Origin of the sequence: Rhizobium sp. NLR10b (assembly GCF_019685435.1) — a bacterium.
GTDB lineage: Bacteria > Pseudomonadota > Alphaproteobacteria > Rhizobiales > Rhizobiaceae > Rhizobium.
In genome coordinates, this window is record NZ_JABDWV010000013.1 from 1 (window position 1) to 57,475 (window position 57,475).

52 protein-coding genes (1 of these 52 cut by a window edge) are annotated in these 57,475 nt (G+C 60.7%); 24 read left to right on the top strand and 28 right to left on the bottom strand.

The window, feature by feature from the left end:
* Positions 1–355: 355 nt before the first annotated feature.
* The 6 genes from HJB91_RS20915 to HJB91_RS20940 all read right to left on the bottom strand — a co-directional run bounded on the left by HJB91_RS20915 (position 356) and on the right by HJB91_RS20940 (position 4,788).
* Complete coding sequence (locus tag HJB91_RS20915; RefSeq protein ID WP_207608344.1) at positions 356–898, bottom strand: MerR family transcriptional regulator; 543 nt, start codon at positions 896–898, stop codon at positions 356–358.
* A gap of 150 nt (positions 899–1,048) precedes the next feature.
* Positions 1,049–1,387 (bottom strand): integration host factor subunit alpha, encoded by a 339-nt coding sequence (locus HJB91_RS20920; RefSeq protein ID WP_047616420.1) that lies wholly within the window; start codon positions 1,385–1,387, stop codon positions 1,049–1,051.
* Positions 1,388–1,493: 106 nt separating this feature from the next.
* Positions 1,494–2,465 carry a beta-ketoacyl-ACP synthase III gene (locus HJB91_RS20925; protein ID WP_210631655.1) on the bottom strand — a complete coding sequence of 324 codons (972 nt, stop codon included), beginning with the start codon at positions 2,463–2,465 and terminating at the stop codon, positions 1,494–1,496.
* Between the two features lie 20 nt (positions 2,466–2,485).
* Positions 2,486–3,532 carry a phosphate acyltransferase PlsX gene (plsX, locus tag HJB91_RS20930; RefSeq protein WP_210628347.1) on the bottom strand — a complete coding sequence of 349 codons (1,047 nt, stop codon included), beginning with the start codon at positions 3,530–3,532 and terminating at the stop codon, positions 2,486–2,488.
* Positions 3,533–3,631: 99 nt separating this feature from the next.
* Positions 3,632–4,186, bottom strand: a complete 555-nt coding sequence (locus tag HJB91_RS20935) for a DUF177 domain-containing protein (RefSeq protein WP_210628348.1) — start codon at positions 4,184–4,186, stop codon at positions 3,632–3,634.
* A gap of 11 nt (positions 4,187–4,197) precedes the next feature.
* Positions 4,198–4,788, bottom strand: a complete 591-nt coding sequence (locus tag HJB91_RS20940) for a ubiquinol-cytochrome C chaperone family protein (protein WP_210628349.1) — start codon at positions 4,786–4,788, stop codon at positions 4,198–4,200.
* 187 nt (positions 4,789–4,975) lie between these two features.
* On the opposite strand from HJB91_RS20940, the gene HJB91_RS20945 reads away from it, so the two are divergent.
* Positions 4,976–5,509: an outer membrane protein assembly factor BamE gene (locus tag HJB91_RS20945; protein ID WP_210628350.1), complete on the top strand. Its 534-nt coding sequence runs from the start codon at positions 4,976–4,978 to the stop codon at positions 5,507–5,509.
* Positions 5,510–5,603: 94 nt separating this feature from the next.
* On the opposite strand, the gene HJB91_RS20950 is transcribed toward HJB91_RS20945, so the two are convergent.
* From HJB91_RS20950 to HJB91_RS20965, 4 genes are all read right to left on the bottom strand, one after another.
* Positions 5,604–7,742, bottom strand: a complete 2,139-nt coding sequence (locus tag HJB91_RS20950) for a sodium-translocating pyrophosphatase (RefSeq protein WP_210628351.1) — start codon at positions 7,740–7,742, stop codon at positions 5,604–5,606.
* Positions 7,743–7,939: 197 nt separating this feature from the next.
* Positions 7,940–8,422, bottom strand: coding sequence for a transcription antitermination factor NusB (gene nusB, locus HJB91_RS20955; RefSeq protein ID WP_064706868.1), 483 nt, complete (start codon positions 8,420–8,422; stop codon positions 7,940–7,942).
* A 3-nt stretch (positions 8,423–8,425) separates the two neighbouring features.
* Entirely contained in the window at positions 8,426–8,881 is a 456-nt protein-coding gene (locus HJB91_RS20960) for a 6,7-dimethyl-8-ribityllumazine synthase (protein WP_011424856.1), read from the bottom strand.
* A gap of 46 nt (positions 8,882–8,927) precedes the next feature.
* Entirely contained in the window at positions 8,928–9,095 is a 168-nt protein-coding gene (locus tag HJB91_RS20965) for a hypothetical protein (RefSeq protein WP_210628352.1), read from the bottom strand.
* Positions 9,096–9,226: 131 nt separating this feature from the next.
* Here HJB91_RS20965 and HJB91_RS20970 point away from each other — a divergent pair, with 131 nt between their 5' ends.
* The 7 genes from HJB91_RS20970 to HJB91_RS21000 all read left to right on the top strand — a co-directional run bounded on the left by HJB91_RS20970 (position 9,227) and on the right by HJB91_RS21000 (position 17,045).
* Positions 9,227–9,586 (top strand): hypothetical protein, encoded by a 360-nt coding sequence (locus HJB91_RS20970; RefSeq protein ID WP_210628353.1) that lies wholly within the window; start codon positions 9,227–9,229, stop codon positions 9,584–9,586.
* 140 nt (positions 9,587–9,726) lie between these two features.
* Positions 9,727–10,230, top strand: a complete 504-nt coding sequence (locus tag HJB91_RS20975) for a cupin domain-containing protein (RefSeq protein ID WP_210628354.1) — start codon at positions 9,727–9,729, stop codon at positions 10,228–10,230.
* A gap of 23 nt (positions 10,231–10,253) precedes the next feature.
* Positions 10,254–10,769 carry a GNAT family N-acetyltransferase gene (locus HJB91_RS20980; protein ID WP_210628355.1) on the top strand — a complete coding sequence of 172 codons (516 nt, stop codon included), beginning with the start codon at positions 10,254–10,256 and terminating at the stop codon, positions 10,767–10,769.
* 292 nt (positions 10,770–11,061) lie between these two features.
* Positions 11,062–11,958 carry a glycosyltransferase gene (locus HJB91_RS20985; protein WP_221155839.1) on the top strand — a complete coding sequence of 299 codons (897 nt, stop codon included), beginning with the start codon at positions 11,062–11,064 and terminating at the stop codon, positions 11,956–11,958.
* Positions 11,959–12,071: 113 nt separating this feature from the next.
* On the top strand, positions 12,072–14,444 hold the full coding sequence (locus HJB91_RS20990; protein ID WP_221155840.1) for a glycosyltransferase: 2,373 nt from the start codon (positions 12,072–12,074) through the stop codon (positions 14,442–14,444).
* 208 nt (positions 14,445–14,652) lie between these two features.
* Entirely contained in the window at positions 14,653–15,834 is a 1,182-nt protein-coding gene (locus HJB91_RS20995) for an acetyl-CoA carboxylase biotin carboxylase subunit family protein (RefSeq protein WP_221155841.1), read from the top strand.
* Positions 15,831–17,045, top strand: coding sequence for a Gfo/Idh/MocA family protein (locus tag HJB91_RS21000; protein WP_221155842.1), 1,215 nt, complete (start codon positions 15,831–15,833; stop codon positions 17,043–17,045). The genes HJB91_RS20995 and HJB91_RS21000 overlap by 4 nt, the downstream gene beginning before the upstream one ends.
* A 216-nt stretch (positions 17,046–17,261) precedes the next feature.
* Here the strand turns inward: HJB91_RS21000 and HJB91_RS21005 are convergent, their stop codons facing one another.
* Entirely contained in the window at positions 17,262–18,371 is a 1,110-nt protein-coding gene (locus HJB91_RS21005; RefSeq protein WP_210628360.1) for a DegT/DnrJ/EryC1/StrS aminotransferase family protein, read from the bottom strand.
* Between the two features lie 191 nt (positions 18,372–18,562).
* Here HJB91_RS21005 and HJB91_RS21010 point away from each other — a divergent pair, with 191 nt between their 5' ends.
* The 5 genes from HJB91_RS21010 to rfbA are packed head-to-tail and all read left to right on the top strand — an operon-like array spanning position 18,563 to position 23,958.
* Entirely contained in the window at positions 18,563–20,557 is a 1,995-nt protein-coding gene (locus HJB91_RS21010) for a glycosyltransferase family 1 protein (RefSeq protein ID WP_221155843.1), read from the top strand.
* Positions 20,547–21,125, top strand: coding sequence for a dTDP-4-dehydrorhamnose 3,5-epimerase (gene rfbC, locus HJB91_RS21015; RefSeq protein WP_210628362.1), 579 nt, complete (start codon positions 20,547–20,549; stop codon positions 21,123–21,125). Before HJB91_RS21010 ends, rfbC begins: the two co-directional genes overlap by 11 nt.
* Positions 21,126–21,131: 6 nt before the next feature.
* Positions 21,132–22,187: a dTDP-glucose 4,6-dehydratase gene (rfbB, locus tag HJB91_RS21020; protein ID WP_221155844.1), complete on the top strand. Its 1,056-nt coding sequence runs from the start codon at positions 21,132–21,134 to the stop codon at positions 22,185–22,187.
* Positions 22,188–22,190: 3 nt separating this feature from the next.
* Positions 22,191–23,078, top strand: coding sequence for a dTDP-4-dehydrorhamnose reductase (gene rfbD / locus HJB91_RS21025; RefSeq protein ID WP_210628364.1), 888 nt, complete (start codon positions 22,191–22,193; stop codon positions 23,076–23,078).
* Between the two features lie 10 nt (positions 23,079–23,088).
* On the top strand, positions 23,089–23,958 hold the full coding sequence (rfbA, locus tag HJB91_RS21030) for a glucose-1-phosphate thymidylyltransferase RfbA (RefSeq protein WP_210628365.1): 870 nt from the start codon (positions 23,089–23,091) through the stop codon (positions 23,956–23,958).
* Positions 23,959–24,050: 92 nt separating this feature from the next.
* Here rfbA and HJB91_RS21035 read toward each other — a convergent pair whose 3' ends face one another.
* The 7 genes from HJB91_RS21035 to HJB91_RS21065 form a co-directional block, all read right to left on the bottom strand.
* Positions 24,051–24,680 carry a riboflavin synthase gene (locus HJB91_RS21035; RefSeq protein WP_210628366.1) on the bottom strand — a complete coding sequence of 210 codons (630 nt, stop codon included), beginning with the start codon at positions 24,678–24,680 and terminating at the stop codon, positions 24,051–24,053.
* Positions 24,680–25,810: a bifunctional diaminohydroxyphosphoribosylaminopyrimidine deaminase/5-amino-6-(5-phosphoribosylamino)uracil reductase RibD gene (ribD, locus tag HJB91_RS21040; protein ID WP_210628367.1), complete on the bottom strand. Its 1,131-nt coding sequence runs from the start codon at positions 25,808–25,810 to the stop codon at positions 24,680–24,682. Before ribD ends, HJB91_RS21035 begins: the two co-directional genes overlap by 1 nt.
* Positions 25,811–25,813: 3 nt before the next feature.
* Entirely contained in the window at positions 25,814–26,290 is a 477-nt protein-coding gene (gene nrdR, locus HJB91_RS21045; RefSeq protein ID WP_003547190.1) for a transcriptional regulator NrdR, read from the bottom strand.
* 9 nt (positions 26,291–26,299) lie between these two features.
* Complete coding sequence (gene glyA, locus HJB91_RS21050; protein ID WP_210628368.1) at positions 26,300–27,598, bottom strand: serine hydroxymethyltransferase; 1,299 nt, start codon at positions 27,596–27,598, stop codon at positions 26,300–26,302.
* Positions 27,599–27,815: 217 nt separating this feature from the next.
* The gene (locus tag HJB91_RS21055; RefSeq protein WP_210628369.1) at positions 27,816–29,117 is read right to left on the bottom strand and encodes a murein L,D-transpeptidase; all 1,302 of its coding nucleotides are present in this window, start codon (positions 29,115–29,117) and stop codon (positions 27,816–27,818) included.
* A gap of 434 nt (positions 29,118–29,551) precedes the next feature.
* Positions 29,552–30,067 carry a transcriptional regulator LdtR gene (ldtR, locus tag HJB91_RS21060; RefSeq protein ID WP_210628370.1) on the bottom strand — a complete coding sequence of 172 codons (516 nt, stop codon included), beginning with the start codon at positions 30,065–30,067 and terminating at the stop codon, positions 29,552–29,554.
* A 129-nt stretch (positions 30,068–30,196) separates the two neighbouring features.
* A complete protein-coding gene (locus tag HJB91_RS21065) occupies positions 30,197–30,634 on the bottom strand; it encodes a DUF6163 family protein (protein ID WP_210628371.1) in 438 nt (145 codons plus the stop codon).
* A gap of 131 nt (positions 30,635–30,765) precedes the next feature.
* Between HJB91_RS21065 and hemB the strand changes: the two genes are divergently transcribed.
* The 4 genes from hemB (at position 30,766) to HJB91_RS21085 (ending at position 34,519) form a co-directional block, all read left to right on the top strand.
* The gene (gene hemB, locus HJB91_RS21070; RefSeq protein WP_221147286.1) at positions 30,766–31,779 is read left to right on the top strand and encodes a porphobilinogen synthase; all 1,014 of its coding nucleotides are present in this window, start codon (positions 30,766–30,768) and stop codon (positions 31,777–31,779) included.
* Between the two features lie 74 nt (positions 31,780–31,853).
* Positions 31,854–32,312 (top strand): RDD family protein, encoded by a 459-nt coding sequence (locus HJB91_RS21075; RefSeq protein WP_221147287.1) that lies wholly within the window; start codon positions 31,854–31,856, stop codon positions 32,310–32,312.
* 195 nt (positions 32,313–32,507) lie between these two features.
* Entirely contained in the window at positions 32,508–33,284 is a 777-nt protein-coding gene (locus tag HJB91_RS21080; protein ID WP_011424835.1) for an arginyltransferase, read from the top strand.
* A 353-nt stretch (positions 33,285–33,637) separates the two neighbouring features.
* Entirely contained in the window at positions 33,638–34,519 is an 882-nt protein-coding gene (locus HJB91_RS21085; protein WP_221147288.1) for a DMT family transporter, read from the top strand.
* 81 nt (positions 34,520–34,600) lie between these two features.
* On the opposite strand, the gene HJB91_RS21090 is transcribed toward HJB91_RS21085, so the two are convergent.
* Together HJB91_RS21090 and parC are read right to left on the bottom strand one after the other, a co-directional pair.
* Entirely contained in the window at positions 34,601–35,059 is a 459-nt protein-coding gene (locus HJB91_RS21090) for an SRPBCC domain-containing protein (RefSeq protein WP_221155845.1), read from the bottom strand.
* Between the two features lie 222 nt (positions 35,060–35,281).
* The gene (gene parC / locus HJB91_RS21095; protein ID WP_210628375.1) at positions 35,282–37,537 is read right to left on the bottom strand and encodes a DNA topoisomerase IV subunit A; all 2,256 of its coding nucleotides are present in this window, start codon (positions 37,535–37,537) and stop codon (positions 35,282–35,284) included.
* 236 nt (positions 37,538–37,773) lie between these two features.
* On the opposite strand from parC, the gene HJB91_RS21100 reads away from it, so the two are divergent.
* Positions 37,774–38,961 carry a hypothetical protein gene (locus HJB91_RS21100; protein ID WP_210628376.1) on the top strand — a complete coding sequence of 396 codons (1,188 nt, stop codon included), beginning with the start codon at positions 37,774–37,776 and terminating at the stop codon, positions 38,959–38,961.
* A 133-nt stretch (positions 38,962–39,094) separates the two neighbouring features.
* Here the strand turns inward: HJB91_RS21100 and aspS are convergent, their stop codons facing one another.
* Positions 39,095–40,885 carry an aspartate--tRNA ligase gene (gene aspS, locus HJB91_RS21105; protein WP_221155846.1) on the bottom strand — a complete coding sequence of 597 codons (1,791 nt, stop codon included), beginning with the start codon at positions 40,883–40,885 and terminating at the stop codon, positions 39,095–39,097.
* A gap of 255 nt (positions 40,886–41,140) precedes the next feature.
* Here aspS and HJB91_RS21110 point away from each other — a divergent pair, with 255 nt between their 5' ends.
* The 4 genes from HJB91_RS21110 (at position 41,141) to HJB91_RS21125 (ending at position 46,409) form a co-directional block, all read left to right on the top strand.
* Positions 41,141–42,529 carry a multicopper oxidase family protein gene (locus HJB91_RS21110; protein WP_221155847.1) on the top strand — a complete coding sequence of 463 codons (1,389 nt, stop codon included), beginning with the start codon at positions 41,141–41,143 and terminating at the stop codon, positions 42,527–42,529.
* Between the two features lie 131 nt (positions 42,530–42,660).
* The gene (gene rnd, locus HJB91_RS21115; protein WP_210628379.1) at positions 42,661–43,806 is read left to right on the top strand and encodes a ribonuclease D; all 1,146 of its coding nucleotides are present in this window, start codon (positions 42,661–42,663) and stop codon (positions 43,804–43,806) included.
* 77 nt (positions 43,807–43,883) lie between these two features.
* The gene (locus tag HJB91_RS21120; protein ID WP_210628380.1) at positions 43,884–44,945 is read left to right on the top strand and encodes an adenylate/guanylate cyclase domain-containing protein; all 1,062 of its coding nucleotides are present in this window, start codon (positions 43,884–43,886) and stop codon (positions 44,943–44,945) included.
* A gap of 105 nt (positions 44,946–45,050) precedes the next feature.
* On the top strand, positions 45,051–46,409 hold the full coding sequence (locus HJB91_RS21125; RefSeq protein WP_221155848.1) for an esterase-like activity of phytase family protein: 1,359 nt from the start codon (positions 45,051–45,053) through the stop codon (positions 46,407–46,409).
* 156 nt (positions 46,410–46,565) lie between these two features.
* On the opposite strand, the gene ppx is transcribed toward HJB91_RS21125, so the two are convergent.
* The 4 genes from ppx to HJB91_RS21145 all read right to left on the bottom strand — a co-directional run bounded on the left by ppx (position 46,566) and on the right by HJB91_RS21145 (position 52,198).
* Complete coding sequence (gene ppx / locus HJB91_RS21130; RefSeq protein ID WP_221123397.1) at positions 46,566–48,086, bottom strand: exopolyphosphatase; 1,521 nt, start codon at positions 48,084–48,086, stop codon at positions 46,566–46,568.
* Between the two features lie 11 nt (positions 48,087–48,097).
* Positions 48,098–50,302, bottom strand: a complete 2,205-nt coding sequence (locus HJB91_RS21135; protein WP_221123398.1) for an RNA degradosome polyphosphate kinase — start codon at positions 50,300–50,302, stop codon at positions 48,098–48,100.
* Positions 50,303–50,367: 65 nt separating this feature from the next.
* Positions 50,368–51,081, bottom strand: a complete 714-nt coding sequence (gene hdaA, locus HJB91_RS21140) for a DnaA regulatory inactivator HdaA (RefSeq protein ID WP_221123399.1) — start codon at positions 51,079–51,081, stop codon at positions 50,368–50,370.
* Positions 51,074–52,198 carry an AI-2E family transporter gene (locus tag HJB91_RS21145; protein ID WP_221123424.1) on the bottom strand — a complete coding sequence of 375 codons (1,125 nt, stop codon included), beginning with the start codon at positions 52,196–52,198 and terminating at the stop codon, positions 51,074–51,076. Before HJB91_RS21145 ends, hdaA begins: the two co-directional genes overlap by 8 nt.
* 244 nt (positions 52,199–52,442) lie before the next feature.
* On the opposite strand from HJB91_RS21145, the gene purM reads away from it, so the two are divergent.
* Together purM and purN are read left to right on the top strand one after the other, a co-directional pair.
* Positions 52,443–53,516 carry a phosphoribosylformylglycinamidine cyclo-ligase gene (gene purM / locus HJB91_RS21150; protein WP_221123400.1) on the top strand — a complete coding sequence of 358 codons (1,074 nt, stop codon included), beginning with the start codon at positions 52,443–52,445 and terminating at the stop codon, positions 53,514–53,516.
* Positions 53,513–54,184, top strand: coding sequence for a phosphoribosylglycinamide formyltransferase (purN, locus tag HJB91_RS21155; RefSeq protein WP_210628386.1), 672 nt, complete (start codon positions 53,513–53,515; stop codon positions 54,182–54,184). The genes purM and purN overlap by 4 nt, the downstream gene beginning before the upstream one ends.
* 619 nt (positions 54,185–54,803) lie before the next feature.
* Here purN and HJB91_RS21160 read toward each other — a convergent pair.
* The 3 genes from HJB91_RS21160 to HJB91_RS21170 form a co-directional block, all read right to left on the bottom strand.
* Positions 54,804–55,973 carry an alpha-D-ribose 1-methylphosphonate 5-triphosphate diphosphatase gene (locus HJB91_RS21160; protein WP_221155849.1) on the bottom strand — a complete coding sequence of 390 codons (1,170 nt, stop codon included), beginning with the start codon at positions 55,971–55,973 and terminating at the stop codon, positions 54,804–54,806.
* A 146-nt stretch (positions 55,974–56,119) separates the two neighbouring features.
* Entirely contained in the window at positions 56,120–56,710 is a 591-nt protein-coding gene (locus HJB91_RS21165; RefSeq protein WP_210628388.1) for an NUDIX domain-containing protein, read from the bottom strand.
* Positions 56,707–57,475 carry the final stretch of a molybdopterin-dependent oxidoreductase gene (locus HJB91_RS21170; protein WP_221147297.1) on the bottom strand. 1,436 nt of this gene lie beyond the right edge of the window, so the window shows 769 of its 2,205 coding nt (coding positions 1,437–2,205); its start codon lies beyond the right edge, outside the window; it ends in the stop codon at positions 56,707–56,709. Before HJB91_RS21170 ends, HJB91_RS21165 begins: the two co-directional genes overlap by 4 nt.

Consider the following 57,475-nt stretch of genomic DNA (forward strand, 5'->3'; position numbering starts at 1 on the left):
TTTCCGGGTTAGATTGAAGCATTCTGCCGGAGCAGGTTTTCGTCAGGGCGAAGGCGATTGGTGACGGGCATACCCCAGGTACGTCCGAGCCAATCGCCTTTGATCCTGGCGGAAACATGCCCGGCCCACCGGCCGCACCGCTTCGCCGTGGGCGAAGCGACAAGTGCGTCCGGCGATTCCAAGGTCTTGCAGATTTGCCAGGCAAATCTGCGGGAGGGTTGGCTGAAACGGGCCGGCTGATCGACCGGCCGGCTTGGCCGTAGTGCTGGGCTACGACACGCGCCGGCCGGTCGACCATCCGACTCCGTTTGAGCCAACAGAATGCTTCAATCTAACCCGGAAAGGCTCTCCATAATCAGCGGACCTGATCGAGCAGACGTTTGCATTCCAGGAGGTCGTAGAGCGCCTCCTGAAGCAGCGCCCTGTCTTCCTTGCCGACGCTCGATTTGCCGATCGAGACCTCCGGCTGCTCGTCGTCGCCGGCGACGAAATTGAAGAACCGGCGGGTGATCGGCGGCTTGGCGCGGCCGACAATCTGATCCTCCTCCGCCATGCCGACACGCGGTTCCCCGGCGCCCATCTCCTGCGCACCCGAGGCAAGCGCCTCGACGCTGGCGAGATCACCGTGGCCGACCGAGATGACGAACTTGTTGCCGTTGGTCTTCAGAAGCTTCTGCACGCCCTTGATCGTATAGCCGTGATCATAGAGCAAATGCCGGATGCCCTTGAGGAGGTCGACGTCCTCCGGCCGGTAGTAGCGACGGCCGCCACCTCGTTTCATCGGCTTTATCTGGGGAAACCGTGTCTCCCAAAAGCGCAGCACATGCTGCGGCAGATCAAGATCGTCTGCGACTTCGCTGATGGTGCGAAAGGCATCGGGGCTCTTGTCCAACGTCATATGCTACGCAACCTCGCAGGCTCGATCCAACAGCGACTCACCATATTTCAAAGGTTTGGCGTCGACAATTCAAGTCATGTCTCGACGTTGCGCACAGGGGATCGACCAGTGCGAGAAAAAAACACCGCTCCAAGAGGAGGAAGGCTGATCTCAGGGAGCCGGATTCTGCGGCTTCAGCTTGATCTTGCGGGCGACATGCGCCTTGAGGATGCGCGTCTTCAGCACGTTCGAAGCCTTGAAAGTCATCACCCGGCGCGGAGAGATCGGAACCTCCTCGCCGGTCTTCGGATTGCGGCCGATCCGCTCGTTCTTATCGCGAACCTGGAAGGTGGCGAAGGAGGAAAGCTTGACGGTTTCGCCACGCACAATGGCATTGCAGATTTCGTCGATGACGGTTTCCACAAGTTCAGCGGATTCGGTCCGGGAAAGACCAACCTTGCGGAAAACGGATTCCGCCAGGTCTGCTCGCGTCACTGTTTTTCCGGTCATGGTTTCCCCGCCCATTACAAAATATTTTTTGAAAGCGAACGAAGAGTATTTGTCTTGCGCCTCACGGTCAAGCTCTTGTTCGCCGCCAGTTTTTTAGGATTCGTGCTTACCAGCGCAGCAGAACAGCGCCCCAGGTGAAGCCGCCGCCCATCGCTTCGAGCATCACGAGGTCGCCCTTTTTGATCCGGCCGTCGCCGGCGGCGGTCGCAAGCGCGAGCGGGATCGAGGCGGCCGAGGTATTGCCGTGCAGGTCGACGGTGACGACGACCTTGTCCGCATCGATGTTCAGCTTCTTCGCCGAACCGTCGATGATGCGTCGATTGGCCTGGTGCGGCACCAGCCAGTCGAGGTCTTCGGCCGTTGTCCCGGTCGAATCGAAAGCGGCCTGAATGACATCGGTGATCATGCCGACGGCATATTTGAAGACTTCGCGGCCTTCCATACGCAGCTTGCCGACGCTGCCCGTCGTCGACGGTCCACCATCGACATAAAGCTTGTCCTTGTGCGAACCGTCGGAGCGCAGATGCGCGGTCAGCACGCCGCGATCGGCAGACGTGCCCTCACCTTCTGCCGCCTCGAGCACGATCGCGCCGGCGCCATCGCCGAAAAGCACGCAGGTGGTGCGATCGTTCCAGTCGAGAATGCGCGAAAAAGTCTCGGCACCGATGACGAGAACGCGCTTTGCAAGGCCGCCGCGGATATAGGCGTCGGCGGTCGTGACCGCATAGACGAAGCCGGTGCAGACGGCCTGGACGTCGAAGGCAAAGCCGTGGCTCATGCCGAGACGGTTCTGGATGTTGACCGAGGTGGCCGGAAAGGTGTTGTCCGGCGTCGAGGTGGCGCAGATGATAAGATCGATATCGGCAGGCGTCAGGCCGCCATTGGCAAGCGCCGCACGCGCGGCGGCTTCGCCAAGCGAGGCCGTCGTCTCGTCGTCGCCGGCCACGTAACGCTGGCGGATGCCGGTGCGCTGGACGATCCATTCGTCCGACGTATCGACGATAGCCTCCATATCACTGTTGGTCATCACGCGTTTCGGAAGTGCGGCTCCGAACCCGCGAACCACTGAACGGATCATATTCGATTGAACCCCATAGCTCATGCCGCTTCCGGGCCAATGGGAGGCAGCCGCTTGGCATGATATTTCTTAAGATCGTTTTCTATTTTCTGATTGAGGCCGTTCTTAGCCATGTCGTAGCCGACCTCGATGGCAGCGGCGATGCCTTCGGCATTCGCCCCGCCGTGGCTCTTGATGACGATGCCGTTCAGGCCGAGAAACACGCCGCCATTGACCTTGCTTGGGTCGAGCTTCTCACGAAGCATATCGAAGGCGCTCTTGGCGAAGAGATAGCCGATACGGGCGAGCAGTGTGCGCGACATGGCGGCACGCAGATATTCGGCGATCTGCTTTGCGGTGCCTTCGGCCGTCTTCAGCGCGATATTGCCAGAGAAGCCTTCGGTGACCACGACGTCGACCGTGCCCTTGCCGAGGTCGTTACCCTCGACGAAGCCGGAATATTCGAGCGAATCGATATTCGCCTCCCGCAACAGCCGGCCGGCCTCCTTGACCTCTTCCTGGCCTTTCACCTCTTCGACACCAACGTTCAGAAGACCGATCGTCGGGCGTTCGATCTCGAAAAGCGCGCGCGCCATGGCGCCGCCCATCAGGGCAAAATCCATCAGTTGCTGTGCATCGGCGCCGATCGTCGCACCGACATCGAGCACGATGCTCTCGCCCTTCAGCGTCGGCCAGATCGCCGCGATCGCCGGGCGCTCGATATTGGCCATCGTGCGAAGACAGAATTTCGCCATCGCCATCAGTGCGCCGGTATTGCCGGCCGAAACGGCGACATCGGCATCGCCCGTCTTCACCGCCTCGATCGAGCGCCACATGGTCGAGACATAGCGGCCGCGGCGCAGCGCCTGGCTCGGCTTCTCTTCCATGCTGACAGCAAGCTCACAGTCGTGAAAGACTGATTTTTCCTTGAGTTTCGGGAACTTGGCGAGAACGGAATCGCACTGTTCCTTAAGACCGTAGAAAACGAAGGAAATATCCGGATGCCGGTCCAGCGCCTTGGCGGCGCCGGGGATGACAACCTGGGGACCAAAGTCGCCACCCATGAGGTCGAGAGATATTCTGATCACGCGTCCCTGATCCTTCTTTTCGCCGAGGGGCGAAATTTCGGCCAAAATACCGGTTTTGGCGTCGCATACAACTGAATTATGTCAAATGCCAGAGGTGCTTCAGTCCTTTTTCCAGTCCTTGAGGACCGCGAAAGCGGAGGGCTTTTTATCGTTCTCGCCGCTATCCTCGATATGGCCCTTGAACTCGACACCCTCCTTGCGGGGATAGGGATCAATGGCGAGCGCGGCGAATTCGGCAACCACCTCGCCGGCATCGATCGTGTCGCCGACAAAGGCCTCGGGCAGGTCGGGACCGTCGGGATCGAGCAGCATCTCGCCGGCGTCGTTGCCGGGCTGGCGGGCAAGCTTGGAACCCTCGGGCACGAAGATCTGCTCGAAACTTTCGTCGATCACGGCTTCGACCGGTTCCAGCGTCACGACGCAGGACTGGACGATCTTCGCCTGTACGCGGCCCTTGACACGCACGCCGTCGCGTTTCCAGCGGGCGATCTGCAGATCGGCGCTGAGATCGTCGACGGAGACAACGCTCCAGGCCTCGGCAAGCGCCTTCAACTCGCTGGCATCGGCCTCGATATGAACCTCGACGGGATTGGCCGAGATGTGGCCGACCTTGACGCGATAGGAGAAGGGAACATCGTCCCGATCGTTCTTCATCGTTTCCTCCTTCAGGCGACCGGCGGCAGCGTTGCCGAACCGCTGGCGATCAGCTCCTCCGGAACGGCGGACAGATGGGATTCTGCGGCCATCATCCAGCTGGCCAGGCCGGACATATCCGCCGGTGTCTCGGTTTCCGGGTGGATATTGCGCATCAATGCAAGCGCCAGCGCCTCGGCGTCGCCGGCGTCCATCGCCTTCGAATAGGTTTCGAGCCGGCCATAGAACATGCCCGCGAGCTTCTTCATGCGTTTCGGCACGCTGTTGTCGCCGATGCCGAGCTCGCGGATCGAATAGTCGATGTCCTGAAAGAAGGCATCGACGATCTCCTGAGCAATCTCCTGGCCGCTGACGGCCGAGGCGCGCGTGCGGCGAAAAAACAGAATCATCACGATCGACAGCATTTCGAAGCGGCCCATGACCGTATCCGGTACATCGAGCCGCTCGTAGAGATCGGGCATGCGCGCGGCTGCGGTCAGCGTCGCATATTGCCTGTCGACGATCGCCTGATTGTTGTTTTTCTTGCGGAAGAGCCCGAGGATCATTGTTTTTTCCGGAAATGCCTCATTCTTCACGCCGGCTAGCGTCCGGCCTTGTTGCATGATTTCGAAAGCTGGTTTACCGAAGCAGGCGCGAATTGCAATGCCGTTCGTGGCCTGCTTCGGGACGACGCCTTCGAGCCGCCAGCGAAGCGAATTCGGGAAACTCGACCCGGAATGGCCACAATGGTTTTGCAGGAGGAAAGCGTGCAAGGCACAAAATGGCTGCTATCGACACCCAAGGGAGTAGATGTCGTTGAAGAAACGGTATTTCAAGTCTGACATGAAATTCTTCAGCAGCGCGGCCATTGCCTTCATAATCGCCTCCACATCAGCTCTTTCAGGCTGCCAGACCGGCACCGTGCTCAACGGCGGCTATGTCGTCGATCAGCAGTCGCTCAATCTCGTTCCGGAAGGTTCCAGCCGCGAACAGGTCCTGCTCTCGCTCGGCACGCCATCGACGACGGCGACCTTCGACGGCGAGGTCTTCTATTATATTTCACAGCGGCGCACGCGCGCCGTCGCCTTCCAGAAGCTGAAGGTCGTCGACCAGACCGTTCTGGCCATCTATTTCGACAAGGACGGCGTCGTCACCCGCCGCGCCAACTACACACTGCAGGACGGCAAGGTCTTCGATACGGTCTCGCGCGTCACGCCGACCGGCGGCAAGGAACTCACCTTCCTGCAGCAGATGCTCTCCGGCGGCAGCGCAGCAAGTGCTGCCCGCAGCCTGTTCGGCGGCGGCGCCGGCGGCACGCCGCAAAATCCGAGCAGCCTGCGCTGATCGGACAGATTTCCAACAAAAACCCGCCGGATCGCTCCGGCGGGTTTTTATATGTTCGGGGTAGCATCCGCGGCGCACCGCGGTGCTTGGACCATCAACCGGCGAGAACGGCCAGCAACAGCAGCGCGACGATATTGGTGATCTTGATTGCCGGGTTGACGGCGGGGCCGGCTGTATCCTTGTAGGGATCGCCGACGGTATCGCCGGTGACGGAGGCCTTGTGTGCATCCGAGCCCTTCATGTGACGCACGCCGTCCTTGTCGACGAATCCGTCCTCGAAGCTCTTCTTGGCATTGTCCCAGGCGCCGCCGCCCGAGGTCATCGAGATGGCGACGAAGAGACCGTTGATGATGACGCCGAGCAGCGATGCGCCGAGGGCGGCAAAGGCCGAGGCCTTCGAGCCGGAGATAAGAAGCACACCGAAATATACGACGACGGGGGCGAGCACCGGCAGCAGCGAAGGCACGATCATCTCGCGGATGGCGGCCTTGGTCAGCAAGTCGACGGCCTTGCCGTAATCCGGCTTTTCCGTGCCTTGCATGATGCCGGGCTTCATCTTGAACTGCCGGCGAACCTCCTCGACGATCGAGCCGGCGGCGCGGCCGACGGCTGTCATGGCGATGCCGCCGAACAGATAGGGAATCAGGCCGCCGAAAAGCAGGCCGGCGACGACGTAAGGGTTCGACAGCTCGAACGAGATTTCGCCGATATTGGCGAAATAGGGATATTGGTCGCCATGAGCCGCGAAATACCGCAGGTCGTTGGCGTAGGCGGCAAAAAGCACCAGTGCGCCGAGACCGGCCGAACCGATCGCGTAGCCCTTGGTGACCGCTTTGGTGGTGTTGCCGACGGCGTCGAGCGCGTCGGTCGACTTGCGCACTTCCGGCGGCAGATGGGACATTTCGGCGATGCCGCCGGCATTGTCGGTGACCGGACCGAAGGCATCGAGGGCGACGATCATACCGGCGAGGCCGAGCATGGCGGTGACGGCGATACCGGTGCCGAAAAGGCCGCCAAGCTGATAGGTGGCCAGAATACCGCCGACGATGACTATGGCCGGCAGAGCGGTCGATTCGAGCGAGACTGCCAGGCCCTGGATGACGTTGGTGCCGTGACCGGTCACCGAAGACTGGGCGATCGAAACGACGGGGCGTTTGCCGGTGCCGGTATAGTATTCGGTAATGACGACGATCAGCGCGGTGACGACGAGGCCGACGAGACCGCAGACGAAGAGGTTGGTACCGGTGACGTCGGCGCCGGCGACCGTGCCAAGCGAGCCCCAGCCGACGGTCAGCGAGGTGGCGGCGCCAAGACCGACAATCGACAGCAGGCCGGTGACGATGAGGCCCTTGTACAGCGCACCCATGATCGAGCCGTTCGAGCCGAGCTTGACGAAGAACGTGCCGATGATCGAGGTGATGATACAGGCAGCGCAGATCGCCAGCGGATAGACCATTGCTGATTGAAGGATCGGCGCGCCGGCAAAGAAGATCGCGGCGAGAACCATGGTGGCGACGACGGAGACGGCATAGGTCTCGAACAGGTCGGCCGCCATGCCGGCGCAGTCGCCGACATTGTCGCCGACGTTATCGGCAATCGTCGCCGGGTTGCGCGGATCATCTTCGGGGATACCGGCCTCCACCTTGCCGACGAGGTCGCCGCCGACATCGGCGCCCTTGGTGAAGATGCCGCCCCCGAGACGGGCGAAGATCGAGATCAGCGAGGCGCCGAAGCCGAGCGCCACCAGCGCGTCGATGACTTCGCGCGAGCCGCTCTCGTGTCCGAGCCCGACTGTCAATATCGTATAGTAGATGGAGACGCCGAGCAGCGCGAGGCCCGCCACCAGCATGCCGGTGATGGCGCCCGACTTGAAGGCGATGTCGAGACCGGCGGAAAGGCTGGCGGACGCCGCCTGGGCGGTGCGCACGTTGGCGCGGACGGAGACGTGCATGCCGATGAAACCGGCAGCACCTGACAGAACGGCGCCGATCAGGAAACCGACGGCGGCAGTGGCGGAGAGAAGCAGCCAGGCTGCGATGAAAACAACGACGCCGACAAGCGCAATGGTTCTATATTGACGCGTCAGGTAGGCTTGGGCGCCCTCGCGGATGTAGCCCGCGATCTCCTGCATCCGGCTGTTGCCCTGATCGGCGGCAAGCACCGACCGGGTTGCCCAGGCGGCATAGACCACCGAGAGCAGACCGGATGCGATTACGCATAAAAGAATGGTCATTTCGCTCTTTCCTCCCATAGGCCGGAGCTCACTCCTTCTCCGGCAGATACGCCGCCGACTCGCCTTCCTCTCCACAGAAATGCACAGCTAAGCGGTGCGGAGATTGCGTGGTCGATCACGTGGCGTCAAGCCCGCAAAGGCCGAAAACCATTGCGGTACGAAGAAAGACGTAGGGAGATTGTTCGGCGGCTAAAGAGTTACTTCTTCGCCTCGCCGCGGACCTGCTTGGCGATGCGGTCGAGCACGGCATTGACGAGCTTCGGCTCGTCGTCATCGAAAAAGGCTCGAGCGATCTCGACATATTCGGTGACGATGACCGCCACCGGGACGTCCTTGCGATCGAGGAGTTCGAAAACGCCGGCACGCAGGATGGCCCGCACCGTGCTATCGAGGCGCGACAGCGCCCAATCATCCTGCAATGCCGCGGCAATCAGGGGGTCGAGACGAACCTGATCACGCACGACGCCGGAGACGATGGAGCGGAACCAGGCGGCATCGGCCTTCAGATAGGTGGCGCCGTCGAGTTCCTGACCGAGGCGGTGCGCCTCGTATTCGGCGACGATTTCCAGAACGCCGGTGCCGCCGACATCCATCTGATAAAGCGCCTGAACGGCCGCCAGGCGGGCAGCGCCCCGCTGGTTCGCAGTCTTGACCGGCCGTTCCGTCTTGTCGTCGTTCATTCGTTATGCACCCAGTTTCTGCTTCAGCGCGATCATCGTCAGAGCCGCGCGGGCGGCAAACCCGCCCTTGTCCTTGTCCGAACGGCGGGCGCGCGCCCAAGCTTGTTCGTCATTTTCGACGGTCAGGATGCCGTTGCCGATGGCAAGGGATTCGCTGACCGCGAGATCCATCAGCGCGCGCGAGGATTCGTTCGATACGATATCGAAATGATAGGTCTCGCCGCGAATGACCATGCCGAGAGCGACATAGCCGTCATAATGCGTGCCGCCATTGTCGTCCCCATCGAGCGCCATGGCAATCGCTGCCGGAATTTCCAACGCGCCGGGAACGGTGACAACCTCATAGGTGGCGCCGGCTTGTTCGAGCGCAAAGGTCGCGCCTTCGAGCAGCGCGTCGGCCATGTCGTCATAGAAGCGGGCCTCGACGATCAAAATATGGGGAGCGGTCTCTCTCGACATTGTTTACCTTCGGTTGGCGGGAATTTTTCCACTCGACAGCCCGCGGTCAAAACATGCCTTCATCAGAATGGCAAGCACTTTCGGCCAGTGCTGCAAAAGCGAAAGAGGAAATATCGACAGCGGGATAGCCGCACCGTCCCTGCCGAGCCTGCCAAGCCTTCGAAATCCGCTTTTCCGGGGGCGTGGAAAACGGCAATTCGAAGGCGGTTTTCATGAAGAATTTTTAATTCTTTTTCAGGTACTTATCCCATTGAATCGCGAAAGTGACAACGCCAATTCCATCTCGTGACGCAGACGATCCCCTGCACGACAGCCGACCGTCAAAGCAGATGAAAGGATTAAATCATGAACCGCGTTGTCACAATAACCATCGCCGCAGCCCTCTCCTCACTCGCTTTTGCCGGCGTCAGTCGGGCCGAGAGCTTCAGAATGAACTCCGCCCAGGGCATCGAGCAGACGCTCAGGACCTTCCGGGGCAATGACTTCAATGTCGAGCAGGTCCGAAACTGGCACAATCTCGACGACGAGACGACAGGTCCGCGCTCGGCCCCGGAACGTTCCGGCCAGGCGATACACGGAATCCAGGCCTCGATCCATGCCAACAGATCGCTTGCACACCGTCTGAACAATGAGGGCGTCGATGTACGCAACATCGTCAACGCCGAACAGGCGGCGGACGGAAGCGTGACTTTCTACGTCCGCTGAGATCACAACCTGTTGCAAGCTCGAAGCATGGGCGGCGTTCTCCTCTCCGCCCATGCCGAGGATTTTCCCGGGTCAGCGCGCGATTGCCATTGAATTTTCCGGCAAGATGATAGCTTCTCTTCCTGCAACAGGAGGACATCATGGCGGCGGAATCGAAAGCGATCATCAATATCGCTGATCTCAAGCTCGACCACTGGAAACAGGGCGAGTTCTACGAAGGCGCCGACGTCTCGTTCGGCGCGCTGCTCGGCCTTGCGGGCCTCGGCATCAGCTACAATGAGGTGCCATCCGGCAAATCGAGCTGCCCTTTCCACAATCACCACGTCGAGGACGAGTTGTTCTACGTGATCGCAGGCGCCGGCGAATACCGCTTCGGCAGCGAGCGCCATCCGGTCCGGGCGGGCGACGTACTCGGCGCACCCGCGGGCGGGCCGGAAACGGCGCATCAGCTTATCAATACCGGCACAACCACGCTCGTCTATCTCGGCATTTCGACGATGGCGAAAACCGAAATCGTCGAATATCCCGATTCCGGAAAGTTCCTTGCCAAGACCAACAGGGAGGCGACAGAAACCGGGCGCTTCCGCCATATCGGAAAGACTGAAGGCGATCTCGACTATTGGGACGGCGAGCCCGGCGCCTGAACGCGATACCCCAAGGACCTATCGTGATCGACATCCCCACCCTAGAAACGGAGCGGCTGACGCTTCGCCCTCACCGCCTCGACGATTTCGAGGCGCATGCGGCGCTGTGGGCGGATGAAACCGTCGTTCGCTTCATTACCGGCGCGCCGTCGACACGCGAGCAGAGCTGGAGCCGCATGCTGCGCATCGCCGGCATGTGGCACCATATGGGTTTCGGCTTTCTGGCCATCGTGGAAAAGGAAAGCGGCAGGTTCATCGGCGAAGCTGGTTTCCTCGAAGCCCGGCGCGATATGGAACCGTCGATCGAGGGAACGATGGAGATCGGCTGGGCGCTGTTGCCCGCAGCCCACGGCCGCGGTTATGCCACAGAGGCGCTGACGGCTCTGATCGGCTGGGCGGAGGCGCATTTTCCGGGACAGCCGATGAGCTGCATCATCAGTCCCGAGAACTACGCCTCGCTGCGGGTCGCGGCCAAGCTCGGTTTCCGCGAGACCACGCGCACGCAGTACAACGGCGAGATCATTCAGTTTTCGCGTTAGGGAATTCAGCCAAGCGGGGAACGCAACGCAGAGAGTCCACCGCGCAGGCCCAATGCTCGTGGAACGCGGAGTTGCGAATGCCCGAGGGCGAGCCACCTTTCTCCCAGCAATCATTTATCTATCTGGCGAGATCCGCGGCGTCTTTTGCCGATTTTGCCTGTCCTTCCGCGCAAGCCTCGCGTAACGCCCGAGTTCTATGGTGATGGCAAGCCGTCTGCTTCGGTCCTCCGGCGAGGCGATCACCGCTTTCGCCGGCTGAGGCTGGAGAAAAGCGTTTCAAGGGGAGAAACATTTGCCGCGCGTGTCGATCTGTATACCGGCCTACAAGCCTGATTTCTTTGAACTCACCCTGAAGAGTGCAATCGCGCAAAGCTATACGGATGTCGAGATCATCGTCTCGGACGATTGCCCGACGGACGCCATCGAGGCAATCTGTTCACGGTATTCCAGCCTCATTACTTATAGCCGCAATCCCCATCCCGGCGAATACACCAATATCATGAGGCTCGCCGGTCTCGCCGAGGGCGAATACATCAAATTTCTGTTCGATGACGACGTGCTTAGCCCTTTCTGCGTGCAGTTTCTTCTTGAAGCGCTGGAGGCAACGCGCGGCAGAGGGACGAAACTTGCCTTTTCACCGCGGCATGTGATCGACGAGAGGAACAATTTCATCAACCTGATCAACCATTTCCAGGTTGCCCAGGGTTTAAAGGTCATCGAAGGCCGGGATTTCATCCGCTTGACAGCCATGCATCACCTCAACCTTATCGGCGAATATTCGACCGTGATGATGCGCAAGGCGGACTGCTTCGATGAGAACGGCGAGTTCCGGCTTTTCAGACCGGAAAACGGTATCTTCCGCGGCCTTCTTGATCTCTCAGGCTGGATGGAGCTCGCCAAGGAAGGCGCATTCGTCGCCCATCCGCACCCGCTTTCCTATTTCCGGCAACATTCCAATTCCAAATCAAACCATACCACGAACCCGATCTTCATCTACGCCATCATCTTTTACGAAGACATTCTGAATTATGCGCACGCCAACGGCTTCCTCAGCCCGCAGGATTTGCCGGTCTCCTATCACAATCTGATCAATGTCTACCAGTATTGGCGCGCCGCCTTTCCGGAACTTGAGGCGAGGATCGCTCGCCTGAGCACACTGCTTGATGATACCGGGCGATGGAGCGCGTAGCGGTTTGGGGCCGCTCGATTCCGGCGAGCTTCGCGGTACCCGCAGGTTTCGCACAATTCTCACGATTTAATTGATGGTCGACATGGAGCGATCATGCAGGCAGAGGATTTCAAATGATGCAGTTGATGGATGCTACAATGGCGGGTATCGGCGGACGCGAGCAGATCGTGCAGGCGTCTTTTTCCGTCGTCGTCCCCGCCTTCAACGCATCAAACGTCATTGGGCGATGCCTGCAGAGCCTATTAAGTCAGCAGGGGCAGACGGCATTTGAAATTATTGTCGTCGACGATTGCTCGGCGGACGACACGATCGCTAAAGCCGAAGAGATAGCTCGTGGGCATAATAACGTTAGTGTCCTGCGCCTCGACGGCAACGGCGGACCCGGTATCGCCAGGAATGCAGGGGTACTCAGAGCAAAAGGCGAATGGATTTGCTTTGTCGATGCCGACGACGTCGTCGAGAACAACTTTCTGGAGATGCTTCAAGCATCCGTCGAAGACCTCACGGATATCCTCGCGTTCAACTCCAGCCTTCATGACGCAGAAACCGGCAATAGCCTGAAAGCCAGCATCCGCGAGGATCTCGCCCGAGTCGAGGGCGCCGACAGGCTGGCGGATTATCTTCAGGATCGTGTTGATCGATCAGTCATCTTCCATCTGTTCCGCCGCCGTTTCCTCCTCGACAACAACATCATGTTCCGGGGCGGCCTTCACGAGGACGTCGATTACATGTTTCACGCGCTGATGCGCGCGCGTTCGGTCAAGAGTCTCGACCGGCAGATCTACCGCAAGCTCGATACACAGGGCTCAATCGTCAATTCTCTCAGCACCCGTCACGTCGACGGCTTCTTCGATGCGCTCGACGCCATGCATGCGCTCGTGGCGGACACGCCTATGTGGCCTGACCTGAAAAATCCTTTCCTGACGGGCATCATCAACGTGACCGCGTCTCGCCTGCTCAGGCTGCTGCCCGGCAAGGTGGTCAAGCTCGAGGATGCCGGCAAGATCCTCTCCACGCTTCACGACCGTGTCGTGCGCTTAATGAAGCTTGCCGAGATCGTCTATCCCCTGCCGGTTCCGCCATCCGGCTTCCGCACCAAATACCGGATCACCTTCGATGCCTTCATGAACGGCATGGAAAAAGGCGATACGACCGAAGATATGCTGAAAGTCTTCGCGGAAATCGCGCCGAAGCTCTGGAGCTGCTACGACCTTCATCATTCCATTCTGCTCGGACCCGGCGAGGTGCGCACCTGCTGCAAGCGCTTCACCTATGAAGGCGAGCTGAAAGGCGATGTGGTTCTTTTTGGCGGTAACGGCAAGGACTTCGAGTTCACCTACGGCGATATCAAGCAGGCAAAGGATGCCCTGTTCCTCGAGATCAACCGAGACAACTCAGATGAATGCCGCGGTTGTCCCTTCTTGAAATTCGAGGATTGGGGGCGGCCGCTCAATCAGGGCGTCAAGTATCTTTCCTTCGAGCATCACTCGCTTTGCAACATGCGCTGCACCTATTGCAGCGAGACGTATTTTGGCGGCAAGAAGCCTGCTTATGATGCGGGCGCATTTATTGACACGTTAAAGGATGCCAAGGCCCTCGAGAACATGGAATATATCGTCTGGGGCGGCGGCGAACCGACGGTCGAGCCGCGCTTCGACGAGCTGCTCAGCAAACTGGCTGAGGGCATTTCCAATGTTAAGCAGCGCGTCATCACCAACGCGACAATGTATTCGGAGCCCCTTGCAGACCTTCTCCGGAAGGATCAGGCCCATATCGTTACCAGCATCGACGCCGGAAATAGCAAGAATTTCAATGAGATTCGCAAGTACAAACATTTCGAGCGAGTATTCGAAAACCTCCGCCGCTATGCTGCCTGCTCTTCGCGCAACGTCGTCATAAAATATATTCTCTTGCCGGAAAACAGCTCCTCGGACGAACTCCGGCAATATGCCGACCTGATCGTCGAGAATGGCTTGACCGATTGCAACTTCCAAATCAGCTGCGATTTCAAAACGGATCGCGTGACCGATGAGCAGTTAGTGTCGATCGTAGAACTTCACCATCTGCTGAGAGTTCGCGGCGCGCGTCTCATTTTCCTTGACGATCTCGTCTGGCAGCGGATCTTGACGGTTACGCCGGATACTCTGGAATTGCTGAAATCCAAGTTGGAACCTTCGGTGCTGGAGACGGCATTCGAGCCGGTCCATCCTAAGGGCGTTGTGGTTTGGGGGATTGGCGGACAAGCTCAGATCATTCGCCGCAAGTCGCAGTTCTTCAAAACGAGCAAGATCGCCTATTTCATAGATCCGCGCCCCGAAATGATCGGCCAGAGGCTCGGCGGCATCGAAGTGCGCGCCCCTCATTCCGCCCTGTCGGATGACCTGCCGATCATGATCGGCGCCGTGCAAAGCGCGCCGGAAATCTATGATCAGATTGAGGCCCTAGGCATAAGCCCCCAGCGGATTCTGCAGAAAGTCATCCTGTAGCGCTGAAACTCTGATCGAAGCGATTGGAAGTCAACCGCCTCGATCAGCAAGCCTCGGGAAACGCCCGCAGCTTATGATTTTGATCACCGCGTCCGTTTTCGAGTCTTTGAACACCGCAAGCGGATGGAAGAGAGCTGTTAATCTGCAGCTCCAGCGGTTTGATGCGCAACGCCCCTAACTCGTCAGGGGATGTGGGAGGGATTTGAGAATGACCAAGAGAGCATTGCTGGTCGGCAGCAACTTCAGCGCAGTTCCCCTTCTATTTGCCCTGAAGAGGCGCGGCCTGCATATTTCCGTGTGCGGAAACCGGCCGGATGAGCCCTGCCACGCGCATGCGGATCAGTCGCATTTCATCGACTACAGCGATCCGACCGTGTTGCTCTCCCTCGTCGAGAACGGCGATTTCGATTTCATCGTGCCGACCGGCAACGACGTTGCCTATATGTCGACCACCTTCGTCGCCGAAAAGCTCGGATTCCCGCGCTTCGATTCCATGGAAACCGCGACCATCATTCACACGAAGCAGGCGTTCCGCAGCTTCACCGAGCAGTACGATATCCCTGCCCCACGTTCGGTGCGCCTGCATGGCGACTCGCCGGTCGAGACCGGCGCACTGCGCTATCCGCTGCTTGTGAAGCCAAGCGACAGTTTCAGCGGTCGTGGCGTCACGAAGGTTTTCGACAGGACAGAACTTACCGACGCCGTCGCCGACGCCCGGCGCAACTCGCGCGCGGCGGAGATCGTGATAGAGGAATTCGTCGAAGGCAGCCTGCACAGCCATTCCGCCTTCATCAAGGATCAGGAAATCGTCTTCGACGTCTTCGTCGACGAATATTGCACAATCTACCCATACCAGGTCGATTCATCGAATCATCCGTCGCGGCTCTCCGAAACTGTTCGTTCGAAGACGCGTGCCATTATGGCGCGTGTCGTCAAGCTGCTCGGACTGCAGGACGGCCTCATCCATACGCAGTTCCTGTCAAATGGCGACGATGTCTGGATCGTCGAATGCATGCGACGCTGCCCGGGTGATCTTTACGGCTCACTTGTCGATCAGTCTCTCGGCATCGATTATGCCGACCTCGTCATAACGCTGCTGCTGGGCGAGGAATTTTCGGTCAATCCGCGCTTCAAACCGCCGCTGTTTTTTGGGCGCCACACCATCACCTCTGACACGCCCTCGACGCCGTTTTCCTTCTCACATTCCATTCCATCATCCGATGTCCGCATCGCGCAACTCAAGACCACCGGCAAGCCGATGAATTCGGCACCGTTCGACAAGCTGGCCATCCTCTACGCCCGCTTCGAGACGCGAGACGAGATGCTGAAGGTGGTGCCGGATTTCAAGACCTTCATTTCGCTCCAAACGATGCAAGGAGACTTCGCATGAGCCGATCAAGCCAAGGAGTACCGGAAAAGCTGCGCCTCGCGTTTCTGGGCGGCGCCGTCAATTCTGCTGTAGGCCGCGCTCATCGGGATGCAATCGAGCTTGATCAGAAATTCGATCTTGTCGCTGGCTGCTTCAGCCGCCATGAGGAGATCAATCGCGAGACGGCGGAACAGTACCGCATTTCACCGGAGCGCTGCCATGGCGACTTCGATACTTTGCTATCGAAAGAAGCCGGCAACATCGATGCTCTCGTCGTGCTTACGCCGACGCAGCAGCATATGAAGCAGGTTGTCGGCGCACTCGAGGCGGGTATTCCGGTGATCTCGGAAAAGGCCCTTGCCGGTTCGAGCGCCGAGACGCGCACGATCGACAATGCGCGCAGTAATGGGACCTTTTTGGCCGTAACCTACAATTACACGGGATACCCCATGCTCCGCGAAATCCGTGGCATGGTCGAGCATGGTGTTTTCGGCGAATTGCAGCAGATCCATATTGAGATGCCGCAGGAGAGCTTCCTCCGTTTCCGCCGCGACGGGACACCGATGACGCCACAAGATTGGCGCTTGCGCGACGGTCCCGTGCCGACGGTTTCGCTCGATCTCGGCGTTCATGTGCACTCGTTGCTTCATTTTCTTACCCAGCGAGAGCCGGAAGAAGTCTGCGCGACCAGCCAGAGTTTCGGCAACTTCCCGCAGGTGCTCGACAATGTGCAGGCGCTCGTGCGATGCGCCGGCGGCCTGCATTGCAGCATGTGGTACGGCAAGACAGCCCTCGGGCAACGCAACGGCCTGCGTGTGCGGCTCTATGGCTCCAAGGCATCAATCGAATGGCTTCAGGAAACCCCCGAAGTTGCCCATTTCTACGACCGCAACGGCCGCAAGCAGATCCTCGATCGCGCCAGCCCGGATATCATGATCGCCAACGCTAGCCGCTATGAGCGGTTCAAGGCGGGTCATCCTTCGGGCTTCATCGAAGCCTTCGCGAATTATTATGCCGATCTTGCGGACGCCCTCCTGCAGCGCAAGACCAATAGCGCACGCTTGCCCCATCCCTATGTGCTCGGGCTCGATGAGGCGGAAGAAGGACTGCGGCTGCTGGAAGCGATCGAATGCTCGCGGCTGGAAAAGCGCTGGATCGAAATTGAGCCGCGGGGCGTACGGCGCCCTGTGACAGAGCGGCTCGAAATCCAGGCTCCGCAACTGGCACTCTAATCTGTCGTCTACAGGATGAAGAAAACGGCGTGATCGATGGTCACGCCGTTTTCTTGTGAGTTGCCGGCTGCATGCGCGGTTTCGCAATTTCTTGTTTGGCAGGCCCCGCGTTCCAAATCCTGCTGACAAGGGAGGCCGCCTGGCCTATTGGCGAGGGATACCGCATAGCAGATCGTTTCTATCTGCGGTGCGACATGACATCCGGAAGATCGTGTTTTAAACCGACTGGATCAGCCCGCAGACCTTGTCGACGATCTCCATCTCCATGTCCGGATAGATAGGAAGGCAGAGCACCTGTAGTGCTGCTTCGCTTGCGACCGGCAGGTTCGACGGCTGGGCGGAAGGCAGGCTGCGATACATCGAGAAGCTTGAAATCAGCGGATAGAAATAGCGGCGCGGATGAATGCCGTTTTCCTTCAGTAACTCGTAGAGCCCGTCGCGTGAAATGGGATAGCCAGCGCGGACGAGGATCGGGAAATAAGAGAAGTTGGAGACGGTCTCGCCGGAACGGTTCAGGCATTCAATGCCCGCAACGCCGCGGAGCCGCTCGCGGTATGCACCGTCGATGAGCTCCCGCCTTTCGAGTGCAAACTTGATGTATTTCAGCTGCAACAGGCCGAGCGCAGCGTTGAACTCGCTCATCTTGCCGTTCGTGCCCGGCGCCACCACAGTCACTTCATCGACGTAACCGAAGTTCTTCAGCTGGTCGATGCGGGTCTTCGTCTTGATGTCCGGGCAGATGATGGCTCCGCCTTCGAATGTGTTGAAAACCTTCGTCGCATGGAAGCTCAGGATGGAGAGGTCGCCGTGATTGAGAACGCTTCCCCGTTCGTCTTCCACGCCGAAGGCATGGGCGGCATCATAGATGATCTTGAGATTGTAGAGATCGGCGATCTTCTGGATCGCATCGACGTCGCAAGGGTGGCCGTAGCAATGCACCGGCATGATCGCCGTCGTCTGCTGTGTGATCGCCGCCTCGATCTTCGCTGGATCGAGATTGAGGGTCACCGGGTCGATGTCGACGAAGACGGGCTTTAAGCCGTTCCAGAGAAGCGAATGCGAAGTGGCCACGAAGGAATAAGGCGTGGTGATGACTTCGCCCGTGACGCGGAGCGCCTGAAGCGCCGTCAGCAGCGCAACGGTAGCGTTTGAAAAGAGGCTGATGTGCTTCACGCCGAGATGATTGCAGAGCTCCTGCTCAAGTTGCTCATGGAACGGCCCGCCATTGGTCAGGATGCGATTGCTCCAGATCGCTTCAAGCGAAGGAATGAATTCTTCAAGCGGCGGCAGGCTGGGCTTCGTTACGTAGATCTTTTCGTTTTTCATGACGCCGTCCAGGGTTGGGCCCTATCTCGGAAATGGGCCTGGTACGAACATCAGGGCTTAACCTGTTGCGAAGCTGACCAGCGAAATTCCTGTCAACAGTGTGGCGCAAGCTTCACGTCCAATAGTCGACCCCCATACGAATGCCGTATCGTGAATCACGAAGACGGCAGCTATTCGCGAAGGACGATACCTTGACGATCAATCAGCCCATTTCTTCTTTGCCGGCCGGTCTTCCTGATCTGGCGCTTCTCACGGAGAAAGCTGCCGGGACGGGATCTGTCATTATCTATCAACCTTATCTCGACCCTTCGCAACGCAGCCAGATCGACGCAGCGGCCATGCCGCTCGATATCTCGTTCAATACGCAGGCCACGACCCGCGAATATGAACTCTTCCGCACCCTGTATCAGCATCACGAGGCGATCGGCCTCGGCGACGACGTATTCTGGGGGCTGCTCTCCAGCAAATTCGAGATGAAGTCGGTGACGAGCTTCCCGTCCTTTGTCACGGAGGCGGAAAAGGCCAGGGCAGAAGGTGCGGACGCCTATCTTTACAATCCGCTGATCGGCCACGCGGCGATCTACAGCAACGTTTGGGAACATTCGCTGCTTGGCGGTCATCCCGGCATGGACCCGATCTTCCTGCATATCCAGAACCTCGGCTATCCGATCGCGCCGCCTCAGGACAAGACTGCCTTCGCGTTCTGCAACTATTTCTGCGGCAACCGGAAATTCTGGTCCGGGTATTTCGCCTTTTGCGAACGCATTCTCGAATCGCTGGAACACCAAGCGCGTGCCGGCACGCCGGCGGGTACTGCCTATGCCGGCACGGCTCACTATTCGCGCGATGCCAATGCGAAGATGCGCCCCTTCGTGATCGAGCGCCTGCTCGGGCTTTATGTCCAGCAGGCTGCCGCCTCCGGATTGAAAATCGCCGCCTTCGTGCCGGCCCTTGCCGATTTCGAATGGAAATTTGGTATCCGCCTCGGCCGTCTGCTGCATGGGCTCTTCGCCGCCAAGGAAGCCTTTCTGAAGAGCCTTGACGAGGCGCTCCTGACCTCGTGGCAGGAAGGCCGCCAGCCGCTCATCAAGCAGCCGCATCTGATCTGGATGGCTGATGATCCGCCCGCCTGGATGCCGCGCGGCCAGTTTATCGGCGGCCGCGAATTGATGCGCGCCTATGCTCCGCAGGCATCAGGCGCCACCCCGACGCCGCAGCAGCCGATACGGATGGAAAGGCCCGCTATATCAGCCGCGCCGAAAATCGAGCAGCCGCTCCGCAACCCGCTGCAGCCCTTTGCCGGCGGATGGCAGGCGCACAAGGACCGTCACTGCATCTGGATCGTGACGCCCGAAAACTACAATCACAGCCACGCCTTTGACGAAGTCGCGCTCGGCCTGCAAGGCGCCTTCGAGGAACTCGGCGGCTCGGCACCGATCGTCCGCGACATGAACGCGTTCGCAGGCCGTGCGCCGATCATCTACGGCGGCAATCTTCTCCCCGCCGAAATCGCCGGCCATCTGCCGAAGGACAGCGTCATCATCAACCTCGAGCAGGTGTCCGAGGAAAGCAGCTGGATCAATTCGCGCTATATGTCGATCCTGAGGGCGATGCCGGTGCTCGACTACAGCCCGCGCAACCGCGAAAACCTTGCCGCCAAGGGCATCGATCACGCCGGTGTCCTCGAAATCGGTTACAGCGGTTGCCTGAGCCAAATCCAGCACAACCCCGTCAAGGATATCGACGTCCTCTTCTACGGCTCGATGAACGAACGGCGCCACCATATCCTGAAGACGTTGAACGACAGCGGGCTAAAGGTCGCGCATCTCTTTAACATCTATGGTGCGGAACGCGATGCGGCGATTGCCCGCGCCAAGATCGTCATAAACATCCATCATTATGCGAGTGGCGTTTTCGAGATCGTGCGTATTTCCTATCTGCTCGCCAATCGCGTTTGCGTGCTGACGGAAGGTGATAGCCGCGATCCAGACCTCCAGCCCTTTATCGGCGGCTTGGCAATTGAGCGCTATGACGACATGATCGACCGCTGCTACAAGCTGATCGCAGACGCAGACGAGCGCGATGCCACTGCCGCGACTGGCCTTGCGGCCATGCGGAGCCGCTCGCAGGCGGACATGCTGATGAGCGTCATGAAGGCCGCAGAAAAGGTAAGTCATGCGCATTGAGACCGCAGCCATCGAGGGCATTGTTGCAATCACGCCGCCACGCTTCGGCGATCACCGCGGCTACTTCTCCGAGGTATTCAAGGATGCCTGGTTCCGGGAAAATGTGGCCAACGTCACGTTCATCCAGGACAATGAGTCGCTTTCGGCGCAGGCTGGAACCGTCCGGGGGCTGCATTTCCAGATCCCGCCCTTTGCCCAGGGCAAACTGGTGCGCTGCCTTGCCGGTCGGATCATGGATGTCGTCGTCGATATCCGCGAGGGATCGCCGAGCTTCGGCAGATGGCTCTCTCAGGAACTCTCGCCGGAAACTGGCAAGCAGCTCTGGATACCGGCCGGTTTCGCGCACGGATTTGTAACGATCGAGCCGAACAGCGTTATCAGCTACAAGGTAACTGCACCCTACAGCCCGCAGCATGATCGGGGCATCGCGTGGAACGATCCGATGATCGGCATTCGCTGGCCGTTCGATGAGAGAGAGATAGTGTCGTCCGACAAAGACAAGACGCTGCCGCGGCTCGCCGATCTGCCAAGCCATTTTTCTTATTCAACACAGCAACCCAAGGATTGATCGTCGATGCGCATACTGGTCACGGGCGGAGCGGGCTTCATCGGATCGGCATTGGTGCGCCATCTTGTCAGCGAGATCGGCGCCGAGGTGCTGAATGTCGACGCACTGACTTATGCCGGCAATATGGCATCGCTGAAATCCGTCGAATCGGCGCCGAACTATCAATTCCTGCGCGCCGATATCTGCGACCACGCCAGGATGCAGGAAGCATTCGCGTCCTTCCGCCCTGATATCGTCATGCATCTCGCCGCAGAGAGCCATGTCGACCGCTCGATCTCGGGCGCTGCCGATTTCATTCAGACCAATATCGTCGGCACATTCAGCCTGCTGGATGCCGCGCGGCACTATTGGGACGGGCTGGACGCGCGCAGCAAGAGCGCCTTCCGCTTTCTGCATGTCTCGACGGACGAGGTCTACGGCTCGCTCGGCGACGAGGGCCTCTTCGCGGAGACGACGCCTTACGATCCGTCCTCGCCCTACTCCGCCTCCAAGGCCGCGAGCGACCACCTGGCGGTCGCCTGGCACCGCACCTATGGCCTGCCCGTCGTCGTCTCCAATTGCTCCAACAACTACGGCCCGTTCCATTTCCCGGAAAAGCTCGTTCCGCTGATGATCCTGAACGCATTAGAGAGCAAGCCTCTTCCGGTTTACGGCAATGGCGCGAATGTTCGCGACTGGCTCTATGTCGAAGACCACGCCCGCGCGCTTTTCACGATCGCATCCAGAGGACGCCCCGGGGAAAAATACAATGTCGGCGGCCGCAATGAGCGCCGGAACATCGATGTCGTTCATCGCATTTGCGCGATCCTCGACAGCGTCTACGCTGACAAAGCACCTCATGCACATCTGATCGCCAACGTCACGGACAGGCCCGGACACGACGCACGCTATGCGATCGATGCCTCGAAGCTCGAAAGCGAACTCGGCTGGAAGGCGCAAGAGACTTTCGAAACCGGCATCGAGAAGACGGTGCACTGGTACTTGGAAAACGAATGGTGGTGGAGGCCGCTGCGCGAGAACGTCTACTCCGGCGAACGCCTCGGCGTTCTCAAAGGACAATAAGCGATGCGCATTGCCGTCACCGGCAAACAGGGCCAGCTCGTTCAGTCGCTGCTCAGACGTGGCGCCGAAACGGACGTCGACATCAGTGCGGTCGGGCGCCCGGAAATGGACCTCGCGAATCCCACAAGCATTGCGGCCGCCTTCTCGGCTCTGCGCCCAGATCTGATCGTCTCGGCCGCCGCCTATACGGCGGTCGACAAGGCCGAGAGCGAAGCCGAGCTTGCTTTCTCAGTCAACGCGACCGGCGCCGGGGCGGTTGCCGAGGCTGCCGCGCGGATCGAGGTCCCGGTGATCCACATTTCGACGGACTACGTCTTCAGCGGCGACAAGGCCACCGCATATTCCGAAGAGGATGCTACGGCGCCGATCTCCGTCTATGGGCGTTCGAAACTCGCGGGCGAGAAGGCCGTCGCGGCGGTGAACCCGAACCACGTCATCTTGCGCACTGCCTGGGTCTATTCGCCCTTTGGCACCAATTTCCTGAAAACGATGCTGCGGCTTTCCGAGACGCGCGATCATCTTCGCGTTGTCGCCGATCAGACAGGATGCCCGACCTCGGCACTCGACATCGCCGACGCGGTTCTTGCGATCGCAACCCGCATCGTAGCGGATCCTGCGCCATCGCTCCGCGGCACCTTTCACCTGACCGGCAGCGGCGAAGCTAGCTGGGCGGACTTCGCCGAAGAGATATTCGCGGAGCTTCATAAATCCGGCGGCAAAAAGGTCGAGGTCGAACGCATCCCGACGGCGGATTATCCGACGGCGGCGATGCGTCCCGCCAATTCGCGTCTCAGCGGCGACAAGCTCGCCAGAACATATGGAATCCGACTCCCGGAGTGGAAGCAGTCCATGATGGTGGTCATGCAAGACCTTTTGAATAAAGGTCTTTAAGGAGATTGGCATGAAGGGAATTATCCTCGCCGGCGGCACAGGCACACGTCTGCATCCGATCACAGAGGCCGTCTCGAAACAGTTGATGCCGGTCTACGACAAGCCGATGATCTACTATCCGCTGACGACGCTTATGCTCGCCGGCATCAGGGAGTTGCTGATCATCACCACGCCTCACGACGTCGAAGCCTTCAAGCGCCTTCTCGGCGACGGCTCGCAATGGGGAATTTCGCTGAACTATGCCGTACAGCCGAGCCCGGACGGCCTCGCCCAGGCGTTCATCATCGGCGCCGACTTCGTGCACGGCGACAGCTCGGCACTCGTTCTCGGCGACAACATCTTCTACGGGCACGGCTTGCCGGAAATCATGAAATCTGGCACGAGTCGTCGCGAAGGCGCGACAGTTTTCGCCTATCATGTCACCGATCCGGAACGCTATGGCGTCGTCGGCTTCGACGAAAAGATGAATGCGCTGTCGATCGAGGAGAAGCCGAAGGAGCCAAAATCGAACTGGGCGGTGACCGGCCTCTATTTCTACGATCAGCAGGTGGTCGATATCGCCGCCAACCTGAAGCCGTCACCGCGCGGTGAATTGGAAATCACCGACGTCAACCGCACCTATCTCGAGCGCGGCCAGCTATTCGTGGAGTTGATGGGCCGGGGCTATGCCTGGCTCGACACCGGCACGCCGGACAGCCTGCACGATGCCGCGGGTTTCGTCAGCACCCTGGAGAAACGCCAGGGCTTCAAGATCGCGTGTCCCGAGGAAGTCGCCTGGCGCATGGGTTACATCTCGCAGGCCGAACTCGCCAAGCTCGCGGAGAAGCTCGGCAAGAGTGCCTACGGCCAGTACCTGCGGAAGCTGTCCCCGGATTGGTGAACTGTCTGGCCGACCAGACGCGCTGTCCCTTTCAACCCGCATAACTGCAAAATCGACCGCGATTTTCGCAGTTATGCGTTCGTCCGTATGGATCAGACGTTTCCGGCTTCTCGCGCACTCGGAAATTCCGCCAGCCGGGCAGCGTAACGCGCCATGGTGTCGACTTCGAAATTGACAAAATCGCCGGCCTTGCGCTCACCCCAGGTGGTGACGTCGAGCGTGTGGCGGATGAGCAGGACATCGAAATCGGTGCCGTCGACAGCATTGACGGTCAGCGAAGTGCCGTCCAGTGCGATCGATCCCTTGGGGGCGACGAATTTCGCCAGATGTTCGGGCGCACGCAGGCGATAGCGGGTGGCGTCACCCTCCGATGTCACCGAGAGGATTTCCGCCTTGCCGTCGACATGGCCGGAAACGATGTGGCCGCCGAGCTCGTCGCCGATCTTCAACGACCGCTCGAGATTGATGCGGCTTCCTTCTTGCCAGGTGCCGATCGTCGTCAGCCGCAGCGCTTCTTCCCAAGCTTCCACCTCGAACCAGCGGCCATTGCTGCCTTCATCAGGCAGGCCGGTCACGGTCAGGCAGATGCCGGAATGGGAGATGGATGCACCCATATCGATGGTGGAGGGATCATAAGCGGTCGCGACGCGCAGCTTGATGCCCTCCTTCAGGGGGGAAACGGATTCTACTATACCGACATCGGTGACTATTCCGGTGAACATCAAAGCCCTCTTTCATATTCGTCCAGGCGATCGTCGCCAAAGATTCGCGTGCTCATATGCATGAAACCGGATGGTATGTCGGTTGCCTGCAACGGGGATTCAATACCGCCCCCACCGAGGGCGACAGGCGCCTGATAGAGCTGGATGTGGTCGACAAGACCGGCTTCGAGGAATAGCCGCGCCGTCTTTGCGCCGCCTTCGACCAGAAGCGAAGAAATGCCCCGCGTCGCAAGCGCCGGGAGCAGGACCTCGGGGTGATAAGGATTGCAGTAGACAATTTCGACGCCGGCGGCTTCGAGCGCGGTGCGGCGGGAGTCCATGTCGGCGGGGTCAGTGGTCGGCGCCCCAGCATCCGCCCCCAACGGCGAAACCTCTTCCCTCGCCACCACAATCACCGGCACGTCCCGCGCCGTCTGAACCAGCTTGCTCGTCAACGGCAATGCCAGCGCGGGATCAAGGACGATGCGGATCGGCGACTGTGCTTCGAGGCCTGGCGTGCGCACCGTCAAAAGCGGGTCATCTGCTATCGCGGTGCCGATGCCGACGAGGATCGCGTCGGTTTCGGCGCGCAGCGTCTGAACCTCAGCGCGGGCCTCCGGACCTGTGATCGCCACTTGGCCCTTCCCCTCACGGCCGATCATGCCATCGGCGGAAACGGCAAGCTTGAGAGTCACATAGGGGCGGTTCTTCGTTTGGCGGGTGAGATAGCCGGCCAGCGAGCGCCGGCCCTCTGTTTCCAGCACGCCTGGCGTCACCTCGATGCCGGCGTTGCGCAGCATCGCGATGCCGCGGCCCGAGACGCGCGGGTCAGGATCGGTGACGCTGACGACAACGCGGGCAATGCCATAGGCGATCAGCGCCTCTGCGCAAGGTGGCGTCTTACCGTGGTGCGAGCAGGGTTCGAGCGTCACATAAGCGGTGGCGCCACGGGCGAGTTCGCCGGCTTCGGCGAGCGCCTGCGGCTCGGCGTGCGGGCGGCCGCCGAGAGCCGTGACCGCACTGCCGACGACGACGCCGTCACGAACGATCAGGCAGCCGACGGAAGGGTTGGTGGCGGTACGGCCGAGATGCCGGCGCGATAGGCGGATCGCCGCCGCCATGAAACCTTCGTCCTCCGCCGAGACTCTCATGGCTCATCTGTCCAGCGGGTCGCGGGCGATCTTGGCGTTGATTTCGGAAATGACCTTCTCGAAATCCTCGGCAAGCGAGAAATCCCGGTAGACCGAGGCGTAACGCACGAAGCCGACATCGTCGAGGCTCTTCATGGCTTCCAGCACCTGCAAGCCGATTTGCTCGGAGGAGATTTCCGTCTCGCCGGAACTCTCAAGCCGGCGGACGATGCCGGAAACGGCGCGCTCGATGCGATCCCGCTCGACGGGGCGTTTGCGGAGCGCCACTTCGAAGGAGCGCACCAGTTTGTCACGATCGAAGGGCACCTTGCGGCCAGTCTTCTTGATGACCATCAGCTCGCGCAGCTGGACGCGCTCGAAGGTGGTGAAGCGGCCGCCGCAATCCGGACAGATACGCCGCCGGCGGATGGACGTGTTGTCCTCCGCCGGACGCGAATCCTTGACCTGGGTATCTTCCGAACCGCAATAGGGGCAGCGCATCGCTACTCCTTACCCCATGTAGCCATACATGGGGAAGCGGTCTGTGAGGTTGACCACCTTGCCGCGCACGGCGGCTTCAACGGCGGCGTTGCCGTCATCGGAATTGGCGACCTTCAGGCCGTCGAGAACCTCGACGATCAAATTGCCGATCTCGCGGAATTCGGCTTCCTTGAAGCCGCGCGTCGTGCCGGCCGGTGCGCCCAAACGCACGCCTGACGTGACGAAGGGCTTTTCCGGGTCGAAGGGAATGCCGTTCTTGTTGCAGGTGATATAGGCGCGGCCGAGAGCTGCCTCGGCGCGCTTGCCGGTGGCGTTCTTCTTGCGCAGGTCAACGAGCATCAGGTGGTTGTCGGTGCCGCCGGAGACGACGTCGAGGCCGCCTGCGATCAGCGTCTCGGCCAGCGCCCGGGCGTTCTTGACGATCTGAGCGGCGTAATCCTTGAATTCCGGCTGCAGCGCCTCGCCGAAGGCGACGGCCTTGGCAGCGATGATGTGCATCAACGGACCACCCTGCAGGCCCGGGAAGACAGCCGAATTGAACTTCTTGGCGAGATCCTCTTCATTGGTGAGGATGACGCCGCCGCGCGGGCCGCGCAGCGACTTATGCGTCGTCGTCGTCGCGACATGGCAATGCGGGAACGGCGACGGATGCTGGCCACCGGCGACGAGGCCGGCGATGTGAGCCATGTCGACCATCAGATAGGCGCCGACGCTGTCGGCGATCTCGCGGAAGCGCTTCCAGTCCCAGATGCGGGAATAGGCGGTGCCGCCGGCGATGATCAGCTTCGGCTTGTGCTCTTCGGCTTTGCGGGCGACTTCATCCATATCGAGCAGGTTGTCGCCTTCGCGCACGCCGTAGGAAACGACGTTGAACCACTTGCCCGACATGTTGACCGGCGAACCATGCGTCAGGTGGCCGCCCGAATTCAGGTCGAGACCCATGAAGGTGTCACCGGGCTGCAGCAGCGCCAGGAACACGGCTTGGTTCATCTGCGAGCCGGAATTCGGCTGGACGTTGGCGAAATTGACGCCGAACAGCTTCTTGGCGCGCTCGATCGCCAGTTCCTCGGCGATATCGACGAACTGGCAGCCGCCGTAATAACGCTTGCCCGGATAACCCTCGGCATATTTGTTGGTCATGATGGAGCCCTGGGCTTCCAGCACGGCGCGGGAGACGATGTTCTCGGAAGCGATCAGTTCGATCTCGTGCCGTTGGCGACCGAGTTCCTTTCCGATCGCGCCGAAAATTTCCGGATCAACGTCCGCAAGCGAGCGATTGAAGAAGGATTCGGTGGAAGCATTGGTCATGGGCGGGCTCCTCAACTGGAATGCGCTGAGGTATTAGCCTTCCGCCGTGGCAAGGGCAATACGAAGAACGACATTTGCTGAGCAAAGCGCGCGCTCCGGCCATTTTGCGACAGCGCGGCGCCGATGAATGGCGGCCGCATGACGCAGCGCCCTGCCCGGCATAAAAAACCGCGCCCTCGAGGCGCGGTTCTCAAAATCACGATGCTGAGGTCGCCGCTTACTGAACCGGCTGTTCCATGCCGGCCGTGGTGTCGAGTGCGAGCTCGGCATTGCCGTCCATCTGATAGATGTCGTCGCGAAACTGGACGATGCCGTCGGGCATGCCCCAGGCGGAGATGTAGACGAAATAGACCGGAACTTCGGTGGCGAGCTTGATCGGCGTGTTGACGCCGCTTGCGATCACCTGTTCCATCTGCTGGCGGTTCCAGCCCGGCGTCTCGCGCAGCAACCAGGTCGACAGGTCGCGCACGTTCTGAACGCGGACGCAGCCCGACGATTCGAAACGCATGAGCTTGTTGAACAGGCCCTGCTGCGGCGTGTCGTGCATGTACTCGCCGTTCTTGTTGTAGAAGTTGATCTTCGTCGACGCCATGGCGTTGATCTTGCCCGGGTCCTGGCGAAACATCAGGTTCGGCGCCTCGCCGTTCCAATCGACAGTCTCCGGAGAAACCTCATTGCCCTTGCCGTCGATCAGGCGGATCGCGTTCTTTTCGAGATATGTCGGATCCTTGCGCATCAGCGGCATGATGTCCTTTTCGACGATCGAGCGCGGCGCGGTCCAGTAGGGGTTGAGGATGACTTCGTAGATCTTCGAGTTGACGAGATGCGTCGGTCGGCTCAGACGGCCGACGACCGCGGTGTGGCGCGTCGCAACGCTGCCGTCTTCGACGGCCTCGACATAGGCGGCCGGAATGTTGACCATTAGGTGGCGGCGGCCAAGATCTTCCGGGAAGGTCTGCAGGCGGACCAGATTGGTGTTCAACTGCTGCAGGCGGACATCGGCCGGAATGTTCATCGCCTTCAGCGTGAACTCGCCGAGAACGCCGTCGGACGGCAGGCCGTGACGCGCCTGGAAGCGCTTGACGGCGCCGTCGACATAGGAATCGAAGGCGTTCGACATGCCTGCCTCGCGCGGCAGGTCGCCGGTGATCGCAAGGCGCTGGCGCAGCGCCTGGACGGCGGGAGAGGAAACGCCGAGCTGCAGGCGCTGATCACCGGGATTGACTTCCGGCCAGCCGCCGGCTGCCGCAATCTGCTGATACTGCATGATCGCCTGCTGTGCGCTCGCGACCGATTGGGGACCGAGGATCGGCGTATTGGAAACGACGGCGGTCGCCGTGCGCGAAGCCGCCTTGGCATCGAACTGGTCGTCCCAGTTGCCGCGGCGCGGCGCGTTGATCAGCGTATCGAGCGCCGACTGCGCCAATGCCGGCGCGGCCATAGCGCTGGCGCCAATCGTTGCCGCGGACGCAAGGAAAGCGCGGCGCGAGAGAGCTTCATTTCCGTTTTTCTTCGACATAGTCCCAACCACTGAATGCCGCATGCAAGGAAGCGCGGCGCTTTGCGATATCACTGCGCCGTAACGCAGATCCCTATCCATTCGTTCTCCCGGCACATCGGAAAATCCTGCCCCGCATCACAAGACTGCGATGCGGAAGCCTGAACGTTCCTGGTCCATTGAAAGCGCCGGTTGCTAACCTTCCGCTGCCACACCAATATGGCCAATTCGTGTTGCCGGGACCGCAGATCGCTGCCGATGGCCGAGTCATCACGCAACGAACCATGTGACGAGGTAAATCGTGCCGGTTAATAACGGCTAAAAAACGGCTTGAATACCGGCCCTTACGCTTGCCTGCCATGCGTTGCAAAGATGCCACGCGGGCGCAAACGGCAAAACCGGACGCGCAGGGAACGCATCCGGTTTTCTTCAACCCTGAAAGGAGGTCGAGGGTCTTAGAGGCGATACATGATCGAGTCGTTCCAGAAGCGGTCGAGCCGCTGGAGCAGCTTGTTCATCTGGGTGAACTCGTCGGTGCCGATGCCGCCGACCTTGTCGATCGAGGCGATGTGGCGTTCGTAGAGCTTGGCGACCGTTTCGGCGATGTCCTGGCCGGTGTCGGTCAGGCTGATGCGGACCGAGCGGCGGTCGATGCGGGAGCGCTGGTGGTTGATGAAGCCGAGGTCGACCAGCTTCTTCACGTTGTAGGAAACATTGGAGCCGAGATAGTAGCCACGGGAGCGCAGCTCGCCGGCGGTCAGCTCGGAATTGCCGATGTTGAAAAGGAGCAGCGCCTGGATGGCGTTGACGTCGCTGCGACCCTGGCGGTCGAACTCGTCCTTGATGACGTCGAGAAGACGGCGATGAAGACGTTCGACCAGATGAAGGGATTCCATGTAAAGATCACGGATGCCCTGATCCTGCTGGTCACGGAAGTTGGATACCGCCTGCGGCTTGATTTTCGTGTTCATATTGACTGCCTCACTGTTTGTTTGGCGGTGTCGTTTTCTTCCCGCCTTGAGTGAGACCCTATCGAATACATATAAAATTCGACTTAAACCGCAGGCTTAATGGAGCCTTACCGGAAACTCCACGTTGTCTCAGGGTAAATCAACACTTACCTGGCGGCGGTGCCGGCGCTTTTCCAGCCAGAGCAACAGGCGGAATATGCAGTAGACCGCGGCGACCATGAGATGCAGCAGAATGATCAGCTTGTTGGGTCCGAAGATATCAGGCAGCAGGCCATACATCAGGATCTGCCCGCCTGCTGCCAGCACCCAGATAACCGGCCCCCAGGAGACGGTAAGCCAGAGGCCGAGGGAGGCGACGGGGAAAAGCACGGCAAGGCTGGTGCTCGCCACCTTCCACGGCAGGTTCAAAAGATCGAAGCGGCCGGCGCCGACCAAGGAATAGCCGACGAGCATCGCCCAATATTGGAGACCGAACCAGAAGCAGGATACGGCCACCAGCCTCAGGAGGAGGATGAAGAGAAGATCCGCCAGCGTGCGTTTCGGTAGTGTCGGGGATTCGGTTTCCATGGCGCAAACATCGGTTCGGGATCGGATCGTTACAAGCAGTTTTTCCGCCGCGGCCAATCGTCCGGTTTGGATTTTCCGGGCGCCATGATAATGAGCGCTCCGATAAATGGAATGGGCCAGGGACAGATATCATGCAAGATAAGACGCATCTCGTCGACGACATCACCGGCCATCGCCGCATGCGGCGCAACCGCAAGGCGGACTGGACGCGCCGGCTGGTGCAGGAGAACCGGCTGACGGTCGACGACCTGATCTGGCCGATCTTCATCGTGCCGGGTTCCGGCATCATCGATCCGATCCCGGCCATGCCCGGCGTCAACCGCATGAGCATCGACAAGGCCGTCGAGGCCGCCCGCGAAGCGGCCGATCTCGGCATTCCGGCGCTGGCGACCTTTCCCAATATCGAGATGGAGCTACGTGACGAGACAGGCTCGAACAGCCTCGAGGCCAACAATCTGATCAATAAGGCCACGGCGGCGATCAAGAAGGCGGTGCCGGAGATCGGTGTCATCACCGACATCGCGCTCGACCCCTTCACCAGCCATGGCCATGACGGCATTCTGAGAGACGGCGAGATCGTCAACGACGAGACGGTCGATCAGGTGGCGCGCGCTGCCGTGATGCAGGCCGATGCTGGCGCCGACATCATCGCGCCGTCGGAGATGATGGACGGGCGCATCGGCGCCATCCGCATGGCGCTCGATGCCGCCGGCCACCAGAGCGTCGGCATCATGAGCTATGCAACGAAATTCGCCTCTGCCTTCTACGGCCCCTATCGCGAGGCGATCTCGACAGGCGGCCTGCTGATAGGCGACAAGAAGACCTATTATATCGACCCGGCCAACGGCACCGAGGCGATCCGCGACGCCGCCCTCGACGTCGAGGAAGGCGCCGACATGCTGATGGTCAAGCCCGGCCTGCCTTATCTCGACATCTGCTGGCGGATGAAGGAGGCCTTCGGCCTGCCGACCTTCGCCTACCAGGTTTCCGGTGAGTATACGCAGATCAAGGCGGCAGCGATGAACGGCTGGATCGACGGCGAGCGGGCGATGCTCGAAACGCTGCTGTCGTTCAAGCGGGCGGGATGCGACGGCATCCTCACCTATTTCGCGGTCGAGGTGGCGAAAATTCTCGCAAAGAGGTGATTTCGGGGCGAATGATTGTATTTCGCCCCGCCGACACCATATCAGCGGCGTCGCTTTTGCGAGAGGAGATCGAGATGAGCTACAACCCCAATCCGCTTTATGCCGCACCGGAGGACTGGCGCGCCTATAGCGGCGTGTTGAGCCGCCGTGTGTTTGCCTTCATGCTCGATTACCTCATCGTGGCGCTGCTGTGCATTCCCGCGGCGATCGTTCTGTTCTTCCTTTCGATCGTCACGCTCGGCCTCGGCTTCTTCCTCTACCCTGCCCTCTTCGTCATCGTCGCCGGCCTTTACTTCGGCCTGACCGTCGGCGGACCGAGCCAGGCTTCGCTCGGCATGCGGGCAATGGGGATTGCGATCGTGCGCGTCGATGGACGGCCGATGGATTTCCTGACGGCGATCGTGCATCTGGCGCTGTTCTGGATCCTGAACTCGGTGCTGACGCCGCTCATCCTGCTTGCCGGCCTGTTTATCGAGCGCAGCCGTCTCATCCACGACCTACTGGTCGGCACGGTGACAGTGCGCACTGCCTGAGATCCTGCTGCCTGGGACCTGGTGGCGGAGACGAAAAAACTCTCCGCCTTCCCTGTACCGGGGATCACGATGCTCCATATCCAAGATTAGAAGACTGAAATGAAGGGCGGAGACCGCCGCGCTGTTGACGTTTTCTATTCTTAGGTCATGCTGTCAGAAATCGGCACTGTCTCGACAAGGAAACTTCCGCGACAAATGAATACGCAGACGACGCCATCCCCGCAGTTTTATCTGACGGCTCCGGCTGCGTGTCCGTATCTGCCGCATGAGATGGAGCGCAAGGTCTTCACCCATCTGGTCGGCCCGCGGGCCGCCGAGATGAACGACATCCTCACCCAGGGCGGGTTCCGCCGCTCGCAGAACATCGCTTACCGCCCGGCCTGCGAATCCTGTCGCGCCTGCGTTTCCGTGCGGATTCTCGCCCAGGAATTCGAACCGACGAAATCGATGAAACGGGTGCTTGCCGCCAATTCCGACGTCATCGCTACCGAATTCGCAGCCCAGCCTTCCAGCGAGCAATATTCACTCTTCCGGCGCTATCTCGATTTCCGCCACCAGCAGGGCGGCATGTCCGACATGACCGTGCTCGATTATGCGATCATGGTGGAAGACACGCATGTGAACACGCGAATCATCGAATACCGCCGGCGCGAGGAAGGCTCCGGGCTGGAGGAGCGGCCGAAGGGCGAACTGCTTGCCGCCGCACTCACCGACACGATGAGCGACGGGCTGTCGATGGTCTATTCCTATTTCAATCCGGCGCTCGAGCGGCGTTCGCTCGGCACATTCATGATTCTCGACCATGTCAGGCGCACGAAAGCGCTTGGCCTGCCGCATGTCTACCTCGGCTACTGGGTTCAGGGTTCACGAAAAATGGACTATAAGACCCGTTTCCAGCCGCAGGAGCATCTCACTCCGCGCGGCTGGGAGCGTTTCGACCCCTCCTCCATGCCCGAAAGCACCCACGATTAGAGCCTTTCCCGGTCAGCTTGGAGCATTCTGTTGGCTCAAACGGAGTCGGATGGTCGACCGGCCGGCGCGCGTAGTAGCCCAGATCTACGGCCAAGCCGGCCGGTCGAGCAGGCGGCCCGTTTCAGCCAACCCTCCCCCAGATTTGCCAGGCAAATCTGCAAGACTAAAAAATCGCCGGATGCACTTATCGCTTCGCCACGGCGAAGCGGTGCGGCCGGTGGGCCGGGCATCTCTAGCCAGGGCAGAGGCGATCGGCTCGGACGTACTTGGGGGTATGCCCGTCGCCAATCGCTTCTGCCCTGACGAAAACCTGCTCCGGCAGAATGCTTCAAGCTGACCAGCAAAGGCTCTAAATGCTCCCCACCGCTCTTTCCAATCATCGGAAGGGCCTGCTGCTGACGGCGATCGGCGGGCTGGCGCTTTCCATGGATATCCCGCTCGTCCGCCTTGGCGACGGTGACATCTGGTCGATTCTCGGAATGCGGAGCGCAGCAACGGTCGTCGCCACGCTCGTCATATTAGGAGCAATGCGCCTGGTTTCGGGCAAGTGGCCGGTTCTCGTTCCGGGGCGACCCGGTTTGCTCGCCGGTCTGCTCTACGGTCTCTCTTCCCTCACCTTCGTGCTGGCCGTCTTCAATACGGCCACAGCCAATGTCGTCTTCATCGTCGCCTTCAACCCGATGTTCGGAGCTCTTCTTTCCTGGATTTTCCTCAAGGAGAAGCCTCCGGCCGCAACGCTGGTCGCGATGCTGTTCATGATATCAGGCGTCGGATTGATCGTGAGCGAAGGACTTTCCAGCGGCCATGTTTTTGGCGACGCCATGGCGCTTCTCAGCGCGCTCATTCTTGCCGCAGCCATTACGGTCGGGCGTGCCTCTCGCCGGCAAATGGGCTTCGTGCCGCTGCTTGCCGCCATCCTGCCGGCTGTACTCGGCCTCACGCAGGCTCTGCCCTCAGGGCTTGCCATCGTCCATCCCGGCTGGATCCTCTTCAACGGCGCCATCGTGATGCCGGTCGCCTTCTGGTGCCTGGCGACAGGACCACGTTATCTGTCCGCGGCTGAAGTCGGCATGTTCTATCTCTTGGAAACGGTGCTGGCGCCGATCTGGGTCTGGCTGATCTTTGCCGAAACGCCCGCGACCATGACACTCGTCGGCGGCGGCATCCTGACGGCGACAATCGCCGTGCATTCCCTCTGGATGGCGCGACGCAAGAGCGTCAGGCAAGTCTCATGATGTGACGTTGTCGCTTGCCTGGCCCCATGTCATACAACGATGAAGGAGCGACGCGCTTCCCTTGGGACTTCAGCGTGCCGCTCAACCGGTAGCCTTCAACTGCTGCTGATCCAGTTCCCGGCCGAGGGCTTCGACGACATGCGCCCAGCCTTGCCGCGTTTTCTCCTCGTGTGCGGCCCATTCGGCGCACATTTCGTGGGTCAATGTAAGGCGGCTGCCGCCGCCGAGAGGCTCGATGTCGATTTCGACGCGATCGCAATTGTGGTCGTGCTCCTCGACGGAAAAGCTGAAGACCATGCGTTGCGGGCGCTTCAATTCCAGAAAGACGCCCTGATGAAAGGCGTCGCCGGTCGGGCGGCGGTCAACGACGAAGAAACGGCCGCCGACACGCGGGTCGATGTCGGCACGGATGACATGTCCATCATCGGTCGCAAACAGGAAGCGGCGGGCAATTTCGGGGTTGAGCCAGGCGTCGTAGACCACAGCGGGCGGGGCCTTGTAGGTCTGGCTGACATGCAATTTGATGGTGCTGGCGGGCATCGATTTTCCTCCGGTAGGGGCACGGGCGCCTTCTCGAGGCGCAACGGACCACAGCCGCTCCGTCCGCCCACGCAACCGGCCTTCTCTTATTTTGATAACAGCAATGAGATAGAGAAGTTCCCACGCCCGCCAAGAGCCGAGCGCGGAATTTAATTCGACAGAAAACCAAGGCGTTACGACGGTCCTTTGCGCGCCTGGACAGGTGCGCGGCGCCGTAAAGCCTCAGCCGGCGAATTTGCCGCTGCGCGGGAAGCCCTTCGGCACGGTGCGGCCGGCGCTAGCGCGATCGCCCAGCCATTCGGCCAGTTCGTCCTTGTTCTTCGTGAAGGTGCGGCCGGCGCTGTCTTCCCAGACGAGGCCGTCTGATATTGCGAAGCAGCGGACATCGGAAATGCCGCCATCCTTGTAGCGCTGCAGGCGCACGCCCTTGCCGCGCGACATTTCCGGCACCTGCGCGAGCGGGAAGACCAGCAGCTTGCGGTTCTCGCCGACGACGGCAACATGATCGCCGCTAACCGGCACCAGCAGCTGCGTTTCCTCCGGCAGCGCGACATTCATGATCTGCTTGCCTTTGCGCGTATTGGCGACCAGCTCCGCCTCTGGAACGACGAAACCGTTGCCCGCCGTCGACACGATCAGTTGCTTGCGCGCGGAATCGTGGACGAAGGCGGTCAGCACCGCCTGGTCGTTATCCATGTCGACCATGATACGCAACGGCTCGCCGTGGCCGCGTCCGCCCGGCAGCTTGTCACCACCGAGCGTGAAGGCCTTGCCGCCTGTCGTGACGATCAGGATCTTGTCCGTCGTCTGCGCCGGGAAGGCCACCTTCAAGCCGTCCCCTTCCTTGAAGGTCAGCGTCGCGGTGTCGGCGATGTGGCCCTTCAGGGCGCGGATCCAGCCCTTTTCGGATATGACGACCGTGATCGGCTCCTTCTCGATCATCGCCTGCTGGATCGCCTCTTCATCGGCCTCAGGCGCGTCGGCGAACTGGGTGCGGCGGCGGCCGACCTCGGTCGCCTTGGCGAATTTCTTCTTCACCTCGCCGATTTCCCAGGCAACCGTCTGCCACTGCTTGTCGTCCGAGGCAAGCAGCGCCTCGATCTCGCTCTTTTCCTTGGTGAGTTCGTCAAACTCCTTGCGGATCTCGAATTCTTCCAGTTTGCGCAGGGCGCGCAGCCGCATGTTGAGGATCGCTTCGACCTGATTGTCGGTCAGATCCCATCGCGCCATCATGACCGGCTTCGGCTCGTCTTCCTCGCGAATGATCCGGATCACCTCATCGATGTTGAGGTAGGCGATCAACAGACCGCCGAGGATCTCGAGACGCTTGTCGATTGCGGCCAGGCGGAAGCGCGACCGGCGCTGCAGGACTTCGCGACGGTGGTCCAGCCACTCCTTCAGCACCTCGTTCAGCGCCATGACTTTGGGGATGCGCCCCATGGACAGAACGTTCATGTTGAGCGGAAAGCGGCTTTCGAGCTCCGTCAGCTTGAACATCGATTCCATCAGGATGGTCGGATCGACGCTGCGGGACTTCGGCGCCAGGACGATGCGAATGTCCTCGGCCGATTCATCGCGGATGTCTTCCAGCAGCGGCAGCTTGCGGGCGATCAGCAGCTCGGCGATCTTCTCGATCAGCCGCGATTTCTGCACCTGAAAGGGAATTTCGGTGATGACGATCTGATAGCCGCCGCGACCGAGATCCTCCGTCTGCCATTTCGCCCGCACGCGAAAACCGCCGCGGCCGGTGCGGTAGCTCTCGATGATGCTGTCGCGGCTGTCGATGATAATGCCGCCTGTGGGGAAATCCGGGCCGGGAATGAATTCGACGAGCTTTTCGATGGTCGCATCGGGATGCTTGATCAGATGCAGGGCGGCGTCGCAAAGCTCATGCGCATTGTGAGACGGGATCGAGGTCGCCATGCCGACGGCGATGCCGGAGGAGCCGTTGGCGAGCAGGTTCGGGAAGGCGCCGGGAAGCACGACCGGCTCGGAATTCGATTCGTCGTAGGTGTCGCGGAAATCGACCGCATCCTGATCGATGCCTTCGAGCAGCAGTTCGGAGACCGCCGTCATCTTCGATTCGGTGTAACGCATGGCGGCGGGGCTGTCGCCGTCTATATTGCCGAAATTGCCCTGGCCGTTGACCAGCGTATAACGCTGCGAGAAATCCTGGGCGAGACGGGCAAGCGCGTCGTAGATCGACTGGTCGCCATGCGGATGGTAGTTACCCATCACTTCGCCGACGATCTTGGCGCATTTTCTGAAGGCCGAAGTGGGCCTCAGCCCCATCTCGTTCATCGCGTAGACGATGCGGCGATGGACAGGCTTCAGCCCGTCGCGCACGTCAGGCAGCGCGCGGTGCATGATGGTCGACAGCGCATAGGCAAGGTAACGCTGCTCGAGCGCCGCCTTGAGGTCGACCGGCTGGATGTTGTCGTCGTCTCCGCCGGAAGGCGGCAAAATCTCTTGTCCCATGGGCCTTGACTAGCCCAGAAGTGGCCGGCGGGCAAGGAATCCGGCCTATTGCAGCTGTGGATGAAGTCTTGGGGGCGACATCAAAGGATGAGACAAACGTTCCGCCGCAATTTGGACTTCGTTTGCCGTTCCCTTCAACAGAAATTTAGAAGTCCGCAAATATAAAGCGGCCCCAATCCGTAGTAGCGTAACTGCAGATTTCCAAACCGCCACACGCCACCAGAGGAATCACCCTTATGAACATTTATCGGACAACGCGGCTGATGCTGTCGGGCGCAGCCTTTTTCTCGCTCGCCGGCTCGGCCTTGGCCCTCGACGGCAATGATCTGCTGAAGAAGCTCAATGCCGCCTATGCCGCACAGGGCGGAACGATTTCGGCTGACGGCGTCGATATCAATGGCACCACCGTGACCTTGAAGAAAGTCAGCATCAAACCGGCCGGCAACGAGAGCTTCGCCATCGGCGAAGTCACCCTGTCCGGCGTGGAGGAAGATGAGGAAGGTGGCTATTACATCGAAGAGGCCGCCTTCCCCGATATCAACACGACGAAAGACGGCGTCACCATGACCGCACAAGAGCTGACGCTCGGCGGCATTTCCATTCCGGCGACAGCCGGCGGCGACAGCCTCGACACAATGATGCTCTACGAAACCGCCCATACCGGCCCGCTGAAGGTGGTCAAGGACGGCGCGGAAGTGTTCTCGCTACTGCAAAGCGACATGAACCTGACGCTGCGCGAGGACGAATCCGGCTTCGATTTCGACGGCGCCTTCAAAAGCATGAAGGCCGATCTCACCAAGGCCGAAGATCCGCAGGGCAAGGATGCGATCGAGAAGCTCGCCCTGCAGCACGTCCAGGGCGACATCACCATGAAAGGCGCCTGGGAGCTCGGGCCCGGCACGTTCGACGTTTCGGAAATCGCCTTCGACTTCACGAACATCGGCAAGCTCAACCTCGGCTTCAAGATCTCCGGCTATACGATGGCCTTCATGAAATCACTGCAGGATGCGGTGAAGGAATCGGAATCCAATCCGAACACGGAACAGTCGCAGCAGGCGCTCGGCCTTGCCATGCTCGGCCTGATGCAGCAGCTGTCCTTCGAGGGCGCTCACGTGCGCTTCGAAGATGCCTCGATCACCAAGCGGGCGCTCGATTACGCCGGTTCGCAGCAGAACATGTCAGGCAAGCAGATGGCGGATTCGCTGAAGGCGATGACGCCGATCATGCTGGCGCAGCTCAATATCCCGGAACTGCAGAACGCCGTTTCGGCCGCCGTCAACACCTTCCTCGACGACCCCAAGAGCTTGACGGTGAAGGCCGCTCCTGAAAAGCCGGTGCCGTTCCCGACGATCGTCGGCGCCGCGATGGGCGCTCCGAACACGCTGCCGCAGGTGCTCGGCGTCAAGGTTTCGGCCAACGACTGATCGCTCAAATTGCAAGAAAGGGCCCGACAGTTCCGCTGCCGGGTCCTTTCTTGTTTCAAATCAAACGATCCGCGCAGACAAAAAGCCCGGCGTTTGCGGCCGCCGGGCTTTTCTGTTCGACGCTGAGCCGAACTCAGTCCTTCTTGACCGGCGGGATCGGCCGGATCGAAAGCTCGCGCAGCTGCGTCGGGGTTGCCGGGGTCGGCGCGCCCATCAGCAGGTCCTGGGCCTGCTGGTTCATCGGGAACAGCGAGATCTCACGCAGGTTCTTGGCGCCGACGAGCAGCATGACGATTCGGTCGATGCCGAAGGCGGCGCCGCCATGCGGAGGCGCGCCGTACTGGAAGGCGCGGTAGAGGCCGCCGAAGCGGTCCTCGACGTCCTGCTGGCTGAGACCGACCTTCTCGAAGGCGGCGACCATGGTTTCCGGCGACTGGTTGCGGATCGAACCCGAGGCGATCTCGAAGCCGTTGCAGACGGCGTCGTACTGGAAGGCCTTGATCGTCAGGGGATCCTGGTTCCTGAGCGCATCGAGGCCACCCTGCGGCATCGAGAACGGGTTGTGGGCGAAATCGACCTTCTTTTCCTCGTCGTTCCATTCGAAGAATGGGAAGTCGACGATCCAGCAGAGCTCGAAGCGGTCGCGGTCGACGAGGTTGAGTTCTTCGCCGGCCTTGGTGCGGGCCTCACCCGCAAACTTGTAGAATTTTTCCGGCTCTCCGGCGACGAAGAAGCACGCGTCGCCGTCACCAAGACCAAGTTGGGTCCGGATCGCATCGGTGCGCTCCTCGCCGATGTTCTTGGCAAGTGGTCCGGCGCCTTCGAGCTTCTCGCCTTCCTTGCGCCAGAAGATGTAGCCGAGGCCCGGCTGGCCCTGGCTCTGCGCCCAGGCGTTCATGCGGTCGCAGAAAGCACGCGAGCCGCCTGTCTTGGCCGGGATCGCCCAGACCTGGACCTTCGGGTTGGAGGCGATCATGCCGGCGAAGACTTTAAAGCCCGAGCCGGCGAAATGTTCGGTCACCGCTTCCATGACGATCGGGTTGCGCAGATCGGGCTTGTCGGAGCCGTATTTGCGGATCGCCTCGTCATAGGGGATGCGCGGCCATTCCTTGGTGACCGGCTTGCCTTCGGCAAACTCTTCGTACACCTTGGTCATCAGCGGACCCATGGTGTCCCAGACGTCTTCCTGGGTGACGAAGCTCATTTCGAGGTCGAGCTGGTAGAATTCGCCAGGCAAGCGGTCGGCGCGCGGGTCTTCGTCACGGAAGCACGGCGCGATCTGGAAGTAACGGTCGAAACCTGCGACCATGAGCAGTTGCTTGTACTGCTGCGGCGCCTGCGGCAGAGCGTAGAAGGTGCCGGGATGAATACGGCTCGGCACGAGGAAGTCGCGCGCGCCTTCGGGCGAGGAGGCTGTGAGGATCGGCGTGGTATATTCGGTAAAGCCCGCGCCGCCCATTTCACGGCGCATGGCCGAAATCACCTGGGTGCGCTTGACGATGTTTTTGTGCAGGGTTTCGCGGCGAAGATCGAGGAAGCGATACTTGAGGCGAACGTCTTCCGGATAATCAGGCTCACCGAAGACCGGCAGCGGCAATTCCTTGGCGGCGGAGAGCACTTCGATCTCCTGCGCGTAGAGCTCGATCTCGCCGGTCGCCATGTTCTTGTTGACGGTCTCTTCGGTACGGGCTTTGACGAGGCCGTCGATGCGGATGACCCATTCGCCACGCACGGTTTCCGCCGTCTTGAAGGCAGGGCTATCCGGGTCGGCGACGACCTGGGTGATGCCGTAATGGTCGCGAAGGTCGATGAAGAGAACGCCACCATGGTCGCGAACGCGATGGACCCAGCCGGCGATGCGGACGGTCGAGCCGACATCCGTCTTGCGGAGGGCGGCGCATGTGTGGCTGCGGTAGCGATGCATGATCTCAAATCCTGGCATGTGGCTGAAGACGGCAGCAGGGGTTCGAAGACCCTCCCGCGCCGACAAGAAAATCGGGCGGAAAAGCGCATGGACGCTCCGATTTGTCAAGGCTTGGCGCGCCCCGCCCCTGGGTTTGGCATGCGTTTATGGCAAGGCTGCGACCCGCAGGCTGCGGCAGTTTGGCCGCATTTCCCATATTGATGAAGATGCGGCTCAACTTTAAAAGGATCAGCATTCCCATCCTGGAGCCTCCGCATGCCTCTGCTGACCCGCCGCAACATTCTGAAGGCATCCGTCGCGGGCGCATATGGCGCAGGCATGGCCATTGCGGGCAAATTCGGACTGGCCGAGGCGGCGTCGGAACCGCAGCTGCTGACGGCTGTGAAAACCGAGGCCATCCTGACCGAGGCGGGTCCGACTCGGGATGTCATGAGCTGGGGCCATGACGGCATGCCGCCGGTTCTGAGAATGACCAAGGGGCGGCCCTACGCGGCAAGGCTGAAGAACGGACTCGATGAGCCGACGACGATCCATTGGCACGGGCTTCGTATCGACAACCGCATGGATGGCGTGCCCTTCGTGACGCAGCCCTATATCTATACCGGCGACAGCTTCGACTATGCCTTCACGCCGCCCGATGCCGGCACCTTCTGGTACCATCCGCATTGCAACACGCTGACGCAGATGGGACATGGCATGACCGGCATGCTCGTCGTCGAGGATCCGGCTGATCCGGAATTCGATGCCGAGGTGTTGCTCAATCTGCGCGACTGGCGTCTCGGAGGCGACGGGCAGTTCATCGCGCCCTTCCGGCCGCGCGACGCTGCCAAGAGCGGCACCTACGGCACGGTGCGCACGGCCAACTGGCGCCAGGAGCCGCAATATGACGCCCCGGCCGGCGGGTTGGTGCGGCTGCGCATTGCCATCACCGACGTGACGCGCATCTTCTTGCTGAAGATGGCGGGCGCAGATGCGACCGTCATCGCAATCGACGGCAATCCGGTGCCGAAACGCTTCCCCCTCGACCTCCTGCAGATCGGGCCGGGCCAGCGGCTCGATCTTGTGGTGCGCATGCCGGACGATGAAGGCGCCGTCGCGATACTGGAAGACATTCGCGGCACGGCGCCGAAGACGATCGCCAGCCTGCGTGCGGTCGGGGCATCGCTGAAGCGCGACATCGGCGATCTCGGGCCTCTTGGCCAGAATCCTGTTCCGAAGGCCGATCTTTCCGTTGCCGAACAGATCCCGCTGGTGTTGAGCGCCACTGCGGAAAATGCCGCCGTGGAAAGCATCTGCGGCACGCTCGGCTACAGCTTCTGGGCGATCAACAAGGTGCCGTGGCCCGGAGACACGCCCGATCCGACGGCGCCGCTGGCGGAACTGAAGCTCGGCAGAAGCTATGTCTTCAACCTCGAGAACACCACGCCGCACGCGCATCCGATCCATCTGCACGGGATGAGTTTCACGGTGATCTCCTCCTCGGCGCGGGAGGCGATGCCGCTGGTGTCCGACACCTACCTCGTCCAGCCGGACGAGAAAGTGCAATTGGCTTTTGTCGCCGACAATCCCGGCGACTGGGTGCTGCATTGCCACATCATCGAGCATCAGAAGACGGGAATGACCAGCTATATCAGAGTGAGCTGAAGCATTCCCTGTGCCTCAGTTTGGACGTGATTCTTCTTCAGCAATGCTTGAAGCGTATGCTGTTGTATTGACATATCGAAGCGAAAGGAGAAGGAAGGTTCAACCAACCTTTTCCTTGCGAATGAAATGATATGATCGAAACCACCGCCGATTTGGCGGCCGCCTGCAAAGAGCTGGCCAAGTCCGACTTCATCACCATCGACACCGAATTCCTGCGTGAGACGACGTTCTGGCCGGAGCTCTGCCTGATCCAGATGGCAAGCCCGACATTGGAAGTACTCGTCGACCCGCTGGCGAAGGGCATCGATCTCGCTCCCTTCTTCGAGCTGATGGCGGACACCAAGGTGTTGAAAGTCTTTCACGCGGCGCGTCAGGACATCGAAATCATCTTCAATCGCGGCAATCTCATTCCGCATCCGATCTTCGACACGCAGGTCGCCGCCATGGTCTGCGGTTTCGGCGACAGCGTCTCCTATGACCAGCTGGTCAGCCGCATCAAGAACGTCCATATCGACAAGTCGTCGCGCTTCACCGACTGGAGCCGCCGGCCGCTCTCCGAAAAGCAGCTGGAATATGCGCTGGCCGACGTCACCCATCTGCGCGACGTCTACCTGTCGCTGAAGGCGGAACTCGATCGCGAAGGCCGCACGTCGTGGCTGCGCGAGGAAATGGACATTCTCGAGGCGCGCGAGACCTACGACATGCATCCCGACGACGCCTGGCAGCGTCTGAAGATGCGCCTGCGCAAGCCGCAGGAGCTGGCAATCCTGAAATACGTCGCCGCCTGGCGTGAGCGCGAGGCGCGGGCCCGCAACGTGCCGCGTTCGCGCGTTTTGAAGGACGATGCGATCTATGAGATCGCCCAGCAGCAACCCAGGGATTCCGAAGCGCTCGGCCGCCTGCGCACCATTCCGAAGGGCTGGGAGCGTTCGGCCGCCGGGACGGCAGTCGTCGAAGCGGTCAATGCGGCGCTCGCCCTTCCGAAAGCCGAGATGCCGCATGTGCCACGTCAGGCACAGGCCCCGGAGGGCGCAGCTGCCGCCGTCGAACTCTTAAAGGTGCTGCTGAAGCTGATCTCGGAAAAACATGGGGTGGCGCCGAAGGTGATCGCCAACAGCGAGGATCTCGACAAGATTGCCGCCGATGGCGAGAAGGCCGATGTCGCTGCCCTGCACGGCTGGCGGCGCGATCTTTTCGGCGAGCCGGCGCTGCAGCTGATCCAGGGCCAGATCGGATTGCGATTCGCCGGCCGGAAGGTTGAAACCGTCGCACTCTGACACCAAATCGAATTCGCTCAACGCCTTTTTCCCAACCGAAAACAATGGCGGAGACACTGCGAAGCGAAGGGCGCGGCATGCGGGAAATTTCTCCGACGCAGAACTGGATCCTGATCGTCATCGTTCTCGCGGCGAGCGGCGTCGTCTATGATTCGATGTTCTATTCGGAGCAGACGCCGGTCGTCGGGGCGATCTTCGCGCTGTTCATCGGCATGCCGATCATTGCCTTCGAGCGCAAGGTGCTGTTCCGCGGACTCTACAGACGCATCCAGAAGCTACCGACCTTCGCCTTCATCATAACCGAACTGGCGATCTACGAAATTCTGATGAGCATTGGCTTTGCCTGCGCCGGGCTGCTGCTTCGCTCGGTCGGCGTGCTGAAGCCGACGTCGCTCCTCGATCTCGTCATCATGCCGTTCGACGTCTTCCTTTATGCACTTGTCGTCTGCTTGGCGCTGATCTTCATCCTGCGCGTGCGCGAACTGCTCGGCCGCGAAGTATTCACCAGCATGCTCATCAGCCGCTATCGCAATCCGGTCAAGGAAGAGCGGGTCTTCCTGTTCATCGATCTCGTCGATTCGACGGCTTTTGCCGAAAAACACGGCGACCTCAGGGCGCAGCAGCTGCTGAGCTCGCTGTTTGCGACTTTCGCCGAGCCGGTCAGACGCCACAAGGGCATGATCAACGACTATGTCGGCGATGCGGCGATCATTACCTGGCCGCTGGCCCGCGGCGTCAAGGATGCGCGCTGCGTTCGCTGCATCTTCGATATCCTCGCCGATATCGAAGCCAATGCCGCCGGCTGGCGGAAAAATTACGGCCAGGTGCCGAAGCTTCACGTTGCACTTCATGGCGGCGAGATCATCACGGCGGAAGTCGGCGTCGACCACCACAAGATCAGCTATTTTGGCGATACGGTGAATACGACCGCCCGGCTGGAGACGCTCTGCCGCAGCCTGAACCGGCAGGTGCTGATCTCCGCGGAACTGGCCCGGCGCATGACCTTTCCCGATGACATTTCCTGCGAGGATCTCGGGATCCATGCCGTCAAGGGACGCGGCCAGGCACTCGGCGTCATGGCGCTGTCCTCGCGTGCGGTGACCGTTCTGAACACGCCCGCAGTCGTTCTGCACGGCTGAGCAAGTCCATTTATCACCCGTCACCAAAGCTTCACCCAACCGTCAATTCGCTGACACGGAAGCCCTGTTAAGCGGAAGCCATTCGCATCCGTCCATGGGGATATTATGAAGAACGTCCTTTTTGCTTCCGTATCGCTTTTCATCCTGATTGCCGGCCCCGTTTCGGCCGACCAGCAGCAGTTCCCGGCCAAGCTCACCGGCCAGGCGATCCTGCCAGCCAATACCATGGTTCCGGCTCCGGCCGACGCCCCCGAATTTCTCAAGCATTCCGGCAAGTTCACGACGCCGGACCGCAAGCGCAGCGAAGCTCTCGGCGCCGTTCCAGGCAAGGACGGCGCGCGCGTGACCGACCTCAAGATTCCGTTCGACGGCCAGCCGATCCAAGGTTTCTCAGGCATCAAGACGATGGCTGACGGGACCTTCTGGACGCTCTCCGACAACGGCTTCGGTTCGAAAGCCAACTCTTCCGACTCCATGCTGTTCCTGCATCAGATGAAGTTCGACTGGACTGCCAACAAGGCTGAGGTCGTCAAGAACCTCTTCCTCTCCGATCCAAACAAGATCGCCCCGTTCCCGCTCGTGCTCGAAGGCACGGAAAAGCGTTACCTTACCGGCGCCGACTTCGACATCGAATCGATCCAGCCGGATGCCGACGGCTTCTGGCTGGGCGACGAGTTCGGTCCCTATCTCCTCAAGGTCGATACCGAAGGTCGCCTGACGGACGTGATCCCGACGATGCTCGACGGCAAGCCGGTGCTTTCGCCCGACAACCCGCTGATCCAGCTGCCTGGCAATCCGGCCGCCAAGATGCCGGTCTTCAACCTGAAGCGCTCCGGCGGCTTCGAAGGCCTTGCCATGTCGAAGGACGGATCCAAGCTCTACGGCCTGCTCGAAGGCGCCATCTACGAGGATGACGGCACGATGGAAACGGCTGACGGCCATACGGCCATCCGCGTCATAGAATTCGACGCTGGCTCCAAGAAGTGGACAGGCCGCAGCTGGCTTTATCCATTCGAAGACAAGGGTGTATCGATCGGGGATTTCAACATGCTCGACGACTCCACCGCTCTCGTCATCGAGCGCGACAGCGGCGCCGGCACCAGCGACAAGGTCTGCTCCGACCCGAAGCAGCCGAAGCCGGATTGCTTCGAAGCTCCGGCGGTGCTGAAGCGCGTCTACAAGATCGAATTCAACGACGCCAACCTCGGCAAGGCCGTCCGCAAGATCGGTTACATCGATCTCCTTGATATTCAGGACCCCGACAACAAGAAGCAGGCCGGCAGCAAGGATGGCGTCTATGACATGCCGTTCGTCACCATCGAAAACGTCGACCGCGTCGACGCCACCCACATCATCATCGGCAATGACAACAACCTGCCCTTCTCGGCCGGCCGCGCTGTCGACAAGGCCGACAATAACGAGTTCAGCCTGCTCGAGGTTGGCGAGTTTTTGAACGCGAAGTGAGCAGAAAACCCTGAGGACATCCGGAGGGTGGTGCGGTCAGCGCCGCCCTTTTGCGTATGGCACTACTTCGACCTCCCTCATTCCTGTGCTCGTCACAGGAATGAGGGAGGTCGAACGGTCCGCACCGCGGGAAGAGCCCGCGGAAAGAATGCCTCTCTACTCGAAGCGAAACGCCAGCCTCTTGTTCGTCAACCGCGACAGCTGCTGCAGGCGGCCGTCCAGGCGCTCGCCGGCGAAATCGCGGTATTCCGGCGGCACGACGAATTCGAGGTCGAAGTCCGGATTCGACGATTTGCGGAAGGTCAGGTGCTTGACGATGCCGGGCATGGAGGCCGAGAAGAGATAGACGACGCGCAGCATGCCGCCGAGCAGTTTGGCGCGGTCGATGAACTGAGGGGTGGCGATCTGCGCCAGCGGACCGGTGGCGCCGTCGTCGTGCAGGCCCTCGAAACGGTAATAATTGGTGAGCGCGATGAAGGCGCGGCCGGGATGGCTGATGCCGACGAAGGAGGAGTGGGCGATGACGTTCAGTGCCTGCAGGCCACGATAATCAGGATGGGCGCGCCAGCTGATATCGGCAAGCAGGCAGGCGGCCTGACGATAGCGGCTTTCCTCTTCGGTTTCCTGGACGCCGAACAAGGGCATCATGCGGCCGGTCCATTCCGCCAGTTCGCGGGCATGCTCGGGCGAACGGGCACGCAGGATCGCTAGTTCGCCAGCGGCAGCCAACAACGGATCGGCGCGGCGCTCGGCCTCAGACAGCAGCGAATAGAGATAACCCTCGCGCACGCCCTGTGCCGAGAAGGAGATCACGGACGGCTTCATGACGCTCAAGACTTCCTTCATGGCGATGGCGCCGAAAGGCAGCAGCGAACGGCGATGCTTCGAGACGGCCTGGAGGGCCGGTTCCTTGGAATCGCGCGCGGTCACCACCTGATCGAGGAACAGCATCATCGCTTCGAGGGATACCTCATAGCCCTGCATCATATGCAGCGGATAATGGGTGATCTCCATGTGCAGCTTGGCGATATTTCGCCAGGTGCCGCCGACGGCATAGAAGGTGCGCCCCTCGCCTTTCGCCAGGAGTTTTGCCGTCTTCACCTGCTTGCGGGCAAAAGTTCGCGCCTTGGAGAGCGAGCCGCCGGCATATTCCGACAGGCGCAGACCGCCGAGCGGCAGCGTAATGCCCTTGCCGACCTCCTTGCCCTTGATGTCGATCAGTTCAAGAGAACCACCGCCGAGGTCGCCGGCAATGCCGTCAGGATTGAAGAAGCCACTGATGATGCCGAGCGAGGCGAAACGAGCCTCCTCCTCACCTGAAAGCACCCGGATGTGGCGCTGCAGGATCGTCTCCGCCTGATGGATGAAGTCGGGGCCGTTGCTCGCCTCGCGGGCGGCGGCCGTCGCCAGCACATACATGGTGGCGGCCCGCGCCTGATCGGACAGGGCCTTGAAACGGTGGAGCGCTGCCAGAGCCCGGGCGACGCTCTCTTCATCCATCTTGCCGGTGATGGCTATGCCCTTGCCGAGGCCGCAGAGGACCTTTTCGTTGAAGAGGATCGTAGGCGAACGGGACAGGCCTTCGTAAACGACAAGACGAATGGAATTCGATCCGATGTCGACGACGGAGACCGGGGCGATCCCTGGAAGGCGCCCCTGGGCTTCAGATTCAACCATATGGTCCAGTTTTACTTGTTGTTGCGGCCTTCGAGCAGGCCGGCGATCAGTTTCGGCGCGCTTGATTTCAGAGCTTCACCACGGCCTGACAGGCTCGGATTGGTCATGAAATACTGCTGCGCATTGAACGGCTCCTCGCCCCTGCGCACTTCCATGCGCCGCGACGTACCGTCGGGCAATATCTCGTAGCTTTGTTGATTGTCAATCACGTTGCCGAGCATAATCTGTGACAAGACCTGCTCATGAACAGTCGGATTCGTCAACGGAACCATGGTCTCGACGCGGCGGTCGAGATTTCTCGGCATCATGTCGGCAGAACCGATGTAGACCAGCGCCTTGTCCGACGGCAGGCCATAGCCGTTGCCGAAGCAGAAGATGCGGCTGTGTTCGAGGAAGCGGCCGACGATTGATTTGACGCGGATCTTCTCCGAGAGACCGGGCAGCTGCGGACGCAGGCAGCAGATGCCGCGCACGACGAGATCGATTTCGACGCCGGCATGGCTGGCGCGATAGAGCGCATCGATGATGTCGGGGTCGACAAGCGAGTTCATCTTCATCCAGATCGCCGCCGGCGCGCCGTTCCTGGCATGCTGAATCTCTTCCTCGATGTGACGCAGGATGCGCGAGCGCAACGTATAGGGCGAGACGGCGAGCTGCATGCCCTCTTCAGGTTCGCCATAGCCGGTGATGAAGTTGAAGATATTCGCCATGTCGTGGGCAATGACGGGATTGCAGGTGAAATAGGAGAGATCCGTATAGATCTTGGCGGTGATCGGGTGGTAGTTGCCGGTTCCCAAGTGACAATAGGTCCTGAGCTTCCCTTCCTCGCGGCGGACGATCATCGACATCTTGGCGTGGGTCTTGAGCTCGATGAAGCCGAAGACGACCTGCACGCCGGCGCGCTCGAGATCGCGCGCCCAGCGGATATTCGCCTCTTCGTCGAAGCGGGCCTTGAGCTCCACCAGCGCCGTCACCGACTTGCCGGCCTCGGCGGCGTCGACCAGAGCGCGGACGATCGGGCTGTCGTTCGAGGTGCGGTAAAGCGTCTGCTTTATCGCCAGAACGTCAGGATCGCGCGCAGCCTGGAGAAGGAACTGGACCACCACGTCGAAGGATTCATAAGGGTGATGGACGACCATGTCCTTCTCGCGGATCGCGGCGAAGCAGTCGCCGGCATGTTCGCGGACACGCTCGGGAAATCGCGCATTGTAGGGCTGAAACCTGAGATCGTCGCGCGGCGCCTTGGTGATCTCCGACAGAGTGTTCAGCGCCAGGAGCCCCGGCAGAACGGCGACGCGATTTTCGGGAATGCTGAGCGCCTGCACGACGAACTGACGCAGCGAGGCCGGCATTTCCGAATCGGTCTCGATGCGGATGACCTTGCCGCGGCGGCGGCGCTTGAGTGCCGTTTCGAAGAAGCGCACGAGATCCTCGGCCTCTTCCTCGACTTCGATATCACTGTCGCGGATGACGCGGAACGTACCGGAGCCCTGCACCTCGTAACCCGGGTAGAGCCTATGGATGAAGATGTTCGCGACGTCTTCCAGCGTGATGTAGCGGATCGTGTTTCCATCGTCGGGCAGCCGGACGAAGCGGTCGAGCGCCGGCGGCAGGCGCAGCAGCGCCGTCATCGGCTCGCGGCCGTTCTTGCTGACGAGCTGCAGGCCGATCGAGAAGCCAAGATTGGGGATGAAGGGGAACGGATGGGCCGGATCGATGGACAGCGGCGTCAGCACCGGGAAGATCGCCTGTTCGAATTCGGAGGCGAGCCACTGGCGGTCTGCATCGCTCAAGGCGCCCGGGCGCACGATCAGAATGTCTTCCTTGGCGAGGTACTGCTGCAGCACAGCGAGCGAAGCCTGCTGCTCCATCTGCAGATGGTCGATCTCCTGCAGGATCGAATCGAGCTGTTCGGCCGGTGTCTTGCCGTCGGGGCTGCGGATAGCGATGTTCTGGCGCACCTGGCCCTCGAGGCCGGCGACGCGCACCATGAAGAACTCGTCGAGGTTGGCCGCCGAGATCGACAGGAAGCGGACGCGCTCGAGCAGCGGATGTTCGGTATTCAGCGTCTCTTCCAGGACACGGCGGTTGAACTGCAGCCAGGAGAATTCACGGTTGATGAAGCGCTCGGGGCTTGCCAGCAACTCGTCCAGCGGGGGGATATTGTCGTTGGTTTCCGGAGTGAGTTCCTGATGTTCTGCGACTGCGCTGTCCATGGTCGGCTTACCCCGTTTTCAATCGCGATGGCAATTATATCAGTTTCACGACGGAACTGTGACAGTCAATCGGCCGGCTCCGAATTTCCCAATTCATTCAATACTTCAGCGGCAAGAGTGCGGGTGATTTTCGTGCCCCGCGACAGGGCCAGCCGGTCGAGCCGTTCGACGATTGTCTGGGCCGCGTTCAGCGACCGCTCCATCCGGTTGACGATATAGAGCACGAGTTTGTCATCTATATAAAGCTGCCGGTCGGCGAAGAGCTTGACGATCACCTGCGACAACAGGGCTTCATCCGGCTCGCCGATCTCGACGACGGTGGCGGCCTTGAGGCGAGAGCGCAGATCCGGCAGCAGAACCGGCCACGACATCGGCCAGAGACGGCTTGTCATCAGCAGGCTGGTGCCGTTTTCGCGCACGCTGTTGATGACATGGAAGAGCGTGTTGTCGTCGAAGCCGAGACGATCGGCATCCTCGAACAGGACAGGGCCGTTCGCCGCCCTGACCGCGGCATTGGAACCGGCCTTGGGGTGAATGATCTCCGCTCCGCTGTGTTCTTTCCAGATGCCGGCCAAGTGCGATTTTCCCGAGCCGACCGGGCCGGCAAGGATAACGACCGGCGACGCCCATGCGGGCCACGCATCGACGATCGAGACGGCGGCGGCGAGACGCTCCGAGATCAGGAGATCGTCGCGCCCGCTTGCGGCATCATGCGAAAACACCAGCGGCAGCTGCTCTTCGGCCTTGCGCTTCGGATCAGCATTCTTCACGTCATTCATTGGGTACTGATTTCGTCTTCCGGGCGTGGCCGTCTGCTGACCCGCCAAAATAAAGATCGCTCTGAAGGTAACGCGAAAGCGCGAAGCGGACAAGGACGCCGACGGCGGCGGCAGCCGGCACGGCGACCAGAAGCCCGACGAAGCCGAAGAGCGCGCCGAAGGCAAACAGTGCAAACATCAGCCAGACCGGATGCAGGCCGACGCTGGAGCCGACGAGCTTCGGCTGCAGGATGTTGCCTTCGAAAAACTGGCCGCTGAAGAAGACGACGAGCACAAGTCCGATCCAGGGATAATCCGGCCAGAACTGCACGAGTGCCACGCCAACGGCAAGAACGAGGCCGACCAGCGAGCCGACATAGGGAATGAAACTGATCATGCCGGCGAAGAGGCCGATCAGCAGGCCGAAGTTCAGCCCGACGAGGGAAAGGCCGGCGGCATAATAGATGCCGAGGATAAGGCAGAGGGAGCCCTGACCGCGGATGAAGCCGGCGATCGCCTGATCGATCTCGCTGGCGATCTGGCGGACATCGCTGACGTAATCGCGCGGGATCCACTGGTCGACCTTGGCGACCATGCGGTCCCAATCGAGCAGGATATAGAAAGCGACGACGGGAGTGACGACGAGCAGCGAGATGACGTCGACAATCGCCTTGCCGGAATTCCAGATCTGCGCGAAGAGTCCCGTCAGGAACCCCATGCCTTCGGAGAGGATGCCGGAGAAATTATCCTTGATCGTGCCGACTTGGCTCCTGATCCACGGCGGCAGCAGCGAATGCTGCGACTGGGCGATGAATTTCTGCAGCTGGCTGATATAACTCGGCAAGCGTTCGGCGAAATCGTTGAACTGGCTGATCAGCACGGGAATGAGGATCATCAGCGCCAGCGCAAAGACGATGACAAAGGCGATCAGAATGCCGACCGTCGCCATCAAGCGGCTGAGGCCCAGGCGCTCCAGCCGGTCGGCGACGGGATCGAGGAAATAGGCGATCGCCATGCCGGCGATGAACGGCAAGAGGATCGAGCTGAAGACATAGAGAAAGGCGATGAAGAAGACGAGCACGGCCAGCCAGAAGAAGATCTGGCGCTTCAGACTGTTGCCGCTGACATGCTGTGGCATTGCTTCCCCGTTTCGCTCGCCGCCGCCGAACGCCGCCTCTTGTCCGACGCGGCCATTCAGCACATAGGATGCAGGCGCAAAGATGGTCAACCCTGTCACGCCAAATCCCGGAAAGGCCGATTAAAGACACGGGAAATTGGAGGCTTTTGCCATGCGACGCTTGCATAAAGGCCCCTGTCATGCAATTGCGACCGGCAGATGACGCGGCGCGTCTGCCGCCTGGAAATAGCCATCGGAGACCAGCATGAGCCAGTCTGGAAAAAACGGCCTGACCTATAGCGATGCGGGCGTCGACATCGATGCCGGCAACCTCCTCGTCGAGAAGATCAAGCCGGCAGTGCGCTCGACGCGTCGGCCGGGCGCTGACGGCGAGATCGGCGGCTTCGGCGGGCTCTTCGATCTCAAGGCGGCGGGCTTTACCGATCCGGTTCTCGTCGCCGCCAATGACGGCGTCGGCACCAAGCTGAAGATCGCGATCGACGCCGATTACCACGACACCGTCGGCATCGACCTCGTCGCCATGTGCGTCAACGACCTCGTGGTCCAGGGCGCCGAGCCACTGTTCTTCCTCGATTATTTCGCAACCGGCAAGCTCGATCCCGACCAGGGTGCGGCGATCGTCGGCGGCATTGCCGCCGGCTGCCGCGAGGCAGGCTGCGCGCTGATCGGCGGCGAGACGGCCGAAATGCCCGGCATGTATTCCTCCGGCGACTATGATCTCGCCGGTTTTGCGGTCGGTGCGGCCGAACGCGGCAAGCTGCTGCCGTCAGGCGATATTGCCGAGGGCGACGTGATCCTCGGCCTTGCCTCCTCCGGCGTTCATTCCAACGGCTTTTCGCTTGTGCGCAAGATCGTCGAACTGTCCGGCCTCGGCTGGGACGCGCCGGCGCCCTTTGCCGAAGCCAAGAAGCTTGGCGAAGCGCTGCTCGAGCCGACCCGCATCTATGTGAAGCCCCTTCTGAAGGCGATCCGCGAGACCGGCGCGCTGAAGGCGCTCGCCCACATCACCGGCGGCGGCTTCCCGGAAAATATTCCGCGCGTGCTGCCGAGGCATCTGGCGGCCGAGATCGATCTCAATGCCGTCAACGTGCCGCCGGTCTTCTCGTGGCTCGCCAAAACCGGCGGCGTCGAAGCCAAGGAAATGCTGCGCACCTTCAACTGCGGCGTCGGCATGATCGTCGTTGTCGCTGGGGAAAATGTCGCCGCGGTATCGAAGGTGCTCGAAGCCGAAGGCGAAAAGGTTATCACGCTCGGCCGGATGATTGCGCGCGACGAAGGCGCTGCCGGCACGGTCTACAAGGGCACGCTTGCCATATGAGCATGAAGCGCAAACGCGTCGTCGTCTTCATATCAGGCAGTGGCTCCAACATGATGGCGCTGGTTGCGGCGGCCAAGGCCACCGACTACCCTGCCGAGATCGTCGGCGTGATCTCGGACAAGGCGGATGCCGGTGGACTTGCCAAGGCGGCGGCCGAAGGCATCGCCACCTTCGCCTTCCCCCGCAAGGACTACGCCAGCAAGGAAGCGCACGAGGCGGCGATCTTTTCCGCGCTCGACACGCTCTCCCCCGATATCCTTTGCCTCGCAGGCTACATGCGGCTGCTGACGGCGACCTTCATCCAGCGTTATGAAGGCCGGATGCTCAACATCCACCCTTCCCTGCTGCCGCTGTTTCCAGGGCTGCACACGCATCAGCGCGCCATCGACGCCGGCATGCGCATCGCAGGCTGCACGGTGCATTTTGTCACCGAAGGCATGGATGAGGGACCGACGATCGGCCAGGCCGCCGTTCCGGTTTTTTCCGCCGACACCGCCGAAAGCCTGGCCGCACGGGTGCTGACCGTCGAGCATCAGATCTATCCGAGGGCGCTGCGGCTCTTTGCCGAGGGGCGTGTGGCGATGGAGGGCGGCAAGGCCGTTGGCTTCGAGGCTTCAACGGCGGCGCCTAAGGCCCAGCTGATTTCGCTGATCGGCGACTGCGGTTAGATATCGGTATTGCTGGTTCTCCCCCCGAACCATCGCTTGGTCAGCAGAACCATATTTCCAATGATGACGTAGGACGACAAAAACAACATCGGAAGGTGGATCGCAACCGAGCCGTAACTTCCCCTCTCGCACAGCGTCACTGTCGATGATTGACTTAGAACAATCCTGGCTCCACCCCACATGGTAGCAAATGGATAGCTAAAAAATATGAGACATATTGTAATAAAGATAAATATACCTCTGTCATGGACACAACAGAAAATTACCGAAATAAATGAGATAATCAGAAGAGCCAAACTGGGATATTTGTATACCAAGACAATGGCCTTCAACAAAGAAGCAACCGACTTTTCGCATTCTATATACTCTCCACCTACATAGACATACGAAATTCCGTATTGGTTATCGTAGTAAATCGATATGATGAATACAGATATCGTCCCAATTCCACTCAAAACGAGCGGCAGGAGCCCCCATTCCTTGTGTAGCAACCGTGGCTCAGATGACATCTTGATTCCCCATCCTTGCCAGTCTTGTTCCGGAGAAATGTGATAGTCGGGCACCGCCGATGAGAAAGCTCGCCTCGGAGGTATCTCTTCATCGACGTTCAAACCTGCAGCTAAGCCGCCAGCGCCCGCAATGGATGCAGGGTGCCGTCGCTATACACGAACTGGCCGGCGCGGAAGGTGGCGCGGATGCGGTTGATCTCGCCCCGCTCGACGACGACCAGATCGGCGCGCTGACCGATGGCGATTTCGCCGCGATCGGAGAGTCCTGCGGAGCGGGCCGCGTTGCCGGTCGCCATGGCGACGGCGGCCGGCAGGCCGCCTTCCACCGTGTCGGCGAGCTTGAAGATGCCGGGTACGAAGGCGGCCGGGTGATAATCGGCGGCGATGACGCCGAGCAGGCCGGCCCTGGCGGCATCGAGCGCGCTGAGATTGCCCGACATCGACTGGCCGCGCAGCGCGTTCGGCGCGCCCATCAGCGTCCAGAGGCCGCGGCGGCGCGCTTCTTCGGCCGCGGGTGCGGTGACCGGAAACTCGCTGATGGTGACGCCGAGATCGTGCATTTCTGCGACCTTCTCGACGCTGTCGTCGTCATGCGAGGCGAGCGACAGCTTGTGCTTCAGCGACAGCGCGACGATCTCCCGCAGCTGGGCCTCGATGTCAGGATTGCTGCGCATGGCGATGCGCTTGGCGATGATCTCAGCGGCCATCTCCTCGGAGATGGCGCGGCGCTCGGAAATGCTGAGGATATAGCTCTGCAGGTTGTTGTACTGGCCCTGGCCCGGCGTGTGGTCCGTCAGCGAAACCATGTCGATCTGGTGGGCATTCAGCAGGCGCTCGAGCGCAGGTGCTGCGCCGACATTGGTGATTTCATAGCGGGCGTGAACGCGGTGGTCGATCAGCAGATCGTTACGCAGACGGTTGATGCCCTCGATCACCGCCGAAGTCGTCTCCAGCGAGCGGACATGGCCGTAGACGCTTTCGGTGGCGAAGGAGACCGCGGCAAAGGCGGTGGTCACACCGGCAGCGGCAAGTTTCTTGTCGAGCTCGTGGATGCCGAAATCGATCGGCATCGTCGCGTTCGGCCGCGGCGCGATCTCGCGCTCGATCATGTCGCCGTGCAGGTCGACGAAGCCCGGCATCAGCAGCCGCCCGCCGCCATCGATCGCAGCCCCGGCAACCGGCTCCGGCCGGATTTCGGCGATGGCGCCGTCCTCAACAAGCACGGAACCTTCGCTCACCACCTCGTCTGGGAGAACGAGGGTGAAATTGCTGAGCCACATGGGCTTTCTCCTGACTGCATCCGATGATCGACAAACCGCAGCGGATAGAACCGCTTCGTGACAAACGTATGAATTTTCGAGCGCTGGCGGCTCAATGCCGGAGCCATCATGGGCAATCGAAAGATCACCCCTGACGGCTCGCCCCATTATCTGATCCTATCCCGGTTCAACGCGGCCCATTGCAAAAGCATGATCGTCTTGGCGTCGAAAATCTCGCCGGTCTCTATCATCCGGGCGGCTTCGTCGAGAGGAATTTCCAGAACCTCGATGTCCTCATGCTCCTCGTCCAGCCCGCCGCCTTCGGCCACGCGGTCGGCGGTGTCGATCAGGGCTGCGAAGACGTGGACGACTTCGCTGATTGCGCCCGGCGACATGTAGCATTTGAATAGGAAGCGCGCCTCACGCAGGCGATAGCCGGTCTCCTCCATCGCCTCACGGCGGATCGCCTGTTCGGGATGGTCATCGTCGAGCAGGCCGGCCGGCACTTCGATCACCCAGGCGGGGTCGCCGTTGAGATGCACGGCAAGACGGAACTGGCGGACAAGGACGACGAGATCGCGTTTCGGATCATAAAGTAGAATGCAGGCGGCCGGCGTGCGGTGGTAGACCTCCCGCTTCAACCGCTGGGTCGCGCCGTTACGGTCGATATAGTCGAGCAGATAGCTGGCGAGCCGCGTCCACCCATTCGACAGCGTTTCCTCGCTGACAATCCTTACCCGTGATTTCGGCTGCATCATGCTGCGTCCTTGCGAAGCCAGACCTTGTTGTCGTGAACGGCCGCTCCGCCATAGGGCGCGACCGGGTCGGCGCCCGTCAGGACGTTGATGCCCTCGCCGTCGACATGCGCCTTGTTCGGCCAGAGGCCCTCGGCGATCAGCACGCCCGGCTTCACCTCGGTGGTGATACGGGCATGGATGCGGAGATCACCGCGGCTGTTGCCGATGCGGATGAGATCGCCATGGGCGACACCGTTGGCTTCGGCATCGACAGGATTGATCATCACCTCGGGACGGCCTTCCTTCTGACGAGACGTCTTGGTCTCCGAAAAGCTCGAATTCAGGAAGTTGCGGGCCGGCGACGTGGCGAGACGGAAGGGATGCTCTGGATCGGCAACTTCGATGATATCGACCTGATCGGGGAAGGGCGGCAGTTCGGCATGCGGCCCGAGCGCGCCGATTGCGGCCGGCGGCTTGTTCGGCGCCGGCTGGTTGATCCAGTCGGGGCGGAAATGGAACCTGCCGTCCGGATGGGCAAAGCCGTTCAGGAAATGGGCGTCCTCGAAAGCCGGCTGGCGATCGAACCATTTGTGTTCGAGGAAATGGTCGTAGTCCGGCAGGTCGCTCGATTGGAGGATGCGGTCGATCATCTCGCGGGCGGTAAGGCCGAAACCGGGGCGATCGGCGACGCCGAGGCGGCTTGCCAGCTCCTCGATCACGAAGAGATTGGTGCGCACGGTCGGTGGCGGCTCGACCAGCTTCGGTCCCAGCAGAATATGGTTCTGG

Bases quoted from the DNA above. Each gene is read 5' to 3' on its own strand.
- HJB91_RS21035 (WP_210628366.1), bottom strand. From the start codon at position 24,680: ATGTTCACCGGAATAGTCACCGATGTCGGTATAGTAGAATCCGTTTCC.
- HJB91_RS20950 (WP_210628351.1), bottom strand. From the start codon at position 7,742: ATGACCATTCTTTTATGCGTAATCGCATCCGGTCTGCTCTCGGTGGTC.
- HJB91_RS20940 (WP_210628349.1), bottom strand. From the start codon at position 4,788: ATGCAACAAGGCCGGACGCTAGCCGGCGTGAAGAATGAGGCATTTCCG.
- purM (WP_221123400.1), top strand. From the start codon at position 52,443: ATGAGCCAGTCTGGAAAAAACGGCCTGACCTATAGCGATGCGGGCGTC.
- HJB91_RS20975 (WP_210628354.1), top strand. From the start codon at position 9,727: ATGGCGGCGGAATCGAAAGCGATCATCAATATCGCTGATCTCAAGCTC.
- rnd (WP_210628379.1), top strand. From the start codon at position 42,661: ATGATCGAAACCACCGCCGATTTGGCGGCCGCCTGCAAAGAGCTGGCC.
- HJB91_RS21160 (WP_221155849.1), bottom strand. From the start codon at position 55,973: ATGTGGCTCAGCAATTTCACCCTCGTTCTCCCAGACGAGGTGGTGAGC.
- rfbC (WP_210628362.1), top strand. From the start codon at position 20,547: ATGCGCATTGAGACCGCAGCCATCGAGGGCATTGTTGCAATCACGCCG.
- HJB91_RS21000 (WP_221155842.1), top strand. From the start codon at position 15,831: ATGAGCCGATCAAGCCAAGGAGTACCGGAAAAGCTGCGCCTCGCGTTT.
- HJB91_RS20960 (WP_011424856.1), bottom strand. From the start codon at position 8,881: ATGTCGAGAGAGACCGCTCCCCATATTTTGATCGTCGAGGCCCGCTTC.
- aspS (WP_221155846.1), bottom strand. From the start codon at position 40,885: ATGCATCGCTACCGCAGCCACACATGCGCCGCCCTCCGCAAGACGGAT.
- HJB91_RS21075 (WP_221147287.1), top strand. From the start codon at position 31,854: ATGAGCTACAACCCCAATCCGCTTTATGCCGCACCGGAGGACTGGCGC.
- HJB91_RS20945 (WP_210628350.1), top strand. From the start codon at position 4,976: ATGTCGTTGAAGAAACGGTATTTCAAGTCTGACATGAAATTCTTCAGC.
- HJB91_RS20965 (WP_210628352.1), bottom strand. From the start codon at position 9,095: ATGAAAACCGCCTTCGAATTGCCGTTTTCCACGCCCCCGGAAAAGCGG.
- ppx (WP_221123397.1), bottom strand. From the start codon at position 48,086: ATGGTTGAATCTGAAGCCCAGGGGCGCCTTCCAGGGATCGCCCCGGTC.
- ldtR (WP_210628370.1), bottom strand. From the start codon at position 30,067: ATGAACACGAAAATCAAGCCGCAGGCGGTATCCAACTTCCGTGACCAG.
- HJB91_RS21055 (WP_210628369.1), bottom strand. From the start codon at position 29,117: ATGTCGAAGAAAAACGGAAATGAAGCTCTCTCGCGCCGCGCTTTCCTT.
- HJB91_RS21125 (WP_221155848.1), top strand. From the start codon at position 45,051: ATGAAGAACGTCCTTTTTGCTTCCGTATCGCTTTTCATCCTGATTGCC.
- HJB91_RS21065 (WP_210628371.1), bottom strand. From the start codon at position 30,634: ATGGAAACCGAATCCCCGACACTACCGAAACGCACGCTGGCGGATCTT.
- HJB91_RS20935 (WP_210628348.1), bottom strand. From the start codon at position 4,186: ATGAAGAACGATCGGGACGATGTTCCCTTCTCCTATCGCGTCAAGGTC.
- hdaA (WP_221123399.1), bottom strand. From the start codon at position 51,081: ATGAATGACGTGAAGAATGCTGATCCGAAGCGCAAGGCCGAAGAGCAG.
- HJB91_RS21110 (WP_221155847.1), top strand. From the start codon at position 41,141: ATGCCTCTGCTGACCCGCCGCAACATTCTGAAGGCATCCGTCGCGGGC.
- rfbD (WP_210628364.1), top strand. From the start codon at position 22,191: ATGCGCATTGCCGTCACCGGCAAACAGGGCCAGCTCGTTCAGTCGCTG.
- HJB91_RS21005 (WP_210628360.1), bottom strand. From the start codon at position 18,371: ATGAAAAACGAAAAGATCTACGTAACGAAGCCCAGCCTGCCGCCGCTT.
- HJB91_RS20990 (WP_221155840.1), top strand. From the start codon at position 12,072: ATGATGCAGTTGATGGATGCTACAATGGCGGGTATCGGCGGACGCGAG.
- ribD (WP_210628367.1), bottom strand. From the start codon at position 25,810: ATGAGAGTCTCGGCGGAGGACGAAGGTTTCATGGCGGCGGCGATCCGC.
- HJB91_RS21120 (WP_210628380.1), top strand. From the start codon at position 43,884: ATGCGGGAAATTTCTCCGACGCAGAACTGGATCCTGATCGTCATCGTT.
- glyA (WP_210628368.1), bottom strand. From the start codon at position 27,598: ATGACCAATGCTTCCACCGAATCCTTCTTCAATCGCTCGCTTGCGGAC.
- HJB91_RS20915 (WP_207608344.1), bottom strand. From the start codon at position 898: ATGACGTTGGACAAGAGCCCCGATGCCTTTCGCACCATCAGCGAAGTC.
- HJB91_RS21135 (WP_221123398.1), bottom strand. From the start codon at position 50,302: ATGGACAGCGCAGTCGCAGAACATCAGGAACTCACTCCGGAAACCAAC.
- rfbA (WP_210628365.1), top strand. From the start codon at position 23,089: ATGAAGGGAATTATCCTCGCCGGCGGCACAGGCACACGTCTGCATCCG.
- nrdR (WP_003547190.1), bottom strand. From the start codon at position 26,290: ATGCGCTGCCCCTATTGCGGTTCGGAAGATACCCAGGTCAAGGATTCG.
- HJB91_RS21165 (WP_210628388.1), bottom strand. From the start codon at position 56,710: ATGATGCAGCCGAAATCACGGGTAAGGATTGTCAGCGAGGAAACGCTG.
- nusB (WP_064706868.1), bottom strand. From the start codon at position 8,422: ATGAACGACGACAAGACGGAACGGCCGGTCAAGACTGCGAACCAGCGG.
- rfbB (WP_221155844.1), top strand. From the start codon at position 21,132: ATGCGCATACTGGTCACGGGCGGAGCGGGCTTCATCGGATCGGCATTG.
- HJB91_RS21100 (WP_210628376.1), top strand. From the start codon at position 37,774: ATGAACATTTATCGGACAACGCGGCTGATGCTGTCGGGCGCAGCCTTT.
- HJB91_RS21085 (WP_221147288.1), top strand. From the start codon at position 33,638: ATGCTCCCCACCGCTCTTTCCAATCATCGGAAGGGCCTGCTGCTGACG.
- HJB91_RS21090 (WP_221155845.1), bottom strand. From the start codon at position 35,059: ATGCCCGCCAGCACCATCAAATTGCATGTCAGCCAGACCTACAAGGCC.
- HJB91_RS21080 (WP_011424835.1), top strand. From the start codon at position 32,508: ATGAATACGCAGACGACGCCATCCCCGCAGTTTTATCTGACGGCTCCG.
- HJB91_RS21145 (WP_221123424.1), bottom strand. From the start codon at position 52,198: ATGCCACAGCATGTCAGCGGCAACAGTCTGAAGCGCCAGATCTTCTTC.
- hemB (WP_221147286.1), top strand. From the start codon at position 30,766: ATGCAAGATAAGACGCATCTCGTCGACGACATCACCGGCCATCGCCGC.
- purN (WP_210628386.1), top strand. From the start codon at position 53,513: ATGAGCATGAAGCGCAAACGCGTCGTCGTCTTCATATCAGGCAGTGGC.
- HJB91_RS20925 (WP_210631655.1), bottom strand. From the start codon at position 2,465: ATGATCCGTTCAGTGGTTCGCGGGTTCGGAGCCGCACTTCCGAAACGC.
- HJB91_RS20970 (WP_210628353.1), top strand. From the start codon at position 9,227: ATGAACCGCGTTGTCACAATAACCATCGCCGCAGCCCTCTCCTCACTC.
- HJB91_RS20920 (WP_047616420.1), bottom strand. From the start codon at position 1,387: ATGACCGGAAAAACAGTGACGCGAGCAGACCTGGCGGAATCCGTTTTC.
- HJB91_RS20995 (WP_221155841.1), top strand. From the start codon at position 14,653: ATGACCAAGAGAGCATTGCTGGTCGGCAGCAACTTCAGCGCAGTTCCC.
- parC (WP_210628375.1), bottom strand. From the start codon at position 37,537: ATGGGACAAGAGATTTTGCCGCCTTCCGGCGGAGACGACGACAACATC.